This window comes from Breoghania sp. (genome assembly GCF_963674635.1).
Lineage (GTDB): Bacteria > Pseudomonadota > Alphaproteobacteria > Rhizobiales > Stappiaceae > Breoghania.
Genome location: NZ_OY771475.1, coordinates 57,672 through 115,342, shown reverse-complemented (window position 1 = coordinate 115,342; position 57,671 = coordinate 57,672). Strand labels below are relative to the sequence as shown.

The following is a 57,671-nucleotide window of genomic DNA, read 5'->3' as shown; positions in this document are numbered from 1 at the left end:
GCATGGACCGGTAGAAGGCGAAGAACTCCGGATCCTTGCTGTAGGCCTCTGCGAAGATACGGTTACGTTCCGCATCGCCATCACCACGGATCTTTTCCGCATCACGCTTGGCTTCGGCCACCAGAACCGTGGCGTCACGATCGGCGCGCGACTTGATGCGGCGAGCCTGTTCTTCACCCTGGGCACGGATTTCCGTCGCCTCACGCTGACGCTCGGTCTGCATGCGGCGGAACACCGCCTGGCTGTTGGCCTCCGGCAGGTCCGCACGGCGGATCTTCACATCGACCACGTTCACGCCGATCTCGTTGGAACGGCGGTCGATATCCTTGCGGATTGCCTCCATGAGGTCGGCACGGCGGTCGCGCACCACGTCGGTGAAAAGCGCGCGGCCCAGTTCCGAACGCAGCGAGGCGTCGAGGAAGGTGGACAGACGCAGGTCCGCCTCACGCACGTTGTTCACCGTCTGGTAGAACAGCACGGGGTTGGAGATCTTGTAGCGGGCGAAGGCATCCACCACGAGACGCTTCTTGTCCGCCGCGATGACTTCCTTTGAATCCATGTTCAGATCCAGCAGGCGGTGATCGAGGATCACCACGTTCTGGATAAAGGGGATCTTCACATAGAGCCCCGGTTCCTGAGCGGTCCGGCGGATTTCACCGAACTGCAGAACCAGCGCCTGCTGGGTCGGGTTGACCACGAAGAACGACATGTAGCCCAACACGGCGAGACCCACGAGGACGATGGCGAGAAAGCCGAAAAATCCGTTTTTCATCGCGCACCTCCCGCCGCCGGAGCATTGCCGGTGGTCGTTCGTCCCAGTTGTTCAAGCGGCAGATAGGGCACCACGCCGTTCCCGTTATTGTCGTCGACGATGATCTTGTCGGTGTCGCGGAACACCTTCTCGATCGTCTCCAGATAGATACGCTCGCGGGTCACGTCCGGTGCATTGCGGTACTGCTCGTAGACCTTCACGAAACGGTCAGCCTGACCTTCGGCCTCGGCGATCGTCTGATCGCGATACCCGTTGGCGCGTTCCAGAACCTGTGCCGCCTCGCCTCGTGCCTCCGGCACGACCTTGTTGGCATAGGCCTGGGCCTCGTTCTGGATACGCTCCTGATCGGCGCGTGCGGCCTGAACGTCGCGGAAGGCGTCGATGACCTGGGTCGGCGGATCAACCTTCTGCATCTGCACTTCGGTGATGAAGATACCGGCCTGGTAGCTGTCCAGGGTTTCCTGCATCAGCTTGAGCACGGCCTGCTGGATGGGCGCGCGGTTTTCGGTCAGGATCTCGTCGATCTTGCCCGCGCCAACCGCCTCGCGCATGGCGCTTTCGGCCACCGCCTTCACGGTCACTTCCGGGTTTTCCACGTTGAACAGGTAGTTGACCGCATCCTTGATGCGCCACTGAACCTTGAAGTTCACGTCAACGATGTTCTCGTCGCCGGTCAGCATCATGCTTTCCTGCGGTACATCGTTGGAAGAGATGCCGCGCGAAGTGACGAGTTCACGCGTACCGACCGTCGTTTCACGCAGACGGGTCACCGCCGGGGTGTAGACGGTACCGACCGGATAGGGCCAGTTGTAGTTCAGGCCCGGCTGGGTGCGGCCGACGACATTGCCGAAGACCAGTTCCACGCCAAGCTCGTCCTGCTCGACCCGATAGAAACCGGTGAGCAACCAGACCGCAACGGCCACGATGATCGCCAACAGGACGCCCTTGGCGCCGAGATTTCCACCGCCGCCGGGCAACACATTGCGCAGGCGATCCTGGCTGCGGCGCAGAAGCTCTTCAAGATCGGGCGGATTTCCGCCACCGCCGCCGCCGCCACGCTGCGGACCATTGCCCCAGGGGCCCTGACCTCCGCCGCCATTTCCCCAAGGGCCACCGCCGCCGCCCTTCCAGCCGCCTCCGCTCTGGTTACTCCAAGGCATCAAGACATCCTTTGTCACCGGTCCGCCTGACGTCGAACGACGCCTGATAGGAATGTTCGGACCGCGGTCTTCGTGTCATACAAGTCTCGAGACGAGGTTATAGGCGACTTGCCACCGCCTTTCAACGAACGCCCCTCCGGCACCTGCGCCGTCCTCCGCCGCATCTTGTCTGGCAAGGTTTGACACAGGTTTTCGTGCAAGTGGGGTTTTTGCCGAGGAATTCAACAGCCCCGCCTGACGCTTGGGCGCAAAGATCGCACCCATTCGCAACTTCACTGCGGAATCGTGTTTCTCTCATAGGTGATAAAGGTCACCTCGGCGCTATCGCGCTCCGACCGTTCGCCGGGATTACGCGCGCTTTCGCGCCATATGGCCTTATCGATGTCCGGAAACCGCGTATCCCCTTCCGGCTGCGCGTGGACCTCGGTGATATAGAGCCGATCGGCGATCTTCATGGCCTGCGCGTAGAGGTTTCCGCCACCGATCACCATGACCTCACCGCATCCCGCCTCCGCAGCGAGCGCCCTGGCCCGTTCCAAGGCGGCCTCCAGCGAGGGCACCACCTCGATTCCTTCAGCGCAATAGTCAGGATTGCGGCTCACCACGATATTGGGTCTGCCCGGCAGAGGACGGCCAATGGACTGAAAGGTCTTGCGCCCCATCACCACCGGCTTTCCAAGCGTCACGGCCTTGAAGTGCTTCAGGTCCGAGGGCAACCGCCAGGGCATGTCATTGTCCTGACCGATCACCCCGTTTTCCGCAACCGCCGCGATAATGGCGATGGAGACGCTCATTCCCTTATTCCCCTGTTCGGTTCATACCCCAGAAGGCCTGCCACATGATGCCCGATGGCCAGCGAGGCGGTCAGACCGGGCGATTCAATCCCGTAAAGCGCGACAATGCCCTTGATGCCGTGGACCTCAGGCCCGTGAATGGCAAAATCGCGCGCCGGCTCGCCACGCCCCGACAATTTCGGGCGAATGCCCGCATAATCGGGCACCAGCGCCCCGTCGGGCAGATCCGGCCAATAGCGCCGGACGCTTTCGTAGAAACTTGCCGCCCGCCCTGGATCAACATCGTAGGTCTCTGCCGAGCCCGCGCCATCCTCAAGCCATTCGACATCGGGACCGAACTTGACCCGTCCGCCGAGATCAAGCGTCGCATGGGTACCGAGCCCGCCGACCACAGGCACCGGATAGATGAGATGCGAGAAAGGCGATTTGCCCGTGAGCGCGAAGTAGTTGCCTTTCACGCGGGTAAGCGGCGGGATCGTTTCCACCGGAAACCCTTCGATCGCAGCCGCCGCGTCCTGCGCGCCAAGCCCGGCGGAGATCACCACCTCCTGCGCCAGAAGCCGCATCGGGGCCTCCCCGCCCACGCAAAGCTCGATGTCCTCGCCCGTGATACGCCCGCCTTCCAGCGGTGCGTTATAGGCGACCATCGCGCCCGCCTCTTCCGCATCGCCCTGATAGGCCAGCATCAGCCCATGCGCATCGACGATGCCTGTGGACGGCGACAGGATCGCACCTTCGCAGGCCACCTCCGGCTCAAGCGCACGGGCTTCCTCCGCCGACAGCAGCCGCAGATCGTTCACGCCATTGGCACGTGCACCTTCGATGATGCCCGCAAGCCGGGTAACCTGCTCGCGATCGGCAGCGACCACCAGCTTACCGATCCGCTCATGGGCGACGCCGTGGCTTTCCAGATAGGGATAAAGCGCCTGACGGCCCGCAACGCAAAGCCGGGTCTTCAGCCAGTCGGACCGATAGTAGAGCCCGGCGTGAATGACTTCCGAATTGCGCGCGGATACCTCAGATCCGATGAGGCCGTGACGCTCCAGTACGATGACTTCGCGCCCGGCCCTGGCCAGAGCACGGGCGATCGATAGACCGACGACGCCCGCCCCCACCACAACCGTTTGAACCCGCTCAGCCACTAATCCCTCCCCCGGCGTTTTCTTCCCCCGCGCTTAAACCGCGACAGGGGCCTTGATATGGGGATGCGGGTCGTAATCGGTGAGCGTGAAATCCTCGAAGCGGAAGGCGAAGAGGTCCTTCACATCCGGGTTCAGCAACATCTTCGGCAGCGGCCTCGGCTCGCGCGAAAGCTGAAGCGCGGTCTGTTCCATGTGATTGGAATAGAGATGCGCATCGCCCAGCGTGTGGACGAAATCGCCATATTCCAGCCCCGTCGCCTGCGCCACCATCATGGTGAGAAGCGCGTAGGACGCGATGTTGAAGGGTACGCCGAGGAACACGTCGGCGGAGCGCTGATAGAGCTGGCAGGAAAGCTTGCCGTCCGCCACATAGAACTGGAACAGGCAATGGCACGGCGCCAGCGCCATGTCGGGAAGATCCGCCGGGTTCCACGCGGAAACGACGAGGCGGCGGCTGTCGGGCGTGCGGCGAATATCGTCGAGGATCTGTGTGATCTGGTCGATGGATTTGCCGTCGGGTGCTGGCCACGAGCGCCACTGCGCGCCGTAGACAGGGCCCAGATCGCCGTTCTCGTCCGCCCATTCATCCCAGATGGAGACGCCGTTTTCCTTCAGATAGGCGATATTCGTATCGCCCTTCAGGAACCACAGAAGCTCGTGGATGATGGAGCGCAGATGCAGCTTCTTGGTGGTGACCAGCGGAAAACCTTTCGCCAGATCGAAGCGCATCTGGTGGCCGAACACGGAGCGTGTGCCCGTGCCCGTCCGGTCGGTCTTCACCGCACCCTCATCAAGGATGCGCTGCATGAGGTCGAGATACTGCTGCATGGAGCGTTTCTTTCGATTCGTTGGAGGCAAAGGGTCGGAGCCTCGGCACGTCATGGCAAGGAAAACCCGTCGGCTCCCCGCTTTCCCTGTTCCAGCTTCTTGAACACCACCCCCACCACGCCTTCAAGAACCGTGCGAGGGGTTCAATGGGTCTTTCCCCGTCAAACACACCCTCCCCGCGCGCTAGCTCTTTTCATTAGCCGTGCCAATCCCTATATTCGCCGTGCCGGGGCAACCCGGCTATGGCGATAAATGGTCAGTGAAATAAGCCTATCGGACCCGGGGGCGGTACCCGGCGCCTCCACCCGAGCCCATCGATGTCTCGACGCGCAAATCCGCGCTTGATCGAGTGAGCGGTGGGTTCCGGCGGGGGCGAAATAGGATCGACGAGGGTGTAAAGACTGTTCTTTCGCTCGGCATGGTTCCGCCGTTATCGGGCCTTATCAATAGTTGCAAACGACAACTATGCTATGGACAACGCTGTCGCCGCGTAATGCGGTGCCGGTAGTCCTTTAAAGCCCTGTCGGGTAGCACTGGCAGGCGGGGTTCGGAGGCACCTGGCAACAGAAGCCTCCACTTTCTGTTCATTGAACACCTCCACTTCCTGTTCACTGAACAGGCGAGAAGGTAGGAAAAGCCTGTCATTTGCGGCTTTGGTTGCTTTCCTTTTTCCGCGTGACATGTCTATGGTCGCGCAACAACAGTCATCTGAACCGAATCCGCATCCTGACGGATGCCCGATTGGAACGGTACGCAGGCACTCTACGTTGCCTTCAACGTCAACCGGCCCGCGTGGCCCTCAATGTCGAACAGCCATGCCCGAAGACCTGATCCGATACGACATCATCATCCAGGACGCGCTTCGCAGCGCCGTGAAGAAGATCCTGACCGAAGTGGCCCGCACAGGCCTTCCCGGTGAGCATCACTTCTACATCGCCTTCGACACCACGGCCCCCGGCGTTCGCATTTCCAATCGCCTGCGTGAACGTTACCCGCAGGAAATGACGGTCGTTCTCCAGCATCAGTTCTGGGACCTCGCGATCACTGAACACACCTTCGAGGTCGGGCTTTCCTTTGGCGGCGTGCCGGAGCGGCTTCTGGTTCCCTTCTCCGCGATCAAGGGCTTCTTCGATCCCTCCGTCCAGTTCGCGCTCGAATTCGAGCCCGGCAAGACGGCGGAGGAACTGCCTGCCGACGTGGTTGCCGCTGGCGATGCCATGCGCACACTGAGCGACGTGGAAAAGATGACGCTCGCAAATTCGGAAGACGATGCAGGCGAAGACGTCACGCAGATCTCCGCCGCCCGCGCCGTATCGAGCGATGAGGCCACGGGCGAAGCCGACAAGGAAACCGGCGACGAAGAGGGCGAGGCCGAGGCGAAGCCCGACGCCAGCGCCGACGTCGTCTCGCTGGACGCGTTCCGCAAGAAGAACTGATCCCTCAAGGGTTCACTCCATCAGTGCCAGTCGGCGCAGGCTGTGCTCCAGGCACGCCTGCGTGATCCGCGCATGTCTTGGCCCCCAAGACTTGACGCCGCAGCAATGAGCCCCAGATCCAAGGTTCCCATCCGACGCCCGCGCGCAGGCGCGTCGTCACCCCCTATCGGAGCCTTTCCCGTGGCCACACGCATCGAGACCGACACTTTCGGCGAGATCCCCGTTCCCGCAGATCATTACTGGGGCGCCCAGACCCAGCGATCCATCGAGAACTTCCCCATCGGCGACGAACGCATGCCGGAACCGCTTGTGCGTGCGCTCGGCATCGTCAAGCAGGCAGCGGCCCGCGTGAACGCCGATCTCGGCCTCATGGACGTCCCGCTCGCCGACGCCATCATCCAGGCGGCGGGTGAAGTCGCCGACGGCAAGTTGACGGACGAATTTCCCCTCGTGATCTGGCAGACAGGTTCGGGAACGCAGTCCAACATGAACGCCAACGAGGTGATCGCCAACCGCGCCATCGAGATGCTCGGCGGACAGATGGGCTCCAAGTCCCCCGTTCACCCGAACGATCATGTGAACATGGGGCAATCCTCCAACGACACCTTCCCGACCGCGATGCATATCGCGGCAGCCCGGGAGATCGCGCAGCGGCTGATGCCTGCGCTCAAGGTTCTGCATGCAAGCCTTGACGCCAAGGCAAAAGCGTTTGCCGACATCATCAAGATCGGTCGTACGCATACGCAGGATGCAACCCCGCTGACGCTCGGACAGGAGTTTTCCGGTTATGCGGCGCAAGTCGCCTCGGCGATGGCGCGCATCGAGCAATCGGCCGACGGCTTGCTGGATCTGGCTCAGGGCGGCACGGCGGTGGGTACCGGGCTCAATGCGGCCAAGGGGTTTGCGGAAGGCTTTGCAGCCGAAGTCGCGCGCCTTACCGGCCTCCCCTTCCGGAGCGCGCCCAACAAGTTCGAGGCGCTCGCCGCCCATGACGCCATGGTTCATGCCCACGCGAGCGTGGAAACGGCGGCGGTGGCGCTCTTCAAGATCGCCAATGACATCCGCTTTCTGGGATCCGGACCGCGTTCCGGGCTTGGCGAACTGATCCTGCCTGAAAACGAGCCCGGATCCTCGATCATGCCCGGCAAGGTCAACCCCACGCAGGCCGAGGCGCTCACGATGGTGTGCACACGGGTTGTCGGCAATCAGGCCACGATGGCCTTTGCCGGATCGCAGGGGCATTTCGAACTGAACGTCTACAAGCCGGTGATGGCGGCAACCCTGCTGCAATCGGTCCGCCTTCTGGCAGACGCGGCCGTGTCGTTTTCCCAAAGATGCGTGGACGGCATCAAGGCCAATGAAGCGCGCATCACCGCGCAGATGGAGCAGTCCCTCATGCTGGTGACGGCTCTGGCGCCAACCATCGGCTATGACAACGCAGCCAAGGTCGCCAAGACGGCCCATGCCAACGGCACGACACTGCGCGAGGAAGCGGTGGCATTGGGCTTCGTGTCGGGCGAGGACTTCGACAGGATCGTGCGCCCGCAGGACATGCTCGGACCAAAATGAGGCCCTTGCCACACAAAAGCGCGTTTGTGACCGCAACTATGTAAACGAGACCGCTTAGCGGTATCGGGCCACATCGGCAGCGGTGTCGGGAAACCGCGCCGATGGCATCTGAAAATGGATCGGGGGATTCGCGTCGGAGACATGACATGACAGCCGACATCATCAATCTGCGACAGGCCCGCAAGGCCCGACGGCGTGTCGCAAAGGAAACAGAGGCGGCCGAGAACAGGATTCGCTTTGGCCAATCCAAATCTCGCAAGGACAAGGCGAAAGCCGATGCCGACATGGCCGCCCGCACGCTTGAGGGACATCGGCTGGATAAATCCGGCCGCGATGACGACGGCGCATGAGATTACATAAACGCTCACTGACCCTGCATGGCCACCGCACGAGCCTCGCGCTTGAGCCGGAATTCTGGTCGGCTCTTGAAGAAATCGCGCGTTCCCGCTCGCAATCGCTGGCGGCGACCATTGCGCAGATAGACGACAACCGCGCAAACGACGCCGCACTTGCCTCGGCCGTGCGCCTTGCGGTGCTCGCGCACTATCGTGGCACCCGCCACTGAAAGATCTGCCATCACTCACGATAAAAAAGGGCGGCACCTTGCGGTGCCGCCCTTCTTTTTTTGCAGTCCATCTCGCGGATGCGACCTACCAGTTGCAGGTGTCCTTGCGATTGGCGTCCTTCTTCAGGCCGGTCTTGGTGAACCATTCCTTCGTGAAGACGTCGGCCGGCAGGAGCTTCTCTCCGTCCTCGGCAACGATGAAGGTGAACTTGCCGTTCGAATTCAGCACGACGACCTGCTTGCCGTCGCGCATTTCCGTGGAATAGGTCCGCTGCGCCATGCCGGCATAGGCCTTGCCGCCGTCGCAGAAGATCGCCTCATCCATGAGGCTTTCCTTGTCGGTGTTCACATAGGTGCCCTGCAGCCAGTCGGCGGCAGAAGCCGAACCGGCAACCATGAGGGAAGCCGCGGCAAAGGCCATGAGGCCGAACGTCTTTTTCATAAGTTCCTCGTCACTACGAATTTTCGACAAGGCGCCTTATTGACGGGGATTGTGGAGATTTGAACGCAGCCAGCCCAAGTTATGGGTTTTACACAGCTTTTCACAGGAAGTAGGTTAAAACCCGAAGCGGATTTGTCCGGACAGTCTCAATTGCCCGGATAGTCGGGATTGGGAACGACGCGGACGCTGCCGGGAACCGTGATGAAGCGCGGCGGCTTGGGCGTTTGCAGCACCGGACGGGTCTCGCGCGCCGGCGCCCGGTCGCTCGCGAAAGAACCGGTGTTCCCGGTGGTCACATCACCGAGCGGATCTGCCTGCCGGATCGGGCGCGGGTCAATGGTGATGGGGGCGGCGAGACCGCGATCGAGCGACATCGGCTTTCCCTCCCCCGGGACGACCGCCCCGCCTGTGCTCGTGCCCCCGGACGCATCAGACCTGTCCCCGTCAATCGCCGGCCGGATGCGCTTGATAAAATCCTCCAGCGACAGGGGCTGGCCCTCTTCCTCCGCCTTCTTGGCTGCATCAGCCGCCGCTGCCGCGGCAGCCTCTTCGTTCTTGCGCTTTTCTTCCGCGGCCCGGCGCTGCGCGTCCTCGGTCTGGTCCTTCTCGCGCGCGGCCTCTTCCTCCTTGCGGCGAGCCTCGGCTTCCGCCTTCTCCCTGGCAGCCCGCTCCCGCTTGACCTTGTTGCGACGCTGCTGGCGCAACTCACGCATCAGCCGATCCCGCTCATTGATATCGGCCTGAAGCTCCTCCACCCGGCGCACTTCCTTTTCAAACGCGCGAAGCGTCAGGAAGGCCGTGAAGGGCTGGATGTCGATTTCACGGGAAGGATCGTCAAGCGGCCCGCGGAAGAGGACACCGACCTGTGGTTCCGCCCCGGTCACCGCGTTCTCGCCCGGATCAACCTTCAGCGACCAGTCGCTACTCAACTGCCAGTTCTCAAGCCCGATCTGCGCCGACCCGAAAGCTGTGGCGCTGTCACTGTCGATGGTCACATTGCGCGCCCGCGCAGTTCCGGCGGCGATGACCAATGCCCCATCGATACGCTGGAAAGGCAGCGAACCGGCGTCCAGATGACTGGCAAAGACCCGTGCAATCTCTTCCGGCTTGAGGTCCAGCCCCGCATCGACGGCCCGAATGACGGAGGCAAAGGCCGCCGGATTGACAGAGCGGATCTCCCCGTCATGCACCGTGAAACTTGCGCCACCGGCAAGCCCCGCGACAATGCCGGAGATGGAACGACCAGTGCCGTCGAAATCCGCCTTGGCATCCAACAGACCACTGGCCACGGACCTGTCATTGCGGCTCCACACCAGATTGCGCAGGCTCACGCCGGAAAGACCCAGCGTTCCGGAAACGGCCGCCTGAGCCCCCAAGCGCTTCAACAGCAACGAGCCGACGGCGCGCCCACCTTCAAAGCTGCCCGAGAAGTCGTCGATCGCCAGTTCATCGCGGCGGATCTGCAGGGCGAACTCCGCCTGCCGGACCGTACGCGACAAACCCACATCCACCGTACCGGCCGCCACTTTCAGTGAAACAGTGCCATCGCCCATAAGGGGGGGCCCGAAAGCTGCATTCGGCCAACGCGACCCGCCGGTCCCGCCCTGCACTGACGTCCAGGCATCCGCACCCAGCAACACTTCCGAAAGCCGCGCGAGCGACACCTGAGAGGCCGCCAGCGTTCCGCTCACACGCCGTGCCGGACCGCCGAGAACCGCTTCCAGATCGCCGCGCAGGGTCACATCACCAAGCCGCGCGCTCAGGTCGCGCAAGGCCGCCGAAGACCCGGCGCCATCAAGCTTTGCGCTCACATCGACGGGGATTTCTCCGCTGATCATCGGCAAGAGGCGCCCGGCGAGCATGCCGATCGGGGCCACGTCATCGCTCTTGAAGGCCAGCGCGCCCTGATAGACCGGCCCTCCGCCGCCAGCGGCGTCAGACAGCGTCACCGTTCCGTCAAAGGAAGCGGAGGCATCGAGCCCGTCGGCAACCATGGTCACGGACAATCCCTCGCCCGCAGCCCCAATGACCTTCAGCGTGATCGCCCCCGTCCCCATGCCGGGTATCGGCACCACATCGACGCCGAGCTGGCCCAGCACCTGAACCGCATCGTCTGACTTCAGCGACACATTCGCCGCCACATCCGCCTCACGCCAGCGATCGACCGAACCGGAGGCTTTCAACGCAGCATCAAGCTTGCTGTTGGCGAGCGTTCCGGCGAGCGACATCTCAACCTGCGAGCGATCGTCGGCTTCCGCGCGCGCGGTGACGGAGGCTGAAACATCAATCGGCGCAAGCTGGCCTTCACCGGCGCTCAGCCGGTTCACAAGGGCATTGTCGGGGAAGGCTTGGTTCAGGACCGCGATCAGCCCATCGACCTCGCCTGCCCTCACGCTGGCCGTGAAAGCCCCGTCGGGCGCGCTGGAGAGCTTGGCGATACGGCCACTGGCATCGATGGTCGCACCGGCCAGATCCTGCGCGGAGAACCGCTGCACCTCAAGGTCGTCGCCCGCAAGGCTTGCCTCGACCCGCACCCTATCCGCCTCAACGCCCGCATAGACCAGCGTATCGGCATCGAGACTGAGCGAATAGTCCGCATCGAGTCGGGCGGACCCGTCATCCGGGCCGGAGGCCTCATCGCCGCTTTCGCCGCGTATCACGGAGCCAAGCACCGCGAGTTGATCCAGATCGAGCCGATCCGCCTCCAGATTGGCCGCCACCCGTGCGCGGGTCTGGTCTCGCGCCGCACGCCATGTCACGTCACCGCGCAAGGTGGCGTCACCAAGCTCGCCTTCCAGCCCGTTAAAGGCGATGCCATCCGGTGCCGCCTCCACATGCGCGGCAACGGAAAACGGTGCGAGCGACAGCGGCGCGCCGCCGCCCGTGCCACGCCACCATGCCGCGAAACCGGAAGGCTGCGCACAGGCGATCTCCACCCGACCCGAAAAGGCCGGCTCATCGGAAACCCGCAACTCACCACTGCCTGCGAACCGTGTCTGGCCGGGAAGCCGCGCTTCCAGCGTTTCGATCCGCCAGCCACGCGGCAGCGTGCTTGCCTCCAGCCGGATATCCTGCGCCAGACCGCCCGCTGCCACGAGCGCGGGCAGATCGAGGCGAAAGGAGCCGGGCACCGGCGGCATAGGCAGCGTCTTGATCGCGGCCATGATCGCCCCCGCGCCGCCTGCGATGCTGACCGGCGCACGCGGACCTTCGCCAGACAGCCGATCCAGATCGATCTGCTTGGCGGCAAGGCGCGCGGTGAAGGCCGGAACGGCCCCGAAATCCATCCCGCCATCCCCTTCAAGACGAATGGCGCGATCTTCCGGGCCGTAGCGCAGGTTCGCCTTGTCGATCTCCAGCCGTCCCGGATCGAGCGTGAACGCGCCCTCGCTGCGCCACAGCCTGGCCGCGGGCTCCAGAGACGCGCTCTCGCCCCCCTCCTCCGCAGGCATCACGCTTTCGGCGAAAAAGGTCCCTGCATAGACGGGCTTGCCATCCTCATGGCTGACGATGCCATCGGCCTGCAGGGTGGCGGCAATGTTGGTGGGCTGAATATCGGCCTTGACGCGAATGCCCTGCGCACTGCGACGCCCTGTGGCGATGCGCACACTTTGGTGCACACCCGCGACCTGCGCACTGCCATCGGCCTTGAAGGGCCCTTCCAGAGAGCGGGCAGAAATCTGGAGATTGATGTTGTCGGCGCGATAGGTCTTGCCGGTGCGCGCATCGATCAGACGCATGGACCCATCGCTGATCTCGACATCCTGAAGCTGGACGTCATCCGGATCGAGCGCTGTGTCGGAGCCGGGAACGCGCGCGGTCAGCCAGTCGATGCGGCCCAACTCGTCGAGAGACAGGTTGAGCTGGGGCCGCTCAAGCTGCATGTCCACGACCTGGATCTTGCCGGTCAGAAGCGGCGGCAGTTCCACCCGCACCTTGAAGTGCGAGATCACCATCAGCGGATCTTCCGCCTCCCCGACCCGCACATCGGAGAAGGTCAGCGTGGGGGTGGGCAGAAGCCTTGCATCGGCCGAACCCAGCACGCTCACCCGTTGGCCCAGCGCCTGGCCCGCATATTCCTCGAACGTGGTTCGATAGGCGCTCCAGTCGATAAAGATGGGCGCCACCAGCGCCGCAACCAGCGCCAGGATCAGGGTTATGCCAACGGTGATATAGATCGAATTCAGCGTTCGTCTCCGTGGCGATGCAGGCCCGGCCTGCCATCGACGACGCGCTGCGCGGATGCGCCGCCGACATCCGGCCGGACGTGATTGCGCCCCCGGCGCACGCCATCTGCGCTGCCGGGGGCGAATCGTTTCAGGTCACATGGTTATGATCTTACCCGGATTCATGATGTTCAACGGATCAATGCCCTTCTTGACCGCGCGCATCACGTCGAGCGCATCGCCGTGCTCACGCTCCAGATACTTCATCTTGCCCTGACCGACGCCATGCTCGCCCGTGCAGGTGCCTTCCATCTCGATAGCACGCAAGTTTAGACGTCCGATGAACGCATGCGCCGCCTCGACTTCGGCCTCGCTTTCAGGATCGACCAGAATGGAAACATGGAAATTGCCATCGCCCACATGGCCGACGATCGGCGCGATCAGGCCGGTTGCCTCGATATCCTCGCGCGTTGCTTCCACGCATTCGGCAAGGCGCGAGATGGGAACGCAGACATCGGTTGTCACCGATTTGCAGCCCGGGCGAAGCTCAAGGCAGGCCCAGTAGGCCTCGTGGCGCGCATGCCAGAGTTTCGTGCGCTCTTCCGCCTTGTCCGTCCACTCAAACGGGCCCCCCTCGAATTCGGCGGCGATTTCACCGAAGAGTTCGGACTGCTCTGCAACGCCGGCCTTCGTGCCGTGAAATTCGAGGAACAGGGTCGGCACCTCGGCAAGCGTCAGCTTGGAGTGCAGATTGCACGCCTTCACCTGCAACGTGTCGAGCAACTCGATCCGCGCAACCGGAATGCCGGACTGGATGGTCATGATGACCGCGTTGCAGGCTGCCTCCACACTCGGGAACGGGCAGATGCCGCCGGAAATCGCTTCCGGAATACCCTGAAGACGCAGCGTGATTTCGGTAATGATGCCGAGCGTGCCTTCCGACCCGACCAGCAGGCGGGTCAGGTCGTAACCGGCCGACGATTTCTTGGCGCGCGAACCGGTGCGCACGATGGTGCCGTCAGGCATCACGACCTCAAGCGCCAGCACATTGTCCTTCATCGTGCCATAACGCACCGCGTTGGTGCCCGAGGCCCGCGTCGCGACCATGCCGCCAATGCTGGCATCCGCGCCCGGATCAATGGGAAAGAACAGCCCTGTATCGCGCAGATACTCGTTGAGCTTGCTACGGGTGATGCCCGGCTGGACGACGCAGTCGAGATCCTCGGCGTGAACCTTCAGAACCTCATTCATGCCGCTCAGGTCGATGCACACACCACCGGCGGGCGCGTTGACGTGGCCCTCCAGCGAGGTGCCGGTTCCGAAAGGCACGATCGGCGTGCGATGGGCGGCACAGATCTTGACGACCTGGGAAACTTCTTCGGCGGACTGCGCAAACACCACCGCATCCGGCATCTGATTGCCGAGCAGGCTCGTCGTGTGACCATGCTGCTCGCGCACGGCACGCGAGACGGCACACCGCTCGCCGAAAAGGTCACGCAGTTTCGAAACCGCGGCCTCTATGTCACCGCTGCTGGTCGCTTCTTCACGCCCCACCGTCGCCAAGCCCATCATCCTTCTCCTGTTTCGTCCCGAGGCTCGCCGATGCGCAAACCCGTGTCACCATTCGCGGTGTTTTCTTCAACCATCCGCCTCGCGGCGACGGCAGTCGCTGCTGGGCAAACGTGATAGCATTCCCTAGGGGAATCAATCTTCACTATTGGCGAATGTGATGTCACCGCGCCTTGCGCGCATGCGGCAATCCACATCCCGCCAAACTTTCACGCCCGTCGCTAGGCGGGCTCAAACCCGTGGGGCCAGCCGCGCCCGCATCGTGGATCGACGGCACGGCGCCGCCTACCGGAGCCGTGCGAAAACCGAACCGCAATCACGAACTGCCGGAAAGCCTTTCATGACCAACAACGATGCGCCCTTCCAGTCAAGCCAGATGCGCGTCGAAGACGACTGGATCGACTATAACGGCCACCTCAACATGGCCTATTACAATGTTCTGTTCGACAGGGCCATTGACGAAGCCTACACAGCCCTCGGCCTCGGCCCCGACTATATCGAGACCGACAACGCGTCCTATTTCACCGCCGAAGTGCATCTGTGCTACCTGCGCGAGCTTTCCGCGGGCGACCTCGTCACAGTGAACACGCGCATTCTCGGCTTCGACGCCAAGCGCATCCACGGGTTTCAGGAACTGATCCATTCCGACGGATGGGTGTCGGCCACCTCCGAACAGATGAGCCTTCACGTGGACATGGGCTCGCGCAAGGTCGCGCCCTTTCCAGAGAAGATCGCGAAAAAACTCGCCTATTATGCCGCCTTGCACGAGGCGCTGGGCGTGCCGGAACGCGCGGGCCGCCGCATCGCTATTCCTGCGCCGCGTCAACCCGTGACTTCATAGGCGTCCGGTCCATCAGGTCGCCGGAACCGATGCTCCAAAGCACGCCTGTCAGCCCGGATATTTCAGGTGGATCAGCGGATAGGGCCTGCCCTGTTCGTCGGTCGGCGAGCGGCCGGTCTCCTTGAACCCCATCCGTTCATAGAAGCGAACGGCCTGATCGTTCTGCGCGTTGACGTCGGTTGTCATTTCCGGATGGAGCGCGAGGCCGTGCCGGACAAGCGCGCCGCCGATCCCGCTTCCGAGATGGGCGGCATCGACGAACAGCGCCTCCATATGCCCCTCGTCGATCAGCATGAAGGCCAACGGATAGTCGTTTTCGTCAACCGCCAGCCAGAGAGGCGCCTGCGGAAGAAAGCCGCACACCATTTCGTCAATGTCGAGACGATCATCGGGCGTAAGAAAGTCGTGCGTGGCGTCAACCGCTCCGCGCCAGATCTCGACGGCGCGTTCTCCCTCATCGGGGCGGGAAGGCCTGATTCTTGTCATGCGCGCCAGACTACAATGGCTTGAGTTCGCGAGAAAGAGAGCATCCGAAAAAGCGGATCATCCGCACGGTGCGGCTCAGATCGGCGACCGGCATGACAAGCCGGCCGAAAATCTCCCGGCGGGGCCTGGCGAGGGGCGATGGGTCCTGTAGCGGGCCCACGCCTTTTCGCTCACGCCCGCACGTCAGGCGTAGTGATTCGCCACCACCGCGGAGGCGATTTCCGAGGTGTCGATCACACCCACCACATCATCCGGCCGCGGCACCACGGAGCTTCCATCCACGATGATCGCATAGGAGCGGCCACGCTGGTTCATGCGGGCGATGATGGAATTGAGGATGTTGTTCTGCGGCGCGATCACATAGTCGCTCGACAGGATGTCCAGCAGCGTCTGTGCGCAATCGGGATCGGGCGCATAGGGAATGGTGCCGAAACGCACGAAACCGGCAATGCGCGTCCCCTCTGTCACGATCACGTGCTTCGCACCCGTTTCCCCAAGCTTCGAGACCGCCTCGCAAAGCGGCGTTTCGGAAGGCAGGATCATGAAGTTGCGAGCCATCAGCTCCTCGGCCTGGCGCACCAGATACATGTTGGTATGGCGCATGGTCGGGATCGGCTTGCCGCGATTGCGCAGCTTGATCGTGTAGATATTGGCCGTCACCAGCCTGCGACGCACGCCGACGGCAATCGCCACGGCCAGCACCAAAGGCACGATCACGTTGTAGTCGCGGGTCATCTCGAAGATCATCACGATGGCGGTCATTGACGCGCCCGTCGCACCGCCCACCAGCGCCCCCATGCCGACAAGGGCGAATTCCGCCGGCGAGAACCCGTGCTCGGGAAACAGCATCGCGCCGATCACGCCGACAGCCCCGCCAAGTGTCGCGCCAATGAAGAGCGAGGGCGAGAACACGCCGCCCGACGCGCCTGCGCCAAGGCTGATGGAGGTGGCCGCGATCTTGGCCAGAAGCAGCACCGCCAGCAGCAGGAACGTGTAGGGCGTGCCGTTCAGAATGTCCTGAATGGTCGCATAGCCCACACCCGCCGTGTGATAGTGTCCGGTGGTGAGAAAGAAGGCGTAGCTCAGGCAGCCGATCATCAGCATGCCGATGATGTTCTGCGTGTATTCGTTGCCCGGAAGCTTGGGGAAGATATCCTCACACCAGGCAAGGAACTTCACGAAGGCCCAGGAGGCCACGCCCGCAAAAACGCCAAGCGCCGCATAGGCGACAAGCTGGACCGCATCCACCGCCTGATGCACCTCCAATGCCGCCACCGGCACGATGAAGGCCGGATCGAGGCCCAGAGCGATGCGACCGATATAGGTGGCGGTCGCGGTGGCAACGACGACGGGCAGGAAGGTGCGCGAGGAGACTTCCGGCAGCAGCATCTCCACCGCGAAAAGCACCCCGCCCAGCGGTGTGTTGAAGGTTGCGGCGATGCCCGCACCCGCTCCGGCGGAAAGAAGCGTGATCTTCTGCCAGCGCACCAGGTTCAGCATGCGCGCCAGCGTGGAGCCGAAGGAAGCGCCGATCTGGATGATCGGACCTTCACGCCCCACCGAAGCACCCGAGCCGATGGAAATGGCGGAAGCCAGCGACTTCACGATCGCCACAACCCCGCGCACATCGCCATTCTTGTGGTAGATCGCAAACATCACTTCCGGAACGCCGTGCCCCTTGGCTTCCGGCGCGAAGGTGCGCACGAGAAAGACAACGATCAGCCCACCGATGACCGGGGCCAGTATGATCAGCGGCCCGAATGAACTCGGCGCTTCGAACTGGTTCGCATCATAAAACGGATTGAATGTTCCGTAATAAAATAGATTGTGCACCGTCGAGATCAAATAACGGAACACGACAGCGCCTGCGGCAGCAACGATACCGATCAGAAAAGCAAAAACGCATAATGCAGGGATCGAATAGACTTTCTGTTCAACGTCCTCAACGGGATCTGTATCAATTGGTGTGGCGCTTGTTGCTTCAGTGGCGGACATGACTACGCAAATTCCATGGACAGGACTGTTCAAGATCGGCCAGGATGGGGTCGACGCGGGCGCTCACGCCAATGACAGGATCGTCGGGGAACCTGATGTTCTCACTCGATACGACACTTGACGGGGCGTGAATGCTGCAGTCCTGAACCTGCCGACACAGAAAATCAAGGGTATGCCGTCACATTTTCACTTGACGGCGGCGCCCCCCTCGCCCCGATCCACATATCGGCCTATGCTTGTCCGAGTATTGTGAATCTGCACCATCAAGTATTGGCACGAGCCTGACCCCATGGCGACAGTTTCGGATTTCCTGATCCGCGTATTCTCCCCAATCAAGAGCGGATACATTTTTGTTCGCCACGAAATCGTGACAAACACAGCCGATTTCGTCGGAAGGCGACAACCTTTGGTCTGGTTGCTGGCCTTTGGCGTCGGCGTTGTTGTGGCCTTGGCGGCAGTTCTGTTTCGCCTCGCGATCGGTCTGGTCCAGTTGCCATGGCTTGGAACCATGTCCGAAAACGTGGTGACGGCCACCGAAAAACTTCACTTCTCCTTGATTCTCGGGGCGCCGATTCTTGGCGGCCTCTTTGTCGGGTTGTGCCTGAGATTCATCCCCCGCCAGCGAACATCTTCGGTGGCCGAAGTCATGGAGGCGCGCGCACGCGGCGGGCGCGGCCTGCCGTTCTGGCACGGCCTTTCCTCCGCCCTGCTCACCGCCGTCTCACTGGGATCAGGGGCAAGCGCCGGGCGCGAAGGCCCGGTCGTGCATCTGGGCGCAACCCTCGCCACAGCCCTGTGCAATCTCTTTTCGCTCGCCATCACGACCCGCCGCGTGATGCTGGCCTGCGGCGTGGCCTCAGCCGTTTCCGCCTCATTCAACGCACCGATTGCGGGCGTTCTCTTCGCCCATGAAGTGATCCTCGGCCACTACGCTCTTTCAGCGATCGCACCGGTCTGCATCGCCGCGGTTGCCGGAACCCTGATCACCCGCCTTGTGTTCGGCGATGTGGCTGCCTTTGTCATCCCCGGCCACCAGATCACCTCCTATCTGGAGTTTCCCGCCTTCGCGCTTCTGGGCGTCACCTGCGCGGCAGTCGCGGTTATCTTCCAGTTCGCCCTGACCGGAACAGACTGGGTCGCCCGTCACATCCCCATGCCGCTGTGGCTGCGCCCGGCCGTAGGCGGAGCCGCTGTGGGGCTGATCGCGCTCGCCTACCCGGAAGTGCTGGGCGTCGGGTACGAGACAACGGACGCGGCGTTGAAAAACAATCTGCCGCTGATGCTCATGTTGATCCTGCTGGTCGCCAAGACCGCCGCAACCGCCATCACGCTGGCCTCGCGCTTCGGCGGCGGGATCTTTTCGCCCACACTCTATCTTGGAGCGATGGCGGGTGGTTCCTTCGGATTGATCGCGGCGAGCCTCTTTCCCGAACTGGCCTCATCGGAGGGCCTTTATTCCATCCTCGGCATGGGCGGCGTGGCGGCCGCCGTTCTGGGCGCGCCCTTCTCCACCACCGTCATGGTGTTCGAACTGACAGGCGGTTACGCGCTTTCCATCGCCCTGCTCATCACCGTATCGATTTCAACCGGCCTGACGCTCGCCATCCATGGCCGCTCCTATTTCCACTGGCAGCTTGAGACGCGCGGGCTGGAGCTGCGCGAGGGCGCTCATCGCTGGCTGATCCGGACCGTTCACGTCAGCGACTTCATGGACGAGTTGAGCGAAGGCGACCCGCGCGAATTGTGCGAAAGCGAAGATGCGAAGATCGTACGCCTCGTTCCCGATGACGACCTTGAGACCACTCTGCGCCTCTTCGACACCTCCGGCACATATCGCTTGCCGGTCATGCGGGACCGCGAAAGCCTGGAAATCATCGGCTTCGTCCGCCACGTGACTGCGCTCGACCGGTTCAACAAGGCGCTGATCGAGGCAAGCCGCGAAGAGCACACGTAACGCTGACGGGGCCGCAACAGCAATTGCATCCAAGACACCGCTGCGTCGAGCCGCTACAGTTTTTCCATGACGATGACGAACCAACCCGAAACGGTCGAACTGACGAGCATGGGCACAGGCGAATGCGCGCGCTTCTGGCGTGAGCCGCGCCATGACGCACTGGAATGCCTGTCGGCGACCTTCCGCACGCACGTCTATACCCCGCACACCCATGAGACCTACGTGGCGGGTGCCATCGTCGCCGGATGCGAGGGCGTCAACATAGCCGGTTACCGGGGGGCGGCGCGGCAGGGGGACATCTGCTTCGTCAATCCCGGCGAACTGCACGACGGCGCGCCCGTGGAAGGCGGCTACACCTATCGCATGTCCTATCCCGAAGCCGATTTCATTGCCGGGATCGCCGAGGACATGCTGGGTCGCTGTCCACGCACCCAGCCCCGCTTTCGCGCGCCCATTGTCCGCGATCCCGCCCTCGCCATGACCTTCGCCCGCGCCCACGGCCGACTGGAGGCAGGATACGGCGACCTTGAGAGCGATGAGCTGTTCCACCGTTTCTTCACCGAAGCGCTCACCCGCTTTGCGGATCTGGAACCGGCCGTCTACGCCGTGTCGCCGCATCCGGGCCTTGCCCGGGCCCGCGACTACATCGACGCGCATCTGGATGAGGCCATGGACCTTGCCACGCTGGCCGCAATCGCCGGGCTCAGCCGTCATCATTTCCTGCGCACCTTCCGCAAGACTTACGGCCAGGCCCCGCACGCCTTCCTGCTCGACCGCCGGGTCCACGCCGCGCGCCGGTTGCTGCTGAACGACGTCCCCCCGCCGCAAGTGGCCGCCGCCTGCGGTTTCTACGATCAAAGTCACCTCAACCGCGTCTTCAAGGGCCGCATGGGCATTACCCCAGGCGCCTTCCGCACCGCGGCCTGAATTTTCACCGAGCCCACCATGTCAGACCGCCTTCACCTCCCCGACGCCCCGCGCGCGGAATTCACCGCAGGCATCTTGCGCGCCGTGCCGGTGATCCTCGCAACCGCCCCCTTCGGCCTGCTGCTGGGTGCAGTCGCTTCCCAAAAAGGCCTGTCGCTTCTGGAAATCGGGCTCATGAGCACGCTGGTCTTCGCAGGCAGCGCCCAGTTCGTCGCTGTGGAAATCTGGTCAACGCCCGCCCCCTGGCTGGCGCTGGGCTTCTCAGCCCTTCTGATCAACCTGCGTCACGTGCTGATGGGGGCCTCCATCTCGCCCAAGCTCGGGCTTTTCCCGCCCGCCATCCGCCCCTTCGCCATGTATTTTCTGGTCGATGAACTTTGGGCCATGGCGGAAGCACGCGCCGCAACCCGTCCCCTCACACCCGCCTTTTATTTCGGCATGGGCGTGGTGTTTCTGATCGGCTGGAATTTCTGGTCGCTGCTGGGCGGCATCATCGGCCCGGTTCTGGGAGATCCATCCGATATCGGCTTCGACTTCGCCTTTTCCGCGATCTTCATCGTGCTGATCGTCGGCTTCTGGAAAGGCCCATCCACCGGCGCGGTGCTGATCGCAAGCGCGGGAACCGCAGCCGTCGTCCACGCCCACGTGGACGGAGCCTGGTACATCCTCGCAGGCGCGGTCGCAGGCATGCTGGCCGCCGCACTCACATGGCGGCCCCTTAAGGAAACACCGGAAACGACAACCGGCGAATGGAGCGTGGACATGCCCGGTCCGCAGATGGAAGCACCGCACGCGGGCAGCATCTCAGACACCACCCGGACAGAAGGGCGCCCGTCATGAACGCCCTTTCCCTCGACCTTCCCACGCTGGCGGCGATTGTCGCCATGGGACTGGCGACCTACGCCACGCGGCTCGCCGGCCTCATGCTGGTGCGTCACATGCCATCAACGGGACGCTTCAAGGCCGCCCTGGAAGCGGTGCCGTCGGCGGTGCTGATGGCGGTCATTGCACCGATGGTGGTGGCCACAGGCTGGGCGGAGACCCTTGCCGCCGCCATCACGGCGATTGCCGCCACCCGCTTGCCGCTTTTCGCGGTGGTCGTGATCGGCGTTGCCTGCGTGGTCGGCCTGCGCGCCATCATCGGTTGAGGCGCGAGCCTCAGAACTCCACTTCCAGCTCGATGATTTCGTCCGGCTCCTTTATCGCTTCCGCGGTCCATTCCTTCATGAGCGACCAGTCGAGGATCGTCTGGCAATAGGCGGCCAGTTGCGGTTCCAGCTCCACCGCGTAGGTCACGAACCGTGTGCACACCGGCGCATACATGGCATCCGCCATGGTCGGAGCCTTGCCAAAGAGGTACGGCCCACCATAGGCGTCGAGACATTCCTGCCAGATGGTCTTGATCCGCTCCACTTCCGGGCGCGCGCCGGAGAAAATCTTGAAGCTCTTGTGACGCGCCTTGAGGTTCATCGGCAGCGCGGAACGCAGATTGTAAAAGCCGGAGTGCATTTCCCCGCAGATGGAACGGCAGTGATTGCGGGCGACCTTTTCTTCCGGCATCAGCTTCGCATCGGGGTATTCCTCCGCCAGATAGGCAGCGATCGCCAGCGTGTCCCACACGGTCACATCCCCATGAGTGAGGCGCGGCACCAGCACGGACGGCGACAGAAGCAGCAATTCCTGGCGCGCCTCCTCATCGAGGTCGATATTGACCTCTTCGAACTTGACCCCCGCCATTCGGCACAGAAGCCAGCCACGCAAAGACCAGGAAGAATAGTTCTTGGATGAAATCGTCAATGTCGTCATGATATTGGCCCATCTTTACGCAGCTTCCGCAATGCGTAATTCTCTCGCATTGCACAATATATAACATTGTAGCATTTTGTGGAGATGTGTTGTCTGGGGGGGAGACGGGACGAACCATGATGTATCGGGCTTACCAATTACAGGATGATCTGATGGAGCCCGTGCGCTTTTTCGCACGGCAGTTGAAGGCCACAACCGACACGTTTTTATGGACATGGCCGGAAGAGAGCCGCCGCAGATTCAAGGCAGGCCTTGAGATGGTGGAGCGGTTCGAGCTCAGCCACGCCCGCCCGGAATTCGACATTACCGAGGTCATGAGCGGCAACCGGCTGGTGCCCGTGAAGGCGGAAATCGCGCTCGACCTTCCTTTTGGGCAACTCCTGCATTTTACCAAGGACGTTGATACGCCGCAGCCGCGTGTGCTTGTCGTGGCGCCTCTCTCGGGCCATTTCGCGACACTGCTGCGCGGTACGGTCCAGACCCTGCTGCGCGATCATGACGTCTACATCACCGACTGGACCAATGCCCGCGACGTTCCTGTGGAAGCGGGAGCCTTCGGTGTGGAGGACTATATCGGCTATCTTATCCGCTTTCTGGAAGAGATCGGCCCCGGCGCGCATGTTCTGGCCGTCTGCCAGCCCTGCGTTCAAACACTTGCCGCCGTCGCCGTCATGTCGGAGGAAAAGCACCCCGACACACCGCTGTCCATGACACTGATGGCCGGGCCCATCGATCCGCGCGAAAGCCCGACGGAGGTGAACGAATTCGCGGTGGCGAAGTCCCTCGCCTGGTTCCAGCGCTCCGTCATTGCCACGGTGCCGTCACGCTATGCCGGCGGCGGGCGACGGGTCTATCCGGGGTTCCTCCAGCTCACCGCCTTCATGGCCATGAACATGGACCGCCATTCCAGGGCGCATGAGCACCTCTACGAACACCTCGCCCATGGCCGGGATGAGGAAGCGCGAAAGATCAAGGACTTCTACGACGAATATTTCGCCATCCTCGATCTCACGGAAGAATTCTACATCGAGACCATCGACCGTGTGTTCCACAAGGCGGAGCTTGCCAGGGGCGCGTTCACCTACAAGGGCAAGCCGGTCAATCCCGGCGCGATTACGCGCACCGCACTCCTCACCGTGGAAGGCGGACGCGATGACATCTGCGCGCTGGGCCAGACGTCTGCGGCGCATGAGCTGTGCAACTCGCTGCGCCCCCACCTGAAGCGCCATCACATGCAGGCCAATGTCGGCCATTACGGCGTCTTCAACGGCAAACGCTGGGAACGCGAGATCTATCCCGTCGTGCGCAACATGATCCTGTCGATGGAGTAGTGGCGGGAAGGGTTTACGGCGCGCGCGTTCCGAATGTGCGGCCATCCTTCGAGACGCCCGCTTTTCGCGGGCTCCTCGGGATGGCGTTGAGGGCTGGGTTGGTCGCAGACGGTGACCTCGGATCAGTGGGGGCTTCCACAAACACATCGTCATCCTGAGGAGGCGCCGCAGACGCCGTCTCGAAGGATGGGCCGCACGCCCGGAGCCGACCACGTCTCCGGGCGTGATCAGCCCTCTCATGAAGCGCAGCAGGCTCTCCGTACCCTCGCGACATCCCATCCCCTCACCCGGACCTTTCGGTCCGACCTCTCCCCATGGGAGAGGTGCTTGGAGTATGCCGCACCTATCTTTGCCGTCCCGCGCAGCTTTCCCAAAACCCAGCCGCATCCGCCCCCTCTCCCGTTGGGAGAGGGCCGGGGTGAGGGGCGTAGAGCTGTCGTGGATACGAAGACGTCTCTACCAGTCGCGAGCGGATCAGACCGAGGAAGCAGGCTCATAGCCCCCCCCTGTCCTCATGCCTTCTCCCCCCGCCACCTGACCGGCGGATCGAGCGGCTTGACCGCGCCCACCGGTGGTTGCCCCGTCTTGCCCTTTTTGTGCTTCCACGAATTGATCGCATCATGGATTTCCGCCTGCCGACCGCTCAGGCCCGGCAAGGAGAAGGGGTCGAGCCCGGCAAAGGGGAGGAACGGATTGCGCCGAAGCGAGCCGTAGATCCCGAGCCGCACGGTCGCCTTGCTAGATACACCGCGCGCATGAAAGCCGTGCGTATCGGCCACGACCAGCGTATTCGCCGGAACAGCCATGCTGACGGGTGCGGGAAAGCCCAGTTCCTTCAGCTCTTCATCCGACACGCGAAACGAGCCCAGAGCGTGATGCACATTCTTGTGTTCATGCGCTGTTAGCGACTGTTCGTACTCCCAGCGCAGGCGCTCCGGCGTCATGCGGTGCGAGCCCGGGACATAGGTGAAAGGCCCGCCATCCGCGCTCACATCCTCCAGGAAGAACCACGCCTTTGCGGTGGCATGGAACGTGTCGGAGTGAAAGACTGTCTGCGGATCGCGCGGGCCGCGGTCCGGCTCGGCAAAGACCGTGTGAAAGAACACGATCGGGTCGGCATTGGCCGATGCCACATAGCGCAGCAATCCCTGAAAGAGCTGGCCACTGACGAAATCGCCGATCTCGGGATGCCCGGCACAGATAGCGCGGGTGATAGGCGTGAAGCGCGTCACCGCGTTGCCCTGCCACATTTCCTGCGCCGGGAAGGCATTGTCCTCCACCGCCCGGCGAAGCGCTTGAAACGCGGCCTCCGGCAGAACGTTGCGGCGCATGACGAAACCGTCGCGCGCATAAGCCTCGGCATCTTCCTGATCGACCAGATGCGAAAGCCGCCTGCGTCGCCAATCGGCCATGCGCTCGGCAAGCAGCGCCCGCCTGGCGTGAAGGCCGCGTTCGTTGAGCACAGGGCTGCCGATGATGGGATTGCCGCGAAACGACTTCGCGCCCGTGGCAAGCTCTGCGGCCCAAAGCGGCGCGCGCAGCACGTCGAGAACCTTCATGCCCCCTCCCGGACAGCCCATGAGACAGATGTGGCGCGCGCGGAGACATCGCACCCGCGCGCGCCGTTTTTCAACCCCGCCCGTCAGCCCTCAAGCGGGGCCGTGGCTCCCTCAAGCCAGGCACGGGTTTCTTCATCGACCAGCGGCCCGATCTCTTGCAAAACGCGCGCATGATAGGCATCGACCCACGCCCGTTCCTCCCCGGTCAGGAGGTCCGTTTCGATCAGCTTGCGGTCAATCGGAATGAGCGTCAGCGTCTCAAGGCTCAACATGGGCCGCTCGCCGCCCTCAATCGCGCTCGCCGGCGAGACCAGTTCGAGGTTTTCGATGCGGATGCCCCACTTGCCCGTGCGATAGGTGCCCGGCTCGTTGGAGACGATCATGCCCGGCTGAAGCGGGACCTTGTTCGTCTTGGCGATGCGCTGCGGTCCCTCGTGAACCGAGAGATAGGAGCCGACACCATGGCCCGTGCCGTGATCGAAATCGAGGCCGCCCTTCCACAAGGGAATGCGCGCCAAGGTGTCGAGCTGCGCGCCTGACGTGCCTTGCGGGAAACGCGCGCTGGAAAGACCGATATGGCCCTTCAGAACGAGCGTGAATTCCCGCTTCATGTCCGCGCTCGGCTCGCCCACCGCGAAGGTGCGGGTGACGTCGGTGGTGCCGTCCTCATACTGGGCGCCGGAATCGCACAGATAGAGACTGTTCATCTCGATCGGGCGGCAGGTATCCGTCGTCACGCGATAATGGACGATGGCCCCGTTCGGCCCGGAACCGGAAATCGTGTCGAAGGAGATGTCCTTCAGCTTGCCGGTCTCCGCACGGAAAGTCTCAAGTGCTTTGGCGGTCGAGATCTCATCGAGCCCGCCCTTGGGCGCTTCTTCCGTGAACCACTTCAGGAACCGCGCATAGGCAGCCCCGTCGCGGCGATGCGCGGCGCGCGCACCGTCAATCTCCGCCGTGTTCTTGAGCGCCTTGGGCAACAGCACCGGATCGGAGCCGAAGCGCAGCTTCGCGCCCGCCGCCACAAGCCGGTCAGCAATGGCCTGCGCGCCCCAGTCGGGATCGACCAGCACGCACTTGCCGGAAAACGCATCGAGCGCGGGCAGGAACCCCTCCGGCTCGGCGATCTCGGCCAGATGGCCAAGCGTTTCGGCCACATTGCCCGAGAGCTTGCGGCCATCGATGAATAGCTGGGGAGCGGCATCGGCGCGCAGAATGGCGAAAGCGAGCGTAACCGGAATGCGGGCAATATCGCCGCCGCGTATATTGAAGAGCCAGGCGATGGAATCGAGCTGCGCGATCACAGCGGCATCCGTTTTGGCCTCGCGAAGCTCCGCCTGAAGCCGAGCGATCTTGTCGCTTGCCGCCTCGCCCGCAAAGGCCATCGGATGCAGCACCACCGGTGCAAGCGGCGGTTCGGGTCGGTCGGACCAGATCGCATCGATCGGATTGCCGTCGACGGCGACAAGCTTGACCCCCGCCTTTTCGCAGGCCGCTTTCAGCGTCTTCACGCCGTTGATCGTGTGCAACATCGCGTCATAGCCGATGCACATGCCGGGTTTCGCCGTCCGCGCGATCCACGAGGATGGCGGCGTCTCGATCAGATGCAGCGGCTCGAAGGCCGTCGTATCGACCTGATTGCGCACCTGAAGCGTGTAGCGACCGTCCACGAAAATGGCAGCCTTGTCCTGAAGGACGACGGCCGCGCCAGCGGACCCGCCAAAGCCGGTCAGCCAGGCAAGACGCTCCTCGCACGGGGCGACATATTCGTTCTGGTGGGTGTCGGTGCGCGGCACGATGAAACCATCGAGACCGCGCCGGGTGAGTTCGGCCCGCAGGGCGACCAACCGGTCGCCGCGCGCACCTGATTCGGAAGGGGGATCATAGGTCTGGAACATTCCAACAAATTACTCCTCTGCACCGCCAAGGCCATACCGGATTTGCGTCGCTCGCAACCATTTCCGGTTGCCCAAGGGGCATGGACGCACGTCGCCACAGCATCGCCACCGCAACCGACCGGCTCCGCGGGTGCGACCAACCAACGCGCGCGCTGGCGCACACGTGCAAATACGAACCTTAAGTACTTGCTATATGAAGTAAATACTCGATCCACAAATCGAAAATGTGGCGATTTTTCAAGCCCTTGCAAGAAAGCCGATCAGATCGCCTCATCGAATATTTCCGACAAGAAACAAGAACCGGCCACCGCATGACAAAACGGCGGGGCAGCTATGCGCTGGCCGCAGTTACTTGGGGGCAGCCCTGCTCATATCTTCCCCCTCGTGAACGGCGGACAGGAAAGACCCGCCGCAAGTGATCCAAGGAGACTTCATCATGGCCATTGCCTCCACCTCGGGAATTCACGGGGGCGCTCGTCACAGCCTTTTCCGCCGCGCTTTCGACCGCATGGTCTGCGCGCGTGAACGTCAGGCGAAGCGCTATGTGAACGGCTACCTTCTGACGCTCGACGATACGACGCTCAACGCCCAGGGGCTTGATCGTTCGCAGCTGGAACGCGAAGGCGCGATGACGTTTCCCTACTGAGCGAACACGGCTCGGATGAAATGCGAACCGGCACGTAACGGCGTAGACTGAAGGCCGCCAGTGCCGTGCACGCTGGCCCGATATGGGGCTGGCAGGGAAGGCGAAAGCCGCTGGATATCCAGGCGGCCGGAGCGGCATCTGTCAGAACGCGCCGATATCGCGCGCGGCAGATAGCGCTCCGCCTTCCTAAGAATTCGAAACGTGCAACAAGCGCGTAAAAACAAGAAAGCGGCGAACTCCAGGCGCTCACGGCTCTCCCTTCTTTCGGGATCAGCCGTGGGCGCTTTTTATTTGGCGAGAGGCCGTCGACTGATCACAGATCGACCGGCGTGTTCGCGAAAGTCAGCGTCAGCCAGTCCTCGCGCTCAAGGCGATGGATGAGCCGGAAGCCCTGATTGCGATAGGAGGCCAGCACCCGCGGGCCGTCCGCCACACGCAGGCCGGAAAGCACCAGTGTGCCCGGCCGGGCCATCAACCGGGAAATCGGGTGAGCCAGCGCCATCAGGGGCCGCGCCAGAATATTCGCCACGATCAGATCGAACGGTGCGCGGGCCCTAATGCGCGGATGATGCACGCCTGCCGCCGTCACGCATTCGATAAGCCCCGGCACTTCATTGAGCCGCGCATTGGCCGTGGCCGCCTTCGTCGCAATCGGATCGATATCGGTTGCCAGAACGCGCGCCTTGGCAAGCTTCGCCATGCCGATGGCCAGCACGCCGGACCCGGTGCCAAGATCCAGAACGCTGGAATAGTGATGGCGCTTGAAAAGCCGCCCCAACTCTTCAAGACACCCTGCCGTGGTGCCGTGATGGCCCGTGCCGAAGGCCTGCGCAGCCTCGATCTCGATGCCAATATCGAAGCTCGCGATCTTGTCGCGGTCATGCGAGCCGTGAACGATGAATTGCCCGGCGCGCACCGGCTTCAGGCTCTCAAGGCTCTTGGCGACCCAGTCGATCTCCTCAAGCACATCGGTCTCAACCGGTGCTGCGAAGGCATCCGACCCGACCTTGTCGAGGATCTCGGCCTTCACGGCCTCCGGTTCGCCGTCATAGAACAGGATTTCCGCAACCCAGGGCCCATCCATCACCGTTTCATAGACGGAGACGGGATAGCCATCCTCCTCGAAGGCGACTTCGAGAATGCCGGCGATACGCCGGGCTTCGAGTTCGTCCGCCGTCACGCGGGCGCGGATCATGGGCATGAATGGTGGTCCTGAAACAACGCAGCCGATAGCGGCAGCGCAAGAATTGAGCGATTGCGCGCCTTATACGGCTGAAGGCCGCGCCGCGAAAGGGCAGAACGGGCTTTGCGGCTTGAAAGGGGTCAGGTCGCTTCGACGAAACTGTCCAGCACCTTCTTGGTGCCCGCCTTCTCGAAACTGATGGTCAGCTTGTTGCCGTCGATGCCGACAACCCGGCCATAGCCGAATTTGAGATGGAAGATCCGCTGCCCCATCGAATACTCCGAAGCCGCTGACGTCACGCTTTTTGCGACGAGCTCGCCCTCGATGGTCTTCGGCCCGCTCCGGCCCCCACCCTTGCCGTGGCCGCCGCGCGAATAGGAGCCGCCGCCTGAATTCGCAGTCTCCCGGCTGCGCTGCGCGCGTTGCCAGCCGGGCGTTGAATAGCTTCCCGAGGCGAAGGGATCGTGCGTGTCGAAGCGGCTTGCCCCGTAACTCCCGTAGGAGGTGGAGGCTTCCGCGATCTCCACCTGATCGGCGGGCAACTCATCCAGAAAGCGCGAGGGCAGCGAGTTCTGCCACATGCCATGCACACGGCGATTGGCGGCAAAGGAGATGCGCGCGCGCTTCTTTGCCCGCGTGATGCCGACATAGGCCAGGCGGCGCTCTTCCTCCAGCCCGGCGCGACCGGACTCGTCAAGCGCGCGCTGATGGGGAAACAGCCCCTCCTCCCAGCCCGGCAGGAACACGGTGTCGAACTCCAGCCCCTTGGCCGAATGCAGCGTCATGATGGAAACCGCATCGGTGCTGTCGCCGGAATCCCGATCCATGACCAGCCCGATATGTTCAAGGAAGCCACCGATGGATTCAAACTCCTCCATCGAGCGGATCAGTTCCTTGAGGTTTTCAAGCCGCCCCGGCGCATCGGCAGATCGGTCATTGCGCCACATCTCCGTATAGCCGCTCTCATCGAGAATGACCTCGGCCACTTCCGTGTGCGACGACGCCGTCTCAAGCTGCGCGCGCCAACGGGCGAAATCCATCAGCAGGCTTTTGAGCGTCTGGCGCGCCTTGGGACGCAGCTCTTCCGTTTCCACCAGCTGGAAAGCCGCCTGCATCAGCGGAATGTTCTGGGCACGGGCCAGCGCATGAATGGGCGCAAGCGTCTTGTCGCCAAGCCCGCGCTTCGGCGTGTTGACGATCCGCTGGAAGGCCAGATCGTCGGCGGGCTGCACGGTCGCGCGGAAATAGGCCAGCGCATCGCGGATTTCCATGCGCTCATAAAAGCGCGGGCCGCCAATCACCCGGTAATCGAGCCCGAGCGTGATGAAGCGCTCTTCGAATTCGCGCATCTGGAACGACGCGCGGACAAGGATCGCGATATCGTTGAGGGCATGGCCGTGGCGCTGGAGATCCTCGATCTCCTCGCCGATGGTTCGGGCTTCCTCTTCTGAATCCCAGACCGACTTCACCCCCACCCGTTCCGCATCCGGGTCGTCATGCTCGGTGAAAAGCGTCTTGCCAAGGCGGCCTTCGTTCCGCGCGATCAGATGGGAAGCTGCGGCCAGAATATGCGAGGTGGAGCGGTAATTGCGCTCCAGCCGGATCACCTTGGCGCCGGGAAAGTCATGGTCGAAGCGCAGGATGTTGTCGACTTCCGCCCCGCGCCAGCCATAGATCGACTGGTCGTCATCGCCCACACAGCAGATGTTCTTGTTGCCCTGCGCCAGAAGCCGCAGCCACAGATATTGCGCGATGTTGGTGTCCTGATACTCGTCCACCAGCATGTAGCGGAAGCGCTCCTGGAACCCCTTCAGCACCTCCGGCTGCTCCCGGAACAACCGGATGGTGAGCAGCAGAAGATCGCCGAAATCCGCCGCGTTCAGGACCTTCAGCCGGTCCTGATAGATCTGATAAAGCTTGCGGCCCTTGCCATCGGCAAAGGATCGCCCCTCGCCTTCGGAAACCTGCTCCGGCGTCAACCCGCGGTTCTTCCAGCTGTCCATCAGCGAGGCGAACTGGCGGGCAGGCCAGCGCTTGTCGTCGAGCCCTTCCGCCTGAATGATCTGCTTGATGAGGCGAAGCTGATCGTCGGTATCGAGAATGGTGAAATCAGGCCGAAGCCCCACCATCTCCGCATGACGACGCAGGATCTTCACGCCGATGGAGTGGAACGTGCCGAGCCAGGGCATCCCCTCCACGCCCTCGCCCACCAGCGCGGAAATCCGCTCCTTCATCTCGCGCGCGGCCTTGTTGGTGAAGGTCACGGCAAGGATCTGGCTCGGATAGGCCCGGCCCGTTGCAAGAATATGGGCAATACGGGTGGTCAAGACGCGGGTCTTGCCGGTGCCTGCGCCCGCCAGCACCAGAAGCGGCCCGTCGAGGCTTTCCACCGCATCGCGCTGTTCGGGGTTCAGGCCGGAAAGATAGTCGACAGCCATCGGAGCAGGCCGCATGGCCGCCATCGCGCGCTCCGCAATGCCTCCGGTGGCCGGACGCGCGGGCGCGGGCTCATGTGTCGAGGCTCGCTTGGGTTCCGGCAGGTTCCAACCGTCCAGATCGTCGTCGTCCATGCCGCCGGGAGTGTTCATTCGTCCACGATTCTCTTGTGTCATTGCGGAACAATATAGCAACAAAGATGGTGAATGCGAGGCTGGCGGCCCGGTTTCTCGGTAGCGTGCATGTTGAGCCGTGAGGCGGGGATTGCGGGTGTGGCCGATCCTTCGAGACGGCCCTTGCGGGCCTCCTCAGGATGACGTTGTGGGTGGGGTTGGCTTCTTGAAAATTCACCCCCCGGGAACGTCATCCTGAGGAGCACTCGTCAGAGTGCGTCTCGAAGGATCGGCCATACGCGAGATGTCAGCCCCTACTCACCCACAAGCTCAAACCACGCATCCTCGGAAATGACCTCCACCCCGAGATCCTCCGCCTTTTTCAGCTTGGAGCCCGCCCCAGGCCCTGCGACCACCAGATCCGTCTTCTTGGAAACGGACCCGGCGACCTTCGCGCCCAGCCGTTCCGCCATGGCCTTGGCCTCATCGCGCGAAAGCCGCTCCAGCGAGCCGGTGAAGACCACCGTCTTGCCGACAACGGGCGAGCCTTCGCCGCTGGGCGCTTCCATGTCGAGCGGGGTGACCTCCGCCAGAAGCCCGGTGACAGCCTCGCGGTTGTGCTCCTCTGCGAAGAACTGCACCACGGCTTCCGCCAGGATCTCGCCGATGCCATCGATATTGTTGAGATCGATCCACGCCGCGCTTTCGTGATCCACCGCCTCTTCCATCGCCTTGGCAAACGCTTCCCAGGAGCCATAAGCGCGCGCCAGAAGCTTGGCGTTGCCCTCGCCCACATGACGAATGCCCAGCGCATAGATGAAGCGGTTGAGATCGATCTCGCGCCGCGCATCGATGGCCGCGAAGAGGTTTTTCGCCGACGTCTCGCCCCAACCGTCGCGGTTTTTCAGCTTCACAAGCGATGAAGCATCGCGCGCCTGAAGGGTGAAGATATCGGCAGGCTGTCGGATACCTCCCTGATCGAGCGGGATGTCGTAGAAGAACTCCACCTGTTTGTCGCCCAGACCTTCGATGTCGAAGGCGTTGCGCGAGACGAAGTGCTTCAGCTTTTCCTTGGCCTGAGCGGGACAGATGAGACCGCCAGTGCAACGGCGGATCGCATCGAGACGCCCGGTCTTGGCATTGACTTCACGCACCGCATGGCTGCCGCAGGCCGGGCATACGGTCGGATAAACGAAGGCCTGCGCCTCCGCTGGCCGTTTGGTGAGATCGACATCCAGGACCTGCGGGATCACGTCGCCTGCGCGCTGGATCTGCACCGTATCGCCGACGCGGATATCCTTGCCGCCGCGAATGGGCTCGCCGTCCTGCCCGATGCCCTTCACATAATCCTCGTTGTGAAGGGTGGCGTTTGAGACGACCACGCCGCCCACCGTGACCGGCTCAAGCTTGGCAACCGGCGTCAGCGCGCCCGTGCGGCCGACCTGGATTTCGATATCGCGCACGATGGTGAAGGCTTTTTCCGCCGGAAATTTATGCGCAATCGCCCAGCGCGGGGAGCGCGAGACAAAGCCCAATCGCTCCTGAAGGTCCAGCCGGTCCACCTTGTAGACAACGCCGTCAATGTCGTAGCCGAGTTCCGCGCGGCCCTCCTCGATGGTGTGATAGACCGCGATCAGCTCCTCGACACTCTCGCAGCGCTTCATCAGCGGGTTGGTGACGAAGCCCCACTCCCTGAAGACCTCGATCATGCCCATCTGCGTGTCGGCGGGCATGGCGCTCATCTCGCCCCACGCATAGGCGAAGAACCGCAAGGGTCGCGAGGCAGTGATTTCCGGGTTGAGCTGGCGCAGCGAGCCCGCCGCCGCGTTGCGCGGGTTGGCAAAGGGCTTGCCGCCATTGCCGATCATGCGCTCGTTCAGCGCCGCAAAGTCCGAATGCGCCATATAGACCTCGCCGCGCACCTCCACCACCTCCGGCACACCATTCGGCAGGGTGCGGGGAACGTCGTCGATGGTCTCGGCATTGCGGGTGACGTTTTCCCCCGTCGTGCCATCACCGCGCGTGGCGGCACTGACGAGCTTTCCGCCCTCATAGCGAAGCGCCAGAGACAGGCCGTCGATCTTCGGTTCAGCCGTCACCGCAAGCGCGCCGTGGAGCGGATCGTAACGCAGGAACCGGCGCACCCGGCCCACGAAATCGGTCACATCGTCATCGGAAAAGGCGTTGTCGAGCGACAGCATCGCAACGCGATGCGTGATCTTGCCGAAGGCTTCCTGAGGAGCCGCGCCGACGGAGACGGAAGGAGAATCCGCGCGCACCAGATCCGGAAACGCCGCCTCGATCGCCGCATTGCGCTGGCGAAGCACATCGTAGTCGGCGTCCGAGATTTCCGGATCGTCCTCGCGATAATAGAGCGCATCATGCCGGGAGATCTCCGCCGCAAGCCGCTCCAGCTCCGCCCTTGCCTCATCGGCGCTCAGCTTTTCAACGGGAAGGGACGCGGTCTCGGACATGGTCAAGCGATCTCGGATCAGGGGATTCGGGAAGCCGCATTATGCCGCCGGAAGCCCCCCCGGCGGAAGCGCCAAGACCGCAAGTTTCTGCTTGTCCTCAACCATAGAGCCCCTCGCGCGCCGGCCTGCGCCATCTCCTCAGCGGAAAGCCCCAGCCGCGCTGCGATCAACGCAAGGTCTGCCTCCCCTATGGCGAGGCCGAAGGCATCCACCAGAAGATCGCGCAATTCGGCCACACTGCCGATCTCGCGCGAGGTCTTCACCCCATCGCGCACCTCGTTGACCTTTGTATTGAAGACGCCGATCCGCCCATCCGGCCTCAGACGGTGCAGCATCAGGTTGGAACTGAAGGGCGCTTTCGCCCATGTCGCGCACAGATGGTTGGCCGCCTCCACATCCACCGTCAGCACCTTCAGCCGCTCAAAACCGTAAAGCCCGGACCAGCCATCCTCGGCAAACCGTTGCAGAACGATCTCGCCCGTCTGCGCGTCATGAACGACCCGGTAGACCTCTCCCGGCTGATAGTCGAGGCGATGGCGCTCCACCGGTACCGGCCAGCGCGCCCCGCCGCCGCCGAAGCCGACATCGGCCAGCCAGTCACGCCCCTCCAGATGAACGACGTGGGCAAGATGCGTGCGCGCCCCGCCGCGCGGCCCGCCATTGCGCACCCGCGCCATCACGGGCTCGGCTTCAAATCCGAGAGCGGACAGCGCCAGAAAAAAGAGGCTGTTCTGTTCAAAGCAATAGCCACCGCGTCCGCCAACGACCAATTTGCGGTGAAGCGCATCGGGATCAAGCGCGGGAACACGCCCCGTCAGAGGATCGATGGCCTCAAACGCGATGGCGCAAAGATGCGCTTCCTGCAGGTGGGCAAGTCCGGCGCTTGTCGCCGGAGGCGCATCGATCCGAAGGCGCGCCAGATAGGCGTCCAGATTGAAGGTCAATCGACATCCTCCCCTCCCCGCGCATCCGTTTCCTTGGGCTGCGCCTTCGCGGCAATGGACGTCTCAGGTCCCCGCCATCAGCTTGGCAGCCGCAGCCCGCGCTTCGTCGGTGATGACCGCGCCTGCCAGCATGCGCGCGATTTCCTCGCGCCTTGCATGATCTTCCAGCGGCGCAACCCGGGTCGCCACGCGCTCCGCATCCACCTTGTCCTTGGCGATGAGCAGATGTCCCACAGCACGTGCGGCCACTTGCGGGGCGTGGGTGACGGTGAGAACCTGTACCTGTGTGGCAAGTCGGGCCAGCCGGATACCAATCGCCTCCGCCACCGCGCCGCCGACACCGGTGTCGATTTCGTCAAAAACGAGCGTCGGCGCGGAGCCCTTGTCGGCCAATGAGACCTTCAGCGCCAACAGAAAGCGCGAAAGCTCGCCGCCCGAGGCAACCTTCATCATGGGGCCAGGCCGCGTGCCGGGGTTGGTTTGCACCCAGAATTCCACCTGATCGATGCCTTCCGGCGCACGCGCCTCCGGGTCGCTGGAGATTTCCACGATAAAACGCGCGTGCTCCAGCTTCAGCTCCGGCAATTCGCCCGCAACCGCAGCCTCCAGCGCCGCCGCCGTCTTGCGCCGAGCCTCACTCAAGGCTCCCGCCTTGGCGTCATAGGCCGCCTGCGCATCCTTGAGCGCGGCTTTCAGCGCACCCAGCTTTTCCTCGCCCGCATCGAGATCGGCGAGATCTGCTTCCATGCGCTTGCGCAGATCGGCAAGCTCATCGACCGGAACGGAGAACTTTCGCCCGGCCGCCCTGAGCGCAAAGAGCCTTTCTTCCGAAGCCTCAAGCTCGCGTGGATCGAATTCGGTCCTGCGGAAGGCGGCCTCAAGCTCGCCGCGCGCCTCTTCCAGCAGATCAAGCGCCTGCCCCATCAGGTGCACAGGCTGATCGACCAGCCCGCCGGAGGCTTCCGACTTGCGCTCAAGCCTGCGCATCAGGCTCGCGATTTCCGGGATCGGCGAAGCCGTGCCGTTCAGCGTTTCCACCGCCTCGCCCAGATCGCCCGCGATCTTCTCAACCCGCATCATCGCCTGACGGCGTTCCGCAAGTTCCTCTTCCTCGCCAGGCCTGGGATCGAGAACGGCCAGCTCTTCCGCAGCCGAACGCAGGAAATCGGCCTCGCGCCGCGCCTTCTCCACCCGATCCTCGTGCTCGCGAAGGGCGCGCTGGGTTCGGCGCACGGCCTGATTGCTTTCCGCCACCTCGCCCGCCTGCGCTTCCAGCCCGCCGAACGCATCAAGCAGCCTGCGATGGCTTGCCGGGTCCACCAGCGCGCGTTCATCGTGCTGACCGTGAATTTCGACGAGCCGCGAACCGATATCGCGCATCAGACTTGCCGAGACCGGCCTGTCATTGACGAAAGCGCGCGTCCGCCCATCCGCGCTTTGCACACGGCGCAGGATGATGTCGCCATCGTCATCGATATCGTTTTGGGAAAGAAGCGCACGGGCCGGATGGCTCATCGCGACATCGAAAGCCGCGGTCACCTGCCCCTGATCGGCGCCATGACGCACGAGCCCGGCATCGCCGCGCCCGCCAAGGGCCAGCGACAAAGCATCGAGAAGGATGGATTTGCCCGCGCCGGTTTCACCGGTCAGCACCGTCATGCCACCGGTGAAATCGATGTCCAGCCGGTCGATCAAAACGATATCGCGGATCGAGAGAGCTGCCAGCATGGTGTGGTCGGTTCGACAAATCCCGTGGGGTTGAAACCCGATGTGACGTTACTGAACACTTGGACGTGACCGAGCGCCTATATGCGCCCGGCAGTTGGCCGCCGCCCTCTGGCCGAGACGCGCACGGCACCGCGAACGGATACCGCAGACACGTCACGCCAGCGAAGCGAATCATGATCCGGCGGAAGCGGACTAGAGAACCTTGATACTTTCAAACGCGCGGCTGATCCAGCTCCGCGGATTGGCCGAAGGCTCATACCCGCCCTTTTTCAGCAGCGAATAGGAATCCTTGTACCACTGGCTTTCCGGATAGTTGTGGCCGAGCACGGCGGCAGCCGTCTGCGCCTCGTTGACCACGCCCATCGCATAGTAGGCTTCCGTCAGACGCGAAAGCGCCTCCTCGATATGGCGCGTTTCCTGATAGTTCTCGACCACGTAGCGGAAGCGGTTGATGGCGGCGACATAATTGCGGCGCTTCAGGTAGTAGCGCCCCGTCTCCATCTCCTTGCCGGCGAGCTGATCGACGGTCACGCGGATCTTCTTGCGCGCATCGCTGGCATATTCGCTGTCGGGATAGCGTTGCACCAGTTCACGCATGGTCGCGAGGGCGCGCGCCGTCACCTGCTGATCGCGCGTCACGTCCGGGATCTGGTGGAAATAGGAGTTGCCCATGATGTAGAGCGCATAGGCGGCGTCGGGCGAACCGGGATAAAGCGTTGCAAAGCGCTTCGCAGCGGAAATCGCTTCCGGATACTGGCCGCGCGAATAATGCGTGAAGGCAAGGTTGATCAGCGACTTGCGCGCATATTCGGAATAGGGGTGAAGCCGGTCGACTTCCTCGAACTTCTTGGTGGCCTCTCGCAGGTCACCGGCGGCGCGGAAGGCGAGGCCTTCATTGTAGAGCTGGTCTGCGGGCGTATCGTCCAGCGCCAGGTCATCCGTCTCCTTGGACGCACAGGCACCAAGGGCCAGCACGGCCACGAGGGGCATCACGCGCAGGATGGCCCGAGCACGGCCGGCTCCGGTATGCCCTGATGCATCCCGCCCCGTCCGGTTCGATACGAAAACACGTCCCAACACTGAAATCGCCTCTCTTACAGAAGTCGCCGCAGGCCCTGTGGCGGCCACGTCCTTCTAGCGCGGTTTCCCCACCAAGGGAAAGGGGGTCCCCGCAATGAACGGACCGCACACGCCGACCGTGTGTTCCTGCCGCATCAGACGGCGCATCCGAATGATGCGACTTCGCGCGGATTTGCAACTTTTTTGTGGCGAAAAGCCCGGCACTGCCCTTAGGCGACTTCCGGGCAATAGGCGGGCACTGCGATCTCGCCGGCGAAATCGACCGGCGCAGCCTCGCGCTGCGGGCGACCGTCGACCAGTTCATAGGCGTCTTCATCTGCAAACAGGGCGACAAGCATGGAGTGATTCATCTTGTGACCCGGCTTGTAGGAACGGTACTCGCCAAGGATCTGATAGCCGGCAAGGCTGAGATCGCCCACCGCATCCAGTGTCTTGTGACGCACGAACTCGTCCGGCCAGCGGGTGCCTTCCGGGTTCAGAACCCGGTCCTCGGCGATCGCCACGGAATTCTCCAGCGAGGAGCCCTTCGCAAAGCCCATCTTCCAAAGCTGCTCGACCTCGGAGACCTTGCCGAAGGTGCGCGCACGGGCAAGCTCGTTGCGGAAGACATCCGGCGTCATGTCGCTGGCAAAACGCTGGCGACCGATCAGCGGGGTGTCAAAATCGATGGTGATGTCGAAACGGGTGCCCGAATAGGGACGAAGCTCGCTCACCGAGCCGTTGTGCTCGATGCGGACCGGCTTGAGAATGCGGATAAATCGGCGCGCCTTGGTCTGCGTGAGGAGGCCGACCTGATCGATTGCCTCAACATACTGCGCGGCGCTGCCATCCATGATCGGCACTTCGCGCGCATCGACTTCCACCACCACATTGTCGACACCGAGGCCCATGAGCGCGGCCATCAGGTGTTCGATCGTTCCGATGGATTCCGGATCGCGACCAAGGACCGTGCAAAGAGCGGTCGCGGAGACCTCGGACCAGTGCGCCTGGAGTTCGGTATCGGACGAACCGTCTGCGGAGGGAATGAGAAAGGTGACGCCGTTGTCGGCCGGGGCGGGATGAAGGGTCATTGAAACGGGATTGCCGGAATGAACTCCGATACCGTTCACCGTTACGTGCCCGGCAAGGGTTTTCTGCCTGTCGTTCCGAATTCCCGTCATAGTTCTGTCCTCTTATGGCCTGGCGGCCATTCGTCCCGGCTTCTTCTGGTTCTACGCTTCGCCAGGGATTTCCCGGAGAAGCGGACCTGATGTCGGTTTTGTTCCGCCCATCATGTCGTTCACGACCCGTCCGTCATGTACGACTGCGTATCGCCGACCGTCAGCTTTCGCGAGTTTCTGCGGATGCGCGTCATCAATCGCGGCGGCTTCGGTTCCACGCGGCGCACACTACCCGCAGCTGTGGGTGGGCAGAAATAAAGCTTTATTACGCATTGTAACGGTTTCCCAACCCTGCCCGGGAAACGACGCCGCAATGCGCTCCACTCCTGATTGACAGATTGTGCCTGCAGCAGGTTCGAACGCTGGAAATCCGCAGCGATCCGCCCCCTTGCGCCTTTGAAGCACGCGCGCCCGCCAGCCGCCAGCGACCTGGCCGGGGCGAGTAACATCCGCTCACGAAGTCTGTAACATTCGGGCTGCGCGTCACATCGTGCGGGCTGCCGATGCGCTCCTCCTGGTCGCCAACCGGAGCAACCCTGGAGGAATCGAATCAAGGTTCGTCTGGAATATCAGCACTCTCGCCCAAAGGGCCGGACAAATCCACCTCGCGCAGGAAACTGAATGCCCCCTGCCCGTCACCGCGCCATAAACCGGGAGCGGAACGACAAACGGCCCGGCTGATGCCGGGCCGCTGCCACGAGGAAGTCGAGGAAGTAAGGCGTCGTCAGTTAGCCTGACGGCGCAGGAAGGCCGGGATTTCCAGCTGGTCATCCTCGGCCTGCTGGCGGGCCTGCGGTGCAGGACGGCCATGCGGGTCCAGACGTCCGGCGGCACCCTGAGCAGGCCGCTTGGCGTACTCGCTGTGCGCGGGCTGCGGCGCAGCCGGTCGCTGTGCGGCCTGCGGAGCGGCAGGCTGCTGATAGTTGGCCTGGGGGGCCTCGTAGGCGTGTTCGTCGTGAGCATATTCATCATGCTCTTCACGACGACCAAGGCCGGAAGCCAGACGGCGCAGCAGGCTCATCGGACGACGGTCATCGTCGTCTTCGTAGGACTGCCCCTGCGGCTCGGCATAAGCCTGCCCCTCACCCATGGCGGTCATCGCCTTGGTGCGGATTTCATCGTGCACGATCGGAGGAAAATCCTCGATCTCCGGCATGCGCGGGGTCGCAATCGTTTCGGCGGTGGGCGGAATGTAGGGCTCCGCCGCGGGCTCGTCGATTGCAGCCGGGGCCTGCGGGACCTCGTCGAAATCCAGCGGCATGTCGCGCTGGGAGACAACGCTCGGGCTCGGCTGATAGGCCTCGATGGTCACGGCCGGATCGGACGCGACATGGGTCGGCTGATGCTGCGCGGTAAGCTCCGCCTCAAGCGCATCTTCGGTGATGATCGGGGCCGGGCGGCTCGCGATCGGCTGGGAAACCGTCTCCAGCTTGCGGGCAAGCGGCGGCTGCGCCGTCGCCGTCTTCAGCCGCTCGGTCAGCTGAGCCATGCGGGTTTCGGCCAGAGTGGTGTTTTCCATGACTTCACGGTCAATGCCGGTCGCCACGACGGAGACGCGGACCGTGCCCTCAAGGCTCTCGTCGAAGGTCGCACCCATGATGATGTTGGCGTCCTCGTCCACTTCCTCGCGGATGCGGGTTGCGGCTTCGTCCACCTCAAACAGCGTCATGTCGCGACCGCCGGTGATGGAGATCAGCAGCCCCTTCGCGCCCTTCATGGAGGTTTCGTCGAGCAGCGGATTGGCAATCGCAGCTTCCGCCGCCTGCATGGCGCGGTTCTCGCCGGTCGCCTCGCCGGTGCCCATCATCGCCTTGCCCATGCCGCGCATGATCGAGCGCACATCGGCGAAGTCGAGGTTGATGAGACCTTCCTTCACCATCAGGTCGGTGACGCAGGCAACGCCCGAATACAGCACCTGGTCGGCCATCGCGAAGGCGTCGGCGAAGGTGGTCTGGTCGTTGGCGATGCGGAACAGGTTCTGGTTCGGAATGACAATCAACGTGTCGACCGACTGCTGCAGCTCCTGAATGCCGTGTTCGGCAAGACGCATGCGGCGCTGACCTTCGAAGTGGAACGGCTTGGTGACCACACCGACGGTCAGGATGCCCTGCTCGCGCGCCGCACGGGCAATGACCGGCGCCGCACCGGTGCCGGTGCCGCCGCCCATGCCGCCGGTGATGAACACCATGTGCGCACCCGACAGGTGGTCGTTGATTTCATCCAGCACTTCTTCGGCGGCCGCGCGGCCAACCTCGGGCTGGGATCCGGCGCCCAGGCCTTCCGTCACCGCGACGCCCATCTGGATCACGCGGTCGGACTGGGAGAGCGTCAGGGCCTGCGCATCGGTGTTGGCGACCACGAAGTCGCAACCCTGAAGGCCTGCCTGGATCATGTTGTTGACAGCGTTGCCACCGGCACCGCCCACGCCGAAGACCGTAATTCTCGGCTTCAGCTCCGTGATATCGGGGATCTGGAGATTGATGGTCATGACTTCCTCGTAACTCGATCCTTGGAGCGCCCGCTTGCGGGCGAACCGGCTTCCTCGTCTTTGTTGCCGGCATTTCTGCCGGTTTGCGGATGCAGGCGGCCACTTCCTCGTCGGCAGCCTGCTTCCCCCTTCAGCCCGGAGCCTATTCCGACCGGATCAATCCGATCCGGTCGTCGAGAATATGCTCAAACTGTTGACTCTGGAGCGTTTTCTTATCGATCAAGCGATTTCGCCTGGTCGGAAAGCGCCCTAGAAACTCTCCCGGATCCAACGGCCCACGCGGCCGAAATACCCGGTCCCGGTCATCCGCCATTGCCTCTGGCTGCCCGGTTCGAACTGCTCGATCTGCGCCACCTGCGGATAGATCAGCAGGCCCACAGAGGCTGCAAAAGCCGGCCCCTTGGCCGCTTCCGGCAGACCCACGATACCGAGCGGACGGCCGAGACGGACATTCCTGCCCATGACCCGGCGCGCCTGTTCGGCCATTCCGTTGAGCTGGCTCGCGCCGCCCGTCAGAACCACACGCTTGCCGACCTGACCGGCAAAGCCCGATGCGTTCAGACGGTCACGCACGAGTTCCAGAATTTCTTCCACCCGCGGGCGAATGATGCGGGTGAGCACCGAACGCGGGATCTGCTGCGGCATGTCGCTGTCAGCATCGACCGGGGGGACCGAAATCAGATCGAGATCGTCTCCGCCGCCCGGCAGCGTGTTGCCGAAAAGCGTCTTGATACGTTCCGCATCGCGCAGCCGCGTGGAAAGACCACGCGCAATGTCCATCGTCACGTGGTGGCCACCGACGGCGATGGCATCCACATGCACCGCCTGACCTTCCACAAACACCGCAAGCGTCGTCGTGCCGCCGCCCATGTCGATGCAGGCGACGCCGAGTTCGGCCTCGTCATCGACCAGCGTGGCGAGCCCGCTCGCATAGGGCGTCGCGACCATGGTCTCCACCTTCAGGTGCCCCCGGTTGACGCAAAGCTCCAGATTACGCAACGGCGGGAATTCCGCCGTCACCACATGCATGTCCACGCCCAGCTTGCGACCGATCATGGCGCGCGGATCACGGATGCCGCGATTGCCGTCCAGCGTGTAGGAGATCGGCAGCGCATGGACGATGGCGCGATCATTGACCGCGAAATGTTCACCGCCGGCGGCCAGCACGCGCTGGATATCGGCTTCGCTCACCGCATCGCCCGCCAGCGGCACGCTGGCGCAGAAGATCTCGGAGGCCAGACGCCCGCAGGTCGTGTTGACGATGAGAGACTCCACCGTCACCCCGGCCATGCGTTCGGCGCTGTCCACAGCCTGGCGGACCGCCTGTTCGGCATGATCGAGATCGACCACCACGCCCGACTTGATGCCGCGGGCGCGCTGATAGCCATACCCCAGCACTTCCACCGCATGGGTGCGCCCCGGCAGGACATCGCTGTCTTCGTGCGGCGTCAGCTTGGCGATCAGGCAGCACACCTTGGTGGAGCCGATATCCAGGACCGACACGATCACCGAGCGGCGCGCCGGAAGCGGCTTCATGCGCGGCAGATAGGGAGACGACGCAGCCATCAGGTATCCGCCTCCTTGCGCGAAGTGGAGACACCCACACTGCCGCTGTTGCGGTTGAGTTTGGTGTCCTTGTCCAGCTTGACCACGATCCGGTCCTTCAACCGCAAATCCACAGCCGTGATGGCGCGCGACAGCAGGCCTTGTTCCCGGTCGAGCTTGACCAGATAGGCAAGCGCGTCATCGACGCCTTCTTCCGGCAGGCGCACGGTCACGTTGTTTTCCAGAACGAGGTTCCAGCGGCGCTCGGCGATCAGCACCAGCGCCCGGACGCGAGACCTCAGATCCGGCTGCCTGTTCAACTCATTGAGCATCTGCGGCGCACGCTTCTGCGCCCCGTGCCCCACCACCAGCGGCAGCCCCGCATAGCGTTCGCGCACCTCATCGGTGATGACGTTGCCATCAGGATCGATGATCGAAACGATCTGGCCGCGCTGCCAAAGCGCAAAGGGCTCGCGTTCCGACAAGGAGACCTTCAGTGTGCCGGGATAGAATTTCTGGATGGAAACGTCCTGCACCCAGGGATTGCGCTGCAGGCGCGAGCGCGCGGCGGCAACATCGAACAGCAGGAGCGAGGCCCCGTTCGGGATTTCCAGCTCTTCGAGGATCTCGAATTCCGTGGTCTCGCGCTGGCCGGAAAGCTCAATCGCCTGAATGGAAAAACCGGCTTCAGCCGTCAAGGCGTCGGCGGCCGCTTCGGTGTAGCCGCCCAGAACCATGCCATAAAGCGCGGTCACGCCGAGAAAACCAAGAGCGCCCGCCGTACCCGTCCAGCGCGGCAAATGTGCGAGAAAGCCCGCTTCGCGCCAAACCGGACGTCGACGCAGGCGCGAGACACCGCGGCGCGGCTTTTCGCCCGCACCGGTCCTCTCGTTCCGCATTTCACTCCGACGCTTGATTAGCGAGCGCAACTTGCATCCTCCACGATCCAGCGCACCAGCTCACCAAAATCATGTCCCGCATGCGCGGCCATGTCCGGAACCAGAGATGTCGGCGTCATGCCGGGCTGGGTGTTCACTTCCAGGCAAATCAGTTCACCCGTGCCATGAAGCCTGTCATCCAGGCGGAAATCGGCACGGGAGACGCCTCTGCACCCGAGTGCTTCGTGCGCCTTCAATGTCAATTTCTGTACTTCATGGTAAATATTTGGTGAAATTTCCGCCGGCAGGATGTGTTTTGAACCGCCGGGTGCGTACTTCGCATCGAAGTCATAGAACTGATGCTTGTCGGCAACAATGTCGATCACACCGAGCGCAACATCACCCATTACCGCACAAGTTAATTCACGGCCCGCAACAAAGCGTTCAACCATGATCCGCTCGCCATAGGGCCAATCGGCAGAATAAAGCTGTTCCGGCGGATAGGCCTCCCCCTCACCGACGATGAGCACGCCAAAGCTCGACCCTTCATTGACCGGCTTGATGACATAGGGCGGCTTCATGGGGTGTTCGCGCGCGACATCCGCCCGGTTCATGATGCGATGCTCGACGACCGGCACTCCGGCCGCGCTCATCACCGCCTTGGCCCGATCCTTGTTCATCGCGAGAGACGACGCCATGACACCGGAATGGGTGTAGGGGATCTGGAGGATTTCCAGCAGCCCCTGAATGCAGCCGTCTTCGCCGAAAGGTCCATGCAGCGCGTTGAAGGCGACGTCCGGGCGCAATTCGGCCAGCACCTTGGCGATGTCGCGATCGACATCGACCCGGCTGACGCGATAACCGCGCTCCTCCAGCGCATCGGCACAGGCATTGCCGGAAGTCAGGCTCACCGGCCTCTCCGACGACCACCCGCCCATCAGCACTGCGACATGCTTCGCCATAACCGCACTCAAGCTCCCGTGTTCGCGACCCCTTATTCGGGTCTTCGGGCCTATGATGCGGTTAAAATTCGTTAGAAAGTGTTAACCTAACCAGGAAGTGAACGACTTCTGTCGCTTTTTATGTTCGATTAACAACTAGTGGCAGAATTCTGCGAAATTCCTGCAATTGCAGCAAAAAACAAGCCCGCGACCAGGGCTGGGCACGGGCTTTGAAAGCAGGTTCAGCGGCTTTTTTCGTTAACCACGTCCGAGAAACGGCGCCACCTCCTCGCCGTCCGCAAACCGCCCCAGCCGCTTGATTTCCCATTCCAGCCGAATGCCGGAATTCTCCAGAACGCGGGCGCGAACGGTCTCGCCCAGCGTTTCCAGATCGAGCGCGGTGGCCGCGCCCGTGTTGATCATGAAATTGCAGTGCATTTCGGACATCTGCGCCCCGCCGACGCGAAGCCCGCGACATCCTGCCGCATCAATGACCTTCCATGCGGAATTCTCTGGCGGGTTCTTGAAGGTGGACCCGCCCGTCTTTTCACGGATCGGCTGAGCCTTCTCGCGATGCGCGTTGACGGCCTCCATCTCCGCGCGGATTGCCTCTCTGTCCCCCGGAACGCCCGCAAAGACGGCGCTGGTGAAAACCAGATCGCCCGGCTGTCCGGAATGACGATAGGCATACTCCATATCGGCGTTGGAAAGGCGTATGACCTCACCGGACCGGGTGACTGCGGTGAGTTCGACCATGCGTTCGCGCGTCTCCACCCCGTGCGCGCCCGCATTCATGCGAAGCGCCCCGCCAACGCCGCCGGGAATTCCGGCATAAAAGGCGAAGCCGGAAAGCCCCGCATCAAGGGCCGCCTGCGCCAGACGCTTGTCGGGCACCGCCGCCCCCACCCTCAACGCCGTGTCTCCGGCAGCCTCGATCTGACCGAAGCCCTTGCCGGTCAGACGGATGACGACGCCCTCAACCCCGCCCTCGCGGATCAGCAGATTGGAGCCGAGCCCGATGGGAAGCACCGGCACGTCGTGAGGCAGCACCTTCATGAAGGCCGCAAGATCGGCCTCATCGGCGGGTTGGAACAGAAGCTGCGCCGGACCGCCCACGCGCAGCCAGGTGACGGGCCCGAGCGGCTGGTTGACGAGAAGACGACCGCGAATATCGGAAAACCGGTCCGCGCCCAGTTCTTCCACAAGATCGGGAAAGCTCAAGCCTTGCCCTCCTCGCCAGAGGCAACAGCATGGTCTTCAAGCTGGCGCGGCAACGCATAGGCCCACTGGCTGATGGAGCCGGCCCCGAGACAGACGACGAAATCGCCCTCTTCCGCCACTTTGGCGACGAGCCCGGCCAGCGCCTCGGGCCCTTCCAGCGCGTGAACATTGCGATGCCCGCGCGCCCGGATACCGGCGGCCAGCGCATCGCGATCGACGCCTTCGATGGGGGCCTCGCCCGCCGGATAGACCGGGGCGACAATCACCGTGTCGGCATCGTTGAAACAGGCGCAGAAATCGTCGAACAGGCTTTGCAGGCGCGTGTAGCGATGCGGCTGGACCACAGCCACGACCTTGCCATGCGCACCGGCGCGCGCCGCGGCCAGAACGGCGCGGATTTCCACCGGGTGATGGCCGTAGTCATCAAAGACCTCGATGCCGTTCCAGGACCCCGTCGGGGTGAAACGCCGTTTGACGCCGCCGAAGCCCGCAAGTCCGCGCGCGATCGCTTCGCCGGAGATCCCCAGATGATCAGCCACCGCGATCGCCGCGACCGAATTGGAGACATTGTGCAGGCCCGGCATGGGCAGCACGAGATCCTTCAACTCGGCAACGCGACCGGAAATCCGATCCTGAATGAAAACGTCGAACATGGTCTTGGAGCCTTGCGGGCGTACATTCGCGAAACGAACGTCGGCCTGCGGATTGGCGCCATAGGTGATGATGCGGCGATCCTCGATGCGGCCCACCAGCGCCTGCACTTCCGGATGGTCGAGGCACATGACCGCGAAACCGTAGAAGGGCACGTTCTCCACGAACTGCATGAAGGCGGCGCGCACAGCATCGAAATTGCCGTAGTGATCCAGATGTTCGGGATCAATATTGGTGACGACGGCGATATCGGCGGGCAGCTTGACGAAGGTGCCGTCGCTTTCATCCGCCTCCACCACCATCCAGTCACCTTCACCGATGCGCGCATTGGTTCCATAGGCGTTGATGATGCCGCCATTGATGACGGTCGGATCCATGCCGCCCGCATCGAGCAGCGCGGAGACCAATGAGGTCGTCGTGGTCTTGCCGTGGGTGCCGCCAATGGCGATGGCCTGCTTGAAGCGCATCAGCTCTGCCAGCATTTCCGCCCGACGCACCACCGGCAGCGAGCGTTCGCGCGCGGCCACCAATTCCGGGTTGTCGCGCTTGATGGCGGATGAGACGACCAGAACCCGCGCATCGCCGAGGTTCTCCGCCGCATGGCCAACATGAACCTCGATGCCCTTGTCCCGCAGGCGCTGGACATTGGCGCTTTCCGACAGGTCGGAGCCCTGAACACGGTAGCCCAGCGTATGCAGCACCTCTGCGATGCCACTCATGCCGATGCCGCCGATGCCCACGAAATGCACCGCCCCGATATTACGCGGCATCTTCATGCCCGTTCTCCTTGTTCGCCCCTGGGGCTTGGTTCCCCGAAAGAGGCGCCGTTATCGCAAATCCGACCGTGTGTCGCCACCCCGGCCCAAAGTTGTGCGCTCAAGCCCGCTTGCCGATGCGTTCAACCAGATCGGCCAACCGCTTCACCGCATCCGGCCGCCCCTGTGCCTGCGCGGCTTGCGCAGCCGCCGCGAGCTTTGCAGGCGCGTTCATCAGCGCGGCGAGTTCGCCCGCCATCCGCTTGGGTGTCAGCTCCGACTGCTGGATGCACCAGGCCCCACCCGCCACTTCCAGAACTTGCGCATTGGCGGTCTGGTCGTGGTCGAGCGCATGGGGAAGCGGCACGAGGATGGAAGGTCGCCCGATCACCGAAAGCTCCGCCACCGACGAGGCTCCCGAACGGCAGACGACAAGATGGCTCTGCGCAATACGTGCGGGCATATCGACGAAAAATGGCGCAAGATCGGCAGCCACCCCCAGCGCGTCATAGCGCACGCGTACACGCTCCATGTCCTCCGGTCGGCACTGCTGAACAAGCTTGAGCCGCGCGCGCAAAGCGGGGTCGAGCGCCTCCAGCACATCCGGCATCAGATCGGAAAAGAACCGCGCGCCTTGCGATCCGCCGAAGACCAGAAGCCGGAAATCCCCATCGGCCTCAGGCGCATCATAGGGCTGGCCGGAGGCCTCGATCACCGCCGGGCGCACCGGGTTGCCGGTATGGGTGGCGGTGGCCGCGAACTCTTCCGCGAGCCGGGTCTCATTGAAACTCTGCGCGATGCCCGTCACGCGGGGCGCGAGCATGCGGTTGGCGAGGCCCATCACCGCATTCTGCTCATGCAGGATCGTGGGAATGCGCAGGAAGCGCGCCGCCATCATCGGCGGAAAGGTGGGGTAGCCGCCGAAGCCCACCACCGCCTGCGGTTTCAACCGACGCAGGATGGAGACGGAATGGATAAAGCCACGCGTCAGGGCGAAGGCGGTCTTGGCCAGCGAGATCGGGTCCTTGCCGCGCGTGGTGGCGGAGGAAACGATGTGGATCTTGCGGGCGGGGAATTCCTGGCCGTAACGATCGGCGCGTTCATCGGTGGCAAGCTCGACCACGAAGCCGCGTGCCTTCAGTTCTCCGGCAAGCGACTGGGCGGGAAACAGATGTCCGCCGGTACCGCCTGCGGTCAGCAATATGCTCTTTTCCATGATCTCGAAACTCACTTGGCAGGGTCGATCGGCGCGCGCGCAACGCGCCTGACAACGACCGGTGCTGTGCGGCTGGGGCGCGGGCGACGGCGGGTGAGCGCCAGCACCATGCCCATCGACAGCGCGACCGCCACCATCGAGGAACCGCCATAGGAAATGAAGGGCAGCGTCATGCCTTTTGCGGGCATCATGTTCAGGTTCACCGCCATGTTGATGGCCGACTGGATGCCGAACATCACCATCAGCCCCGCTGTCGCCAACCGCATGAAGGGATCGGGCTCGCGCCGGGCATGCCCCAGCCCGCGCAGCACCACGAAGGCGATGATGGCCAGCAGCACCAGACACAGGATGATGCCGAATTCCTCCGCCGCCACGGCGAAAATGAAGTCGGTGTGGCTATCGGGGAGAATGCGCTTAACCGTCCCCTCGCCCGGCCCGCGCCCGAGCCAGCCACCCTGCACGATCGCCTCAAGCGCGGTGTCCACCTGATAGGTGTCGCCGGAGGAAGGATCGAGGAAGCGGTTGATGCGCGCGGTCACATGCGGCAGCAGCATATAGGCCGACGCCATGCCCAGCATGCCGAGAATGCCAAGCGCACCAATCCACAGCCAGGAAAGCCCGGCCATGAAGAAGAGCGAGGCCCACACGATGAGCACCAGCATGGTCTGGCCAAAATCCGGCTGCGCCACGAGAAGGGCGGCAACCATGACGAAGAGAAGGATGGAAAACAGTCGGCCCGGCACTTCCGGACGCTTGCCCGCTTCCGAGAGCAGGAAGGCGATCAGCACGACAAAGGCGGGCTTGATGAACTCCGACGGCTGGACGGAAAAACCAAGCACGTCGATCCAGCGCCGCGCGCCCTTCACTTCCACGCCGGTGAAGAGCGTGAGAACCAGCGCCACCAGGCCGAGACAGAATAGCACCAGCGCCACGCGACGCACCATGCGCGGGCTCAACATGGATGCCCCCAGCATGACGCCGAGCGCGGGCACCAGGAACATGGCCTGCCGCTTGACGAAGAAATAGCTGTCGAGCCCCAACCGTTCGGCAACCGGCGGGCTGCCGGCAAAGGACAGCACGATCCCGCCCAGCATGAGCGTGACGAAGCCGGCAAGCAGCAGATGGTCGACGGTCCACAGCCATTCGGAAAAGGCGCTGCGGTCCACGCGGCTGGCCATCGGTGTCCCTCTTCATGATTGGGCCGGGCCCACGTCCCGACCGTTCACTGGTTTTCGTCGTTCAACAAACAGACCCGCCCAAACGGGCAGCCTCGCGCTTCAGGCGACAACGGTCTCGAACGCGCGCACGGCGGCGCGGAAGGCATCGCCGCGTTGCTCGAAATTCGCGTATTGATCGTAACTGGCGCAGGCCGGAGACAACAGCACGACGGGTTCCTCGTCGGGATCCGCATCCGCCTCGCGCACGGCCTCGGCGAGCGCAGCCTCCAACGTACCGCTCATGGTGAAGGGTACGGCATCACCCAGGGTGGCGGCAAAACGGTCTGCGGCCTCCCCGATCAGATAGGCATGGGCAATGCGCGAGAACCACGGCCCAAGGGCATCGATCCCGTCGGTTTTGGGCTTGCCACCCACAATCCAGTAGATGCGCGAGAAGGATCCCAGCGCGCGTTGCGCAGCATCCGCGTTGGTCGCCTTGGAATCGTTGACGAACAGTACCTTGCCGCGCCGCCCGACAATCTCCATGCGATGGGGAAGTCCCGGAAAGGAGGCAAAGCCGGACGCGATCTTGTCTTCGGCAACGCCGAGCTTGCGAAGGACAGCAAGAGCGGCCGCCGCGTTCTGCGCGTTGTGTGCGCCGCGCAACGTATCGATCCCGGCAAGATCGGCCACCTTGTGCGCCTTGCCGCCCTCAGCCTCGTAAAGCGCGCTGCCTTCGGCAAAGTCACCCTCGTCCACCTGATAGAAGGCGGAAACACGACGCACACGGCCGAGGCCATCGTCGAGCTGATCGGCAATGGCTGCGCTCAGCTCATCATCGACACCGATCACCGCAGCACGGGCGGCCGCGACAAGGCGGGTCTTGATGGCGACGTAATTGTCCATCGAGCCGTGACGGTCGAGATGATCCGGGGCGAGGTTCATCAAAAGCCCGATGTCCGGCGCAAGGCCGGGGGCAAGGTCGATCTGGAAGGAAGAGCACTCGACCACATAGATCCGGCCCGGTGAGAGCGGCTCAAGCGCGAGGACGGGTGTTCCGATATTGCCGCCAAGCTGCACATCGTAGCCCGCATGACGCAGCAGATGGGTGATCAGCGTGACCGTGGTGGACTTGCCGTTGGTGCCGGTGACCGCGACCATCGGGCAATCGACGGGACGCGCGCGTCTTTCGCGCGAGAAAAGCTCCAGATCGCCGATGATCTCGATCCCGGCATCCTTGGCCGCCTGCACGGTCCAGTGGGGCTCGGGATGGGTCAGCGGCACACCCGGCGCCAGAACCAGCGCATCGAATTCCGACCAGTCGGCCTGGGTGAGATCGGTCAGCGCGATGCCTTCGACCGTGGCGCGTTCGCGCGAACGCGGCGCGTCGTCCCAGGCAGCGACCTCCGCGCCGCCCGCCACAAGCGCGCGCGCAGTGGCAAGCCCGGAGCCGCCGAGACCGAACAGCGCGACCTTGCGACCGGCAAATGTGGTGACTTCGATCATCGTTCTATCTCAGCTTCAGCGTGGCAAGACCGAACAGCGCCAGAACCACCGCGATGATCCAGAAGCGGATCACGACCTGAGATTCCGTCCAGCCCAGATGTTCGAAATGGTGATGGATGGGCGCCATCTTGAACACGCGCTTGCCGGTGAGTTTGAAGGAAAAGACCTGGATGATCACCGAAAGCGCCTCCAGCACGAAGAGGCCGCCAATGATGGCGAGCACGATTTCATGCTTTGTGGCAACCGCGATGGAGCCCAGCATGCCCCCCAGCGCCAGCGATCCAGTGTCGCCCATGAAGATGGCCGCAGGCGGCGCGTTGAACCAGAGAAAGCCAAGCCCCGCGCCGATCACCGCGCCCGCGACAACGGCGAGTTCCCCCGTGCCGACCACGAAATGGATCTGCAGATAGTTGGCGAAAACCTGGTTCCCCGAAAGATAGGCGATCAGGCCGAAAGAGCCGCAGGCGATCATGACCGGCACGATGGCCAGCCCGTCGAGCCCGTCGGTCAGGTTGACCGCGTTGCCCGCCCCCACCATGACGAAGGCGGCGAAGATGATGAAGAAGTAGCCGAGATTGATCACCGTATCCTTCAGGAACGGCAACGCCAGTTCGGTCGACAGCCCCTCGGGCTGAAGAAGCGAGATGCTCACGGCGGCAATCGCGGCGATCAGCGCCTCCAGAGAGAGGCGGAAACGACCGGAAAAGCCCTTGTGGCTCGATTGCGTGACCTTCAGATAATCATCGTAAAAGCCGATGGATCCGAAGCCGATGGTGACGAAGAGAACGATCCACACATAGGGGTTGGCGAGGTTCGCCCACAAAAGCGTGGAGACCAGCACGCCCGACAGGATCATCAGCCCGCCCATGGTGGGCGTGCCCTTCTTGGTGAGAAGGTGCGAGGCCGGACCGTCGGCGCGGATCGGTTGCCCCTTGCCCTGGCGCAGTCGCAGGGCGGAGATGATGGCGGGTCCGAACAGGAAGACGAACAGCGAGGCCGTCATGATGGCGGCCCCGGTGCGGAACGTGATGTATCGGAAGACGTTAAAGGCGGAGATTTCGCTGGAAAGTTCCACCAGATAATAAAGCATTCAATCGCCCCAGTTCGTTACGACGCCGCGCGCGCCCGTTTCGCGCCGTAGGCGTCAATGAGGGCGGAGACCAGCGGTCCCATTTTCGTCCCCAGCGAGCCCTTGATCATGACCACATCGCCCGGCCGGATATCGCCGACGAGGGTCTTTTGCAATTCCGCAGACGTTTCGGCCCAGACCGCCCGCCTGTTTTCGGGAAGTCGTTCCCACAATCCACGCATGGTCTTGCCCACGCAATAGATGAGATCGATCCGCGCGTCCTCCAACGGCTTTGCAAGACCGCGATGAAGCGCAGGCGATGTCTCGCCAAGCTCCAGCATGTCCCCAATGACCGCAATGCGACGACCGCCGCGTTCCACCGGGGTTTCCCCCAGAACGGCGATCGCGGCGCGCATGGAAGCCGGGTTGGCGTTGTAGCTCTCGTCGATCAGCGTGGCGGTGCCATCCTCGAAGGTCAGTTCGTGGCGTTCGCCTCGGCCCTTGGGGGCGGACATGTCGGCCAGAGCCAGCGCGCCCAGCGCCAGATCGGCCCCCATAAGCTTCACCGCGGCCAGAACCGCAAGCGAATTGTTGACCAGATGGCGCCCTGGAGCCCCGATCTTCCACACCAGATCTTCGCCCAGCACCTTGCCCGTCACGCAAGAGCACCCGCTCTGCGGCGCGACCTGCGTCGGATGCACATCGAAGGCGCGGTCGTCGCCGAAGGTCACGATCCTGGCGACACCGGCGGTGAAAGCGAGAAAGCGCAGGAGATCGAACTGCGGGTTAGAGGCGTTGAGAATGGCCGCTCCGCCCGGCTCCAGCCCCTCGAAGATCTCCGCCTTGGCCCGCGCGATCGCCTCCACAGATTCAAATTGCGCCAGGTGGACGGGCTCGACGGTGGTGATGATCACGAAATCCGGACGCACCATGCGGGCCAGCGGCGTGATCTCGCCGGGATGATTCATGCCGATTTCGAAGACACCGTATTCGGTATTCTCCGGCATACGCGCCAGTGTCAGGGGCACCCCCCAATGATTGTTGAAGGACGCGACGGACGCGTGCGTGCGGCCAGACTTGGAAAGCGCGATGCGCAGCATTTCCTTTGACGAGGTCTTGCCGACGGACCCGGTCACGGCGACGATCTTGGCCTCAGTGCGCGCCCGTGCGGCACGGCCCAAATCCTCCAGCGCGCCGAGAACGTCCGACACCACGACATAACGCCCTTCCGGCGGAACCTCGTTCAGACGCTCCTCGCAGACGACCGCCAGCGCCGCACCGCGCGACAGCGCGGCCTCCGCGAAGCGGTGCCCGTCATGCACATCGCCCTTGATGCAGAAAAAGGCCTCGCCCGGCTGGATGGTGCGGCTATCGATGGAAATGCCGGTGATCGTCGTCGTCGGATCGCCGACAACGCGCCCGCCAACGGCTTCCACCAGTGCATCCAGCTTCCAAAGGACTTCACTCATGCAACGGGTTCCCCGCTTGACGTGGACGATCCGAGACCGGCCAAAGCCGCTTCAATCGACTCGTGATCGGAAAAGTGTTGCACCTCGTCCCCCACGATCTGGCCGGTTTCATGGCCTTTCCCGGCAACGCACAGAACATCCCCGGGCTGCAGCATGGCGACGGCCTTTTCGATGGCCGCACCACGATCCCCAATCTCCAGCGCGTCCGGGGCCGCTGCCAACATGGCTTTACGAATGAGCGCGGGGTCCTCGCTGCGCGGATTGTCGTCGGTGATGATCACCACATCGGCGATCCGCGAAGCCACTTCGGCCATGATCGGGCGTTTTCCCGCATCCCGGTCGCCGCCGCAGCCGACCACCACGATCAGCCGCCCCTTCGCATAGGGACGCAGCGCCGACAGCGCATGCTCCAGCGCGTCCGGCTTGTGAGCATAATCCACAAAGATCAGCGCACCCTCATCCGTGACCGCGACCTTTTCCAGCCGCCCCGGCGCGCCTTCAAGGTTGGCCAATGCAGGGATCGCGGTCTCGGCCGCCACGCCCACCGCCATGGCCAGCCCCGCCGCGATCAGCGCATTGGAAACCTGAAACCGCCCCACCAGCGGCAGGTCGACATCATAGCTCCGCCCCTCGGCAACAAGCTTGAGGCGCTGGTGGAACCCATCGATGACCAGGCTTTCCAGCCGGATGCCGGTCCCGCTCTCGCCGACGGTGAGCGTTTTCAGCCCCCGCGCCTCAGCGACCGCGGCAACACGATCCGCATAGCGTTCGCCCGGATCGAAGACCGCCGTCGCCCCCTCCGGCAGCACCGCCTCGAACAGCCGCAGTTTGGCGCGCAGATAGTCTTCGACGGTGGGGTGATAGTCCAGATGATCGCGGCCGAGATTGGTAAAGGCGCCGGCCTTGAGCTGAACGCCATCAAGGCGACGCTGGTCCAACCCGTGGCTGGAGGCTTCAAGCGCGGCATGGGTGACGCCATCACCGGCAAGCTGGGCGAGCGATGTGTGGAGAGAAACCGGGTCGGGTGTGGTGAGCCCGCCATAATGCGCGCCACGCGAGGTGACGACGCCGATCGTGCCGATGCTGGCGGCATGGTGGCCTGCGGCATCGAAGATCTGGCGGGCGAAGACGGCGACGGAGGTTTTGCCCGCCGTGCCCGTGACGGCCACGATGGTTTCCGGCTGCGCTCCTGCGAGCTTTGCCGCCAACACCGCGAGCGTGCGACGCGAATCAGCACTGCGAATGACCGGGACACCAAGGTCCGGCAAATCCGCATCGTCGGCGGCGAGAATGGCAGAGGCGCCGGCCTTAACGGCATCGGCGGCGAAGCGGGCGCCGTCCACCTTCACGCCTTTCAGCGCGGCAAACAGGGTTCCCGGCACGACCTTGCGGCTGTCGGCGGTAATGGCGGTGATGTCGACCGAAGCCGCGGTGTCGGCGTCGCAGGCAATATCGGTCAGATCGGCGATGAGAGTATCCAGCAGCATGTCGTTTCCGCTTCAGCGTTCAAGGCTTTCCCCCGAAGGAGCCCCCCGCTCCAACTCCCAGAGCACTTTGTCCCAGGTTTCCCGGCTTCGTGATCCTGCAAGCCGCCGCGCGATCCTGCAAGGCATCGAGTCGAAGTCCGACGGTTCCTCCTATTCCACCTTCTGCCCGACTTCCACCCCGACGAATGCGGCTCAGTAGGAGACGAGCATCTTGTCGCTGTCCTCGGTCACATGCGGAACGACGCCGAGCATCGGCGCGATACGGGCAATGATCTTGGAGACCACAGGCGCGGTATTGTAGCCGGCGGTCGCGTAGTGCTTGCCTTCTTCCGGCTTCGGCTCATCGATGGTCACCAGAACGACATAACGTGGGTCATCCATCGGGAAGGCCGAGAGGAAAGAGTTGCGCCGCTTGTCATGAACATAGCGACCGTTGACGATCTTTTCGGATGTCCCGGTCTTGCCGCCCACCATATAGCCCGGAACACGTGCGTTTCTGCCGGATCCCTTGACCGCGTTCAGCCGCAGGAGATAGCGCATCTGATCGCTCACCCGCTTCGACATGACACGGACCGCCGTTTTCTGCGCTTCCTCGCGTGTGCGCGGCAGGAAGGTCGGGTCGATCATGTAGCCGCCATTGACGAGCGCGGCACCTGCAACCGCCGTCTGCATGGGCGTGACCGAGATGCCATGACCATAGGAGATCGTCATGGCGGAAAGATCTCCCCATTTCGACGGCAACAGCGGCGCGGCGACTTCGGGAAGCTCCGTCCTGGTACGCTCCAGAAGGCCAAGACGCCGCAAGAACTCCTGTTGCCAGGGGATCCCCAACTCCATGGTCATGCGCGCGGTGCCGATGTTTGACGAGTGCACGAACACCTCGGGGATCGTCAACGGGCGGTGCAGGCCATGGAAATCGTTGATCGTGAAGCCACCCATGCGGATGGGTTTTGTCGCATCGACCGTATCGTCCATCGACACCTTGCCGGATTCCAGCGCCATGGCGAGGGAGAAACTCTTGAAGACCGACCCCATCTCGTAGACGCCCGCTGTCGCCCGGTTCAGGTTTTCCGGCTTAAGCGCCTCCGCCGGATCGTTGGGATCGAAATCCGGTACCGACGACATGGCCACCACTTCGCCCGTGTGCACATCCAGAACAATGCCGATGGCTGCGATTGCCTGGTAGCGATCAATCGCCTTGAGCAGCTCGTCGCGCACCACGTGCTGGGCACGCACATCGATCGACAGCGCGATCGGCTTCATCGACTGGCTGGTGGCAAAGCCGAATTTCTGAAGATCGGCGATCCCCTGCCCGTCCAGATATTTCTCCATGCCCGCGATGCCCTGTTCATCGACATTCACGAGACCAAGGATGTGGCTGGCCGTCGGGCCGCCGGGGAAGAAGCGCCGGTTTTCGGTAAGAAAACCGATACCAGGAAGGCCGAGACGATGGATTTCCTCACGCTGGCGCGGCGTGATTTCGCGCTTCAGCCAGACAAAACCGGCATTGCTGGTCAGCCTGTTGCGGATCGTTTCCGTGCCCAGTTCCGGCATGACGGAAGCGAGCTTGTCGATCACCTCGTCCACATCGACGATCTTGCGCGGCTCGGCGTAAAGCGAGGGCGCCTTGATGTCGGTGGCGAGCAATTCGCCATTCCTGTCGACAAGATCGGGGCGCGAGGCGGTGATCGCCTGCTGCGCGCCGATATAGGCGGAAGACGGCGTTTCATCGGCCATGCCGAGATCGACGAGGCGCAGCGCAATCGCCCCATAGACAAACATGAACATGGCCATGGCCATGATCACGCGCCCAGGCGTCCCGGCATCTTCACTCATGGAACTGGAGACAAAGGAGGTCACACGCGGAGCGTGCAGGCGAGAACGCGCGGATGCGGCGAGCGGAGAAAAATCGCTGGCATCGGCAGTCATCTGTAGACTCCTTCGGGCGCCCGGCTTCGGGCCTTGTCTCGGGGTTTCGGGCGCCGTGCGCCCCGGTAGTCACTTGCCGACCCGCGGGCCGACGGAAATACATCAGCGGATGACGCCAGCGCCGCCCGCGTAACCGCCAAGCACCGGCTTGGCGAAGGGTTCCAGTTCAATGGGTCGCGTCGGCAGATCCTCGATGGAGGCGATCTGCTTCACCTTGAGAGGCTCAAGCTGAAGATAGGCGTTGTAGCGCTCCACCAGCTGCTGGATGCGGGCGGGCTGGGTCAGCACGCTCCATTCCGCCTTCAAAAGCGCGATGCGCTCTTCTTCCTGCGAGATCGCGCGTTGCAGGTTCGCC

The 57,671-nt window shown here is 63.2% G+C and carries 46 protein-coding genes and 1 other RNA gene (2 of these 47 cut by a window edge); 13 read left to right on the top strand and 34 right to left on the bottom strand.

Annotated features, from left to right (window positions below; all coding sequences use genetic code 11):
• The 5 genes from ABGM93_RS00490 to ABGM93_RS00470 form a co-directional block, all read right to left on the bottom strand.
• A protein-coding gene (locus ABGM93_RS00490) for a protease modulator HflC (protein WP_321502419.1) crosses the window boundary here: on the bottom strand, positions 1-772 show its 5' portion. Its footprint begins 149 nt before the window's first position; the window shows 772 of its 921 coding nt (coding positions 1-772); its start codon is at positions 770-772; its stop codon lies beyond the left edge, outside the window.
• Positions 769-1,932: an FtsH protease activity modulator HflK gene (hflK, locus tag ABGM93_RS00485; RefSeq protein WP_321502417.1), complete on the bottom strand. Its 1,164-nt coding sequence runs from the start codon at positions 1,930-1,932 to the stop codon at positions 769-771. The genes ABGM93_RS00490 and hflK overlap by 4 nt, the downstream gene beginning before the upstream one ends.
• Positions 1,933-2,204: 272 nt before the next feature.
• Complete coding sequence (locus tag ABGM93_RS00480) at positions 2,205-2,726, bottom strand: dihydrofolate reductase (protein ID WP_321502415.1); 522 nt, start codon at positions 2,724-2,726, stop codon at positions 2,205-2,207.
• Positions 2,723-3,868, bottom strand: a complete 1,146-nt coding sequence (locus ABGM93_RS00475) for an NAD(P)/FAD-dependent oxidoreductase (protein ID WP_321502413.1) — start codon at positions 3,866-3,868, stop codon at positions 2,723-2,725. Before ABGM93_RS00475 ends, ABGM93_RS00480 begins: the two co-directional genes overlap by 4 nt.
• 33 nt (positions 3,869-3,901) lie before the next feature.
• A complete protein-coding gene (locus tag ABGM93_RS00470) occupies positions 3,902-4,696 on the bottom strand; it encodes a thymidylate synthase (RefSeq protein WP_321502411.1) in 795 nt (264 codons plus the stop codon).
• A 186-nt stretch (positions 4,697-4,882) separates the two neighbouring features.
• On the opposite strand from ABGM93_RS00470, the gene ssrA reads away from it, so the two are divergent.
• The 5 genes from ssrA (at position 4,883) to ABGM93_RS00445 (ending at position 8,266) form a co-directional block, all read left to right on the top strand.
• Positions 4,883-5,274, top strand: a transfer-messenger RNA (tmRNA) gene (gene ssrA, locus ABGM93_RS00465).
• Between the two features lie 237 nt (positions 5,275-5,511).
• Positions 5,512-6,132 (top strand): ClpXP protease specificity-enhancing factor SspB, encoded by a 621-nt coding sequence (locus ABGM93_RS00460; RefSeq protein ID WP_321502409.1) that lies wholly within the window; start codon positions 5,512-5,514, stop codon positions 6,130-6,132.
• Between the two features lie 180 nt (positions 6,133-6,312).
• Positions 6,313-7,701, top strand: coding sequence for a class II fumarate hydratase (fumC, locus tag ABGM93_RS00455; protein ID WP_321502407.1), 1,389 nt, complete (start codon positions 6,313-6,315; stop codon positions 7,699-7,701).
• 146 nt (positions 7,702-7,847) lie between these two features.
• Entirely contained in the window at positions 7,848-8,051 is a 204-nt protein-coding gene (locus ABGM93_RS00450; RefSeq protein WP_319775600.1) for a DUF4169 family protein, read from the top strand.
• Positions 8,048-8,266: a ribbon-helix-helix domain-containing protein gene (locus ABGM93_RS00445; RefSeq protein ID WP_321502404.1), complete on the top strand. Its 219-nt coding sequence runs from the start codon at positions 8,048-8,050 to the stop codon at positions 8,264-8,266. Before ABGM93_RS00450 ends, ABGM93_RS00445 begins: the two co-directional genes overlap by 4 nt.
• Before the next feature lie 85 nt (positions 8,267-8,351).
• On the opposite strand, the gene ABGM93_RS00440 is transcribed toward ABGM93_RS00445, so the two are convergent.
• From ABGM93_RS00440 to ABGM93_RS00430, 3 genes are all read right to left on the bottom strand, one after another.
• Complete coding sequence (locus ABGM93_RS00440) at positions 8,352-8,708, bottom strand: hypothetical protein (protein WP_321502402.1); 357 nt, start codon at positions 8,706-8,708, stop codon at positions 8,352-8,354.
• 146 nt (positions 8,709-8,854) lie between these two features.
• A complete protein-coding gene (locus ABGM93_RS00435) occupies positions 8,855-12,835 on the bottom strand; it encodes an AsmA family protein (protein ID WP_321502400.1) in 3,981 nt (1,326 codons plus the stop codon).
• A gap of 195 nt (positions 12,836-13,030) precedes the next feature.
• Positions 13,031-14,443 carry an FAD-linked oxidase C-terminal domain-containing protein gene (locus tag ABGM93_RS00430; RefSeq protein WP_321505682.1) on the bottom strand — a complete coding sequence of 471 codons (1,413 nt, stop codon included), beginning with the start codon at positions 14,441-14,443 and terminating at the stop codon, positions 13,031-13,033.
• Positions 14,444-14,783: 340 nt separating this feature from the next.
• Between ABGM93_RS00430 and ABGM93_RS00425 the strand changes: the two genes are divergently transcribed.
• Positions 14,784-15,284, top strand: coding sequence for a thioesterase family protein (locus ABGM93_RS00425; RefSeq protein ID WP_321502398.1), 501 nt, complete (start codon positions 14,784-14,786; stop codon positions 15,282-15,284).
• A 48-nt stretch (positions 15,285-15,332) separates the two neighbouring features.
• Here ABGM93_RS00425 and ABGM93_RS00420 read toward each other — a convergent pair whose 3' ends face one another.
• Both ABGM93_RS00420 and ABGM93_RS00415 read right to left on the bottom strand, forming a co-directional pair.
• Entirely contained in the window at positions 15,333-15,770 is a 438-nt protein-coding gene (locus ABGM93_RS00420; RefSeq protein WP_321502396.1) for an acetyltransferase, read from the bottom strand.
• A gap of 183 nt (positions 15,771-15,953) precedes the next feature.
• A complete protein-coding gene (locus ABGM93_RS00415) occupies positions 15,954-17,603 on the bottom strand; it encodes a chloride channel protein (protein ID WP_321502394.1) in 1,650 nt (549 codons plus the stop codon).
• A gap of 796 nt (positions 17,604-18,399) precedes the next feature.
• Between ABGM93_RS00415 and ABGM93_RS00410 the strand changes: the two genes are divergently transcribed.
• The 4 genes from ABGM93_RS00410 to ABGM93_RS00395 all read left to right on the top strand — a co-directional run bounded on the left by ABGM93_RS00410 (position 18,400) and on the right by ABGM93_RS00395 (position 21,794).
• Entirely contained in the window at positions 18,400-19,719 is a 1,320-nt protein-coding gene (locus tag ABGM93_RS00410) for a chloride channel protein (RefSeq protein ID WP_321502393.1), read from the top strand.
• Positions 19,720-19,785: 66 nt separating this feature from the next.
• Positions 19,786-20,646, top strand: coding sequence for an AraC family transcriptional regulator (locus ABGM93_RS00405; protein ID WP_321502391.1), 861 nt, complete (start codon positions 19,786-19,788; stop codon positions 20,644-20,646).
• An 18-nt stretch (positions 20,647-20,664) separates the two neighbouring features.
• The gene (locus ABGM93_RS00400; RefSeq protein WP_321502389.1) at positions 20,665-21,486 is read left to right on the top strand and encodes an AzlC family ABC transporter permease; all 822 of its coding nucleotides are present in this window, start codon (positions 20,665-20,667) and stop codon (positions 21,484-21,486) included.
• A complete protein-coding gene (locus ABGM93_RS00395; protein WP_321502387.1) occupies positions 21,483-21,794 on the top strand; it encodes an AzlD domain-containing protein in 312 nt (103 codons plus the stop codon). The genes ABGM93_RS00400 and ABGM93_RS00395 overlap by 4 nt, the downstream gene beginning before the upstream one ends.
• Before the next feature lie 10 nt (positions 21,795-21,804).
• On the opposite strand, the gene ABGM93_RS00390 is transcribed toward ABGM93_RS00395, so the two are convergent.
• Positions 21,805-22,452 (bottom strand): glutathione S-transferase, encoded by a 648-nt coding sequence (locus tag ABGM93_RS00390; RefSeq protein ID WP_321502385.1) that lies wholly within the window; start codon positions 22,450-22,452, stop codon positions 21,805-21,807.
• Positions 22,453-22,568: 116 nt separating this feature from the next.
• Between ABGM93_RS00390 and phaZ the strand changes: the two genes are divergently transcribed.
• Positions 22,569-23,783: a polyhydroxyalkanoate depolymerase gene (gene phaZ, locus ABGM93_RS00385; protein WP_321502383.1), complete on the top strand. Its 1,215-nt coding sequence runs from the start codon at positions 22,569-22,571 to the stop codon at positions 23,781-23,783.
• A gap of 512 nt (positions 23,784-24,295) precedes the next feature.
• Here phaZ and ABGM93_RS00380 read toward each other — a convergent pair.
• On the bottom strand, positions 24,296-25,342 hold the full coding sequence (locus ABGM93_RS00380) for a phytanoyl-CoA dioxygenase family protein (RefSeq protein WP_321502381.1): 1,047 nt from the start codon (positions 25,340-25,342) through the stop codon (positions 24,296-24,298).
• A gap of 83 nt (positions 25,343-25,425) precedes the next feature.
• Positions 25,426-27,240, bottom strand: coding sequence for an aminopeptidase P family protein (locus ABGM93_RS00375; RefSeq protein WP_321502379.1), 1,815 nt, complete (start codon positions 27,238-27,240; stop codon positions 25,426-25,428).
• Positions 27,241-27,676: 436 nt separating this feature from the next.
• Here ABGM93_RS00375 and ABGM93_RS00370 point away from each other — a divergent pair, with 436 nt between their 5' ends.
• Positions 27,677-27,886, top strand: coding sequence for a hypothetical protein (locus ABGM93_RS00370; protein ID WP_319775585.1), 210 nt, complete (start codon positions 27,677-27,679; stop codon positions 27,884-27,886).
• Positions 27,887-28,199: 313 nt separating this feature from the next.
• Here the strand turns inward: ABGM93_RS00370 and ABGM93_RS00365 are convergent, their stop codons facing one another.
• The 19 genes from ABGM93_RS00365 to ABGM93_RS00275 all read right to left on the bottom strand — a co-directional run bounded on the left by ABGM93_RS00365 (position 28,200) and on the right by ABGM93_RS00275 (position 55,387).
• Positions 28,200-29,087, bottom strand: coding sequence for a 50S ribosomal protein L11 methyltransferase (locus tag ABGM93_RS00365; protein ID WP_321502377.1), 888 nt, complete (start codon positions 29,085-29,087; stop codon positions 28,200-28,202).
• Between the two features lie 122 nt (positions 29,088-29,209).
• Positions 29,210-31,657, bottom strand: coding sequence for a UvrD-helicase domain-containing protein (locus tag ABGM93_RS00360; protein ID WP_321502375.1), 2,448 nt, complete (start codon positions 31,655-31,657; stop codon positions 29,210-29,212).
• A 275-nt stretch (positions 31,658-31,932) separates the two neighbouring features.
• The gene (gene ligA, locus ABGM93_RS00355; protein WP_321502373.1) at positions 31,933-34,092 is read right to left on the bottom strand and encodes an NAD-dependent DNA ligase LigA; all 2,160 of its coding nucleotides are present in this window, start codon (positions 34,090-34,092) and stop codon (positions 31,933-31,935) included.
• Between the two features lie 17 nt (positions 34,093-34,109).
• Complete coding sequence (locus ABGM93_RS00350; RefSeq protein WP_321502371.1) at positions 34,110-35,036, bottom strand: arylamine N-acetyltransferase; 927 nt, start codon at positions 35,034-35,036, stop codon at positions 34,110-34,112.
• Between the two features lie 63 nt (positions 35,037-35,099).
• Positions 35,100-36,764 (bottom strand): DNA repair protein RecN, encoded by a 1,665-nt coding sequence (gene recN, locus ABGM93_RS00345; protein WP_321502369.1) that lies wholly within the window; start codon positions 36,762-36,764, stop codon positions 35,100-35,102.
• 192 nt (positions 36,765-36,956) lie between these two features.
• Entirely contained in the window at positions 36,957-37,754 is a 798-nt protein-coding gene (locus tag ABGM93_RS00340; RefSeq protein ID WP_321334604.1) for an outer membrane protein assembly factor BamD, read from the bottom strand.
• Positions 37,755-38,053: 299 nt separating this feature from the next.
• Positions 38,054-39,004, bottom strand: a complete 951-nt coding sequence (gene lpxC, locus ABGM93_RS00335) for a UDP-3-O-acyl-N-acetylglucosamine deacetylase (RefSeq protein WP_319775579.1) — start codon at positions 39,002-39,004, stop codon at positions 38,054-38,056.
• Positions 39,005-39,728: 724 nt separating this feature from the next.
• Complete coding sequence (ftsZ, locus tag ABGM93_RS00330) at positions 39,729-41,492, bottom strand: cell division protein FtsZ (RefSeq protein ID WP_321502367.1); 1,764 nt, start codon at positions 41,490-41,492, stop codon at positions 39,729-39,731.
• Positions 41,493-41,741: 249 nt separating this feature from the next.
• Positions 41,742-43,058 carry a cell division protein FtsA gene (ftsA, locus tag ABGM93_RS00325; protein ID WP_319775577.1) on the bottom strand — a complete coding sequence of 439 codons (1,317 nt, stop codon included), beginning with the start codon at positions 43,056-43,058 and terminating at the stop codon, positions 41,742-41,744.
• Entirely contained in the window at positions 43,058-43,936 is an 879-nt protein-coding gene (locus ABGM93_RS00320; protein ID WP_321502364.1) for a cell division protein FtsQ/DivIB, read from the bottom strand. The genes ftsA and ABGM93_RS00320 overlap by 1 nt, the downstream gene beginning before the upstream one ends.
• A 17-nt stretch (positions 43,937-43,953) precedes the next feature.
• On the bottom strand, positions 43,954-44,877 hold the full coding sequence (locus ABGM93_RS00315; protein ID WP_321502356.1) for a D-alanine--D-alanine ligase: 924 nt from the start codon (positions 44,875-44,877) through the stop codon (positions 43,954-43,956).
• Between the two features lie 237 nt (positions 44,878-45,114).
• Positions 45,115-46,077 (bottom strand): UDP-N-acetylmuramate dehydrogenase, encoded by a 963-nt coding sequence (gene murB, locus ABGM93_RS00310; RefSeq protein ID WP_321502353.1) that lies wholly within the window; start codon positions 46,075-46,077, stop codon positions 45,115-45,117.
• Positions 46,074-47,504 carry a UDP-N-acetylmuramate--L-alanine ligase gene (gene murC / locus ABGM93_RS00305; protein ID WP_321502349.1) on the bottom strand — a complete coding sequence of 477 codons (1,431 nt, stop codon included), beginning with the start codon at positions 47,502-47,504 and terminating at the stop codon, positions 46,074-46,076. The genes murB and murC overlap by 4 nt, the downstream gene beginning before the upstream one ends.
• A gap of 100 nt (positions 47,505-47,604) precedes the next feature.
• Positions 47,605-48,699 carry an undecaprenyldiphospho-muramoylpentapeptide beta-N-acetylglucosaminyltransferase gene (gene murG / locus ABGM93_RS00300; protein WP_321502347.1) on the bottom strand — a complete coding sequence of 365 codons (1,095 nt, stop codon included), beginning with the start codon at positions 48,697-48,699 and terminating at the stop codon, positions 47,605-47,607.
• Between the two features lie 11 nt (positions 48,700-48,710).
• Entirely contained in the window at positions 48,711-49,877 is a 1,167-nt protein-coding gene (gene ftsW / locus ABGM93_RS00295) for a putative lipid II flippase FtsW (protein WP_321332935.1), read from the bottom strand.
• Positions 49,878-49,976: 99 nt separating this feature from the next.
• Complete coding sequence (gene murD / locus ABGM93_RS00290) at positions 49,977-51,362, bottom strand: UDP-N-acetylmuramoyl-L-alanine--D-glutamate ligase (RefSeq protein ID WP_321502342.1); 1,386 nt, start codon at positions 51,360-51,362, stop codon at positions 49,977-49,979.
• A 4-nt stretch (positions 51,363-51,366) separates the two neighbouring features.
• A complete protein-coding gene (mraY, locus tag ABGM93_RS00285) occupies positions 51,367-52,452 on the bottom strand; it encodes a phospho-N-acetylmuramoyl-pentapeptide-transferase (protein WP_321502339.1) in 1,086 nt (361 codons plus the stop codon).
• A gap of 17 nt (positions 52,453-52,469) precedes the next feature.
• On the bottom strand, positions 52,470-53,900 hold the full coding sequence (locus tag ABGM93_RS00280) for a UDP-N-acetylmuramoylalanyl-D-glutamyl-2,6-diaminopimelate--D-alanyl-D-alanine ligase (protein ID WP_321502335.1): 1,431 nt from the start codon (positions 53,898-53,900) through the stop codon (positions 52,470-52,472).
• The gene (locus ABGM93_RS00275) at positions 53,897-55,387 is read right to left on the bottom strand and encodes a UDP-N-acetylmuramoyl-L-alanyl-D-glutamate--2,6-diaminopimelate ligase (RefSeq protein ID WP_321502333.1); all 1,491 of its coding nucleotides are present in this window, start codon (positions 55,385-55,387) and stop codon (positions 53,897-53,899) included. Before ABGM93_RS00275 ends, ABGM93_RS00280 begins: the two co-directional genes overlap by 4 nt.
• On the opposite strand from ABGM93_RS00275, the gene ABGM93_RS00270 reads away from it, so the two are divergent.
• Complete coding sequence (locus ABGM93_RS00270) at positions 55,386-55,586, top strand: hypothetical protein (RefSeq protein WP_321502331.1); 201 nt, start codon at positions 55,386-55,388, stop codon at positions 55,584-55,586. The genes ABGM93_RS00275 and ABGM93_RS00270 overlap by 2 nt on opposite strands.
• Here the strand turns inward: ABGM93_RS00270 and ABGM93_RS00265 are convergent.
• Positions 55,580-57,316, bottom strand: coding sequence for a penicillin-binding protein 2 (locus ABGM93_RS00265; RefSeq protein WP_321502330.1), 1,737 nt, complete (start codon positions 57,314-57,316; stop codon positions 55,580-55,582). The genes ABGM93_RS00270 and ABGM93_RS00265 overlap by 7 nt on opposite strands.
• A gap of 102 nt (positions 57,317-57,418) precedes the next feature.
• Positions 57,419-57,671: the 3' portion of a hypothetical protein gene (locus tag ABGM93_RS00260; RefSeq protein WP_321502328.1), read on the bottom strand. Its footprint extends 107 nt past the window's final position; the window shows 253 of its 360 coding nt (coding positions 108-360); its start codon lies off the right edge, out of view; its stop codon occupies positions 57,419-57,421.

Bases quoted from the DNA above. Each gene is read 5' to 3' on its own strand.
- hflK (WP_321502417.1), bottom strand. From the start codon at position 1,932: ATGCCTTGGAGTAACCAGAGCGGAGGCGGCTGGAAGGGCGGCGGCGGT.
- ABGM93_RS00480 (WP_321502415.1), bottom strand. From the start codon at position 2,726: ATGAGCGTCTCCATCGCCATTATCGCGGCGGTTGCGGAAAACGGGGTG.
- ABGM93_RS00470 (WP_321502411.1), bottom strand. From the start codon at position 4,696: ATGCAGCAGTATCTCGACCTCATGCAGCGCATCCTTGATGAGGGTGCG.
- ABGM93_RS00460 (WP_321502409.1), top strand. From the start codon at position 5,512: ATGCCCGAAGACCTGATCCGATACGACATCATCATCCAGGACGCGCTT.
- ABGM93_RS00450 (WP_319775600.1), top strand. From the start codon at position 7,848: ATGACAGCCGACATCATCAATCTGCGACAGGCCCGCAAGGCCCGACGG.
- ABGM93_RS00445 (WP_321502404.1), top strand. From the start codon at position 8,048: ATGAGATTACATAAACGCTCACTGACCCTGCATGGCCACCGCACGAGC.
- ABGM93_RS00440 (WP_321502402.1), bottom strand. From the start codon at position 8,708: ATGAAAAAGACGTTCGGCCTCATGGCCTTTGCCGCGGCTTCCCTCATG.
- ABGM93_RS00430 (WP_321505682.1), bottom strand. From the start codon at position 14,443: ATGGGCTTGGCGACGGTGGGGCGTGAAGAAGCGACCAGCAGCGGTGAC.
- ABGM93_RS00425 (WP_321502398.1), top strand. From the start codon at position 14,784: ATGACCAACAACGATGCGCCCTTCCAGTCAAGCCAGATGCGCGTCGAA.
- ABGM93_RS00420 (WP_321502396.1), bottom strand. From the start codon at position 15,770: ATGACAAGAATCAGGCCTTCCCGCCCCGATGAGGGAGAACGCGCCGTC.
- ABGM93_RS00405 (WP_321502391.1), top strand. From the start codon at position 19,786: ATGACGATGACGAACCAACCCGAAACGGTCGAACTGACGAGCATGGGC.
- ABGM93_RS00400 (WP_321502389.1), top strand. From the start codon at position 20,665: ATGTCAGACCGCCTTCACCTCCCCGACGCCCCGCGCGCGGAATTCACC.
- ABGM93_RS00395 (WP_321502387.1), top strand. From the start codon at position 21,483: ATGAACGCCCTTTCCCTCGACCTTCCCACGCTGGCGGCGATTGTCGCC.
- ABGM93_RS00390 (WP_321502385.1), bottom strand. From the start codon at position 22,452: ATGACGACATTGACGATTTCATCCAAGAACTATTCTTCCTGGTCTTTG.
- phaZ (WP_321502383.1), top strand. From the start codon at position 22,569: ATGATGTATCGGGCTTACCAATTACAGGATGATCTGATGGAGCCCGTG.
- ABGM93_RS00380 (WP_321502381.1), bottom strand. From the start codon at position 25,342: ATGAAGGTTCTCGACGTGCTGCGCGCGCCGCTTTGGGCCGCAGAGCTT.
- ABGM93_RS00375 (WP_321502379.1), bottom strand. From the start codon at position 27,240: ATGTTCCAGACCTATGATCCCCCTTCCGAATCAGGTGCGCGCGGCGAC.
- ABGM93_RS00370 (WP_319775585.1), top strand. From the start codon at position 27,677: ATGGCCATTGCCTCCACCTCGGGAATTCACGGGGGCGCTCGTCACAGC.
- ABGM93_RS00365 (WP_321502377.1), bottom strand. From the start codon at position 29,087: ATGCCCATGATCCGCGCCCGCGTGACGGCGGACGAACTCGAAGCCCGG.
- ABGM93_RS00360 (WP_321502375.1), bottom strand. From the start codon at position 31,657: ATGAACACTCCCGGCGGCATGGACGACGACGATCTGGACGGTTGGAAC.
- ligA (WP_321502373.1), bottom strand. From the start codon at position 34,092: ATGTCCGAGACCGCGTCCCTTCCCGTTGAAAAGCTGAGCGCCGATGAG.
- recN (WP_321502369.1), bottom strand. From the start codon at position 36,764: ATGCTGGCAGCTCTCTCGATCCGCGATATCGTTTTGATCGACCGGCTG.
- ABGM93_RS00340 (WP_321334604.1), bottom strand. From the start codon at position 37,754: ATGCCCCTCGTGGCCGTGCTGGCCCTTGGTGCCTGTGCGTCCAAGGAG.
- lpxC (WP_319775579.1), bottom strand. From the start codon at position 39,004: ATGACGGGAATTCGGAACGACAGGCAGAAAACCCTTGCCGGGCACGTA.
- ftsZ (WP_321502367.1), bottom strand. From the start codon at position 41,492: ATGACCATCAATCTCCAGATCCCCGATATCACGGAGCTGAAGCCGAGA.
- ftsA (WP_319775577.1), bottom strand. From the start codon at position 43,058: ATGGCTGCGTCGTCTCCCTATCTGCCGCGCATGAAGCCGCTTCCGGCG.
- ABGM93_RS00320 (WP_321502364.1), bottom strand. From the start codon at position 43,936: ATGCGGAACGAGAGGACCGGTGCGGGCGAAAAGCCGCGCCGCGGTGTC.
- ABGM93_RS00315 (WP_321502356.1), bottom strand. From the start codon at position 44,877: ATGGCGAAGCATGTCGCAGTGCTGATGGGCGGGTGGTCGTCGGAGAGG.
- murC (WP_321502349.1), bottom strand. From the start codon at position 47,504: ATGAAGATGCCGCGTAATATCGGGGCGGTGCATTTCGTGGGCATCGGC.
- murG (WP_321502347.1), bottom strand. From the start codon at position 48,699: ATGGAAAAGAGCATATTGCTGACCGCAGGCGGTACCGGCGGACATCTG.
- ftsW (WP_321332935.1), bottom strand. From the start codon at position 49,877: ATGGCCAGCCGCGTGGACCGCAGCGCCTTTTCCGAATGGCTGTGGACC.
- murD (WP_321502342.1), bottom strand. From the start codon at position 51,362: ATGATCGAAGTCACCACATTTGCCGGTCGCAAGGTCGCGCTGTTCGGT.
- mraY (WP_321502339.1), bottom strand. From the start codon at position 52,452: ATGCTTTATTATCTGGTGGAACTTTCCAGCGAAATCTCCGCCTTTAAC.
- ABGM93_RS00280 (WP_321502335.1), bottom strand. From the start codon at position 53,900: ATGAGTGAAGTCCTTTGGAAGCTGGATGCACTGGTGGAAGCCGTTGGC.
- ABGM93_RS00270 (WP_321502331.1), top strand. From the start codon at position 55,386: ATGTCGTTTCCGCTTCAGCGTTCAAGGCTTTCCCCCGAAGGAGCCCCC.
- ABGM93_RS00275 (WP_321502333.1), bottom strand. From the start codon at position 55,387: ATGCTGCTGGATACTCTCATCGCCGATCTGACCGATATTGCCTGCGAC.
- ABGM93_RS00265 (WP_321502330.1), bottom strand. From the start codon at position 57,316: ATGACTGCCGATGCCAGCGATTTTTCTCCGCTCGCCGCATCCGCGCGT.